The 55,926-nt window shown below is 62.1% G+C and carries 58 protein-coding genes and 1 tRNA gene (2 of these 59 cut by a window edge); 31 read left to right on the top strand and 28 right to left on the bottom strand.

What is annotated here, in order from left to right; all coding sequences use genetic code 11:
• Positions 1-432, top strand: partial view of an RluA family pseudouridine synthase gene (locus HOC_RS05315; protein WP_035536419.1) — the final stretch only. It extends 594 nt beyond the left edge of the window; only the last 432 of its 1,026 coding nucleotides appear in the window; its start codon lies beyond the left edge, outside the window; its stop codon occupies positions 430-432.
• A 33-nt stretch (positions 433-465) separates the two neighbouring features.
• Here HOC_RS05315 and HOC_RS05310 read toward each other — a convergent pair whose 3' ends face one another.
• Positions 466-1,359 carry a DUF3108 domain-containing protein gene (locus HOC_RS05310; protein ID WP_035536416.1) on the bottom strand — a complete coding sequence of 298 codons (894 nt, stop codon included), beginning with the start codon at positions 1,357-1,359 and terminating at the stop codon, positions 466-468.
• A 250-nt stretch (positions 1,360-1,609) separates the two neighbouring features.
• Between HOC_RS05310 and rpmB the strand changes: the two genes are divergently transcribed.
• From rpmB to HOC_RS05290, 4 genes are all read left to right on the top strand, one after another.
• Positions 1,610-1,903: a 50S ribosomal protein L28 gene (gene rpmB / locus HOC_RS05305; protein WP_035536415.1), complete on the top strand. Its 294-nt coding sequence runs from the start codon at positions 1,610-1,612 to the stop codon at positions 1,901-1,903.
• Positions 1,904-2,087: 184 nt separating this feature from the next.
• Positions 2,088-2,561, top strand: a complete 474-nt coding sequence (locus HOC_RS05300; protein ID WP_035536413.1) for a hypothetical protein — start codon at positions 2,088-2,090, stop codon at positions 2,559-2,561.
• Between the two features lie 3 nt (positions 2,562-2,564).
• Positions 2,565-2,777, top strand: a complete 213-nt coding sequence (locus tag HOC_RS05295; protein ID WP_035536411.1) for a helix-turn-helix transcriptional regulator — start codon at positions 2,565-2,567, stop codon at positions 2,775-2,777.
• Positions 2,778-2,839: 62 nt separating this feature from the next.
• Positions 2,840-4,510, top strand: coding sequence for an amidohydrolase (locus HOC_RS05290; RefSeq protein WP_035536410.1), 1,671 nt, complete (start codon positions 2,840-2,842; stop codon positions 4,508-4,510).
• Here the strand turns inward: HOC_RS05290 and HOC_RS05285 are convergent.
• Positions 4,507-5,793 (bottom strand): tetratricopeptide repeat protein, encoded by a 1,287-nt coding sequence (locus HOC_RS05285; protein ID WP_035536407.1) that lies wholly within the window; start codon positions 5,791-5,793, stop codon positions 4,507-4,509. The genes HOC_RS05290 and HOC_RS05285 overlap by 4 nt on opposite strands.
• A 172-nt stretch (positions 5,794-5,965) precedes the next feature.
• Between HOC_RS05285 and cobS the strand changes: the two genes are divergently transcribed.
• The 4 genes from cobS to HOC_RS05265 all read left to right on the top strand — a co-directional run bounded on the left by cobS (position 5,966) and on the right by HOC_RS05265 (position 11,472).
• Positions 5,966-6,949, top strand: coding sequence for a cobaltochelatase subunit CobS (cobS, locus tag HOC_RS05280; protein WP_199285873.1), 984 nt, complete (start codon positions 5,966-5,968; stop codon positions 6,947-6,949).
• Between the two features lie 14 nt (positions 6,950-6,963).
• On the top strand, positions 6,964-7,632 hold the full coding sequence (locus HOC_RS05275) for a dienelactone hydrolase family protein (protein ID WP_035536404.1): 669 nt from the start codon (positions 6,964-6,966) through the stop codon (positions 7,630-7,632).
• Positions 7,632-9,626, top strand: coding sequence for a cobaltochelatase subunit CobT (gene cobT, locus HOC_RS05270; RefSeq protein ID WP_035536402.1), 1,995 nt, complete (start codon positions 7,632-7,634; stop codon positions 9,624-9,626). The genes HOC_RS05275 and cobT overlap by 1 nt, the downstream gene beginning before the upstream one ends.
• A gap of 67 nt (positions 9,627-9,693) precedes the next feature.
• Positions 9,694-11,472, top strand: a complete 1,779-nt coding sequence (locus HOC_RS05265) for an alpha/beta hydrolase (RefSeq protein ID WP_035536399.1) — start codon at positions 9,694-9,696, stop codon at positions 11,470-11,472.
• Between the two features lie 63 nt (positions 11,473-11,535).
• On the opposite strand, the gene HOC_RS21070 is transcribed toward HOC_RS05265, so the two are convergent.
• From HOC_RS21070 to HOC_RS05245, 4 genes are all read right to left on the bottom strand, one after another.
• Positions 11,536-11,943, bottom strand: coding sequence for a hypothetical protein (locus HOC_RS21070; RefSeq protein WP_051624552.1), 408 nt, complete (start codon positions 11,941-11,943; stop codon positions 11,536-11,538).
• 69 nt (positions 11,944-12,012) lie between these two features.
• A complete protein-coding gene (locus HOC_RS05255; protein WP_035536397.1) occupies positions 12,013-12,315 on the bottom strand; it encodes a GIY-YIG nuclease family protein in 303 nt (100 codons plus the stop codon).
• Positions 12,316-12,505: 190 nt separating this feature from the next.
• Entirely contained in the window at positions 12,506-12,958 is a 453-nt protein-coding gene (locus HOC_RS05250) for a hypothetical protein (RefSeq protein WP_156950387.1), read from the bottom strand.
• Between the two features lie 54 nt (positions 12,959-13,012).
• On the bottom strand, positions 13,013-14,254 hold the full coding sequence (locus tag HOC_RS05245) for an argininosuccinate synthase (RefSeq protein ID WP_035536394.1): 1,242 nt from the start codon (positions 14,252-14,254) through the stop codon (positions 13,013-13,015).
• Between the two features lie 171 nt (positions 14,255-14,425).
• Here HOC_RS05245 and HOC_RS21065 point away from each other — a divergent pair, with 171 nt between their 5' ends.
• A complete protein-coding gene (locus HOC_RS21065) occupies positions 14,426-16,192 on the top strand; it encodes a cell envelope integrity TolA family protein (RefSeq protein WP_051624551.1) in 1,767 nt (588 codons plus the stop codon).
• On the opposite strand, the gene HOC_RS05235 is transcribed toward HOC_RS21065, so the two are convergent.
• Together HOC_RS05235 and HOC_RS05230 are read right to left on the bottom strand one after the other, a co-directional pair.
• Positions 16,189-16,611: a DUF4112 domain-containing protein gene (locus HOC_RS05235; protein ID WP_051624550.1), complete on the bottom strand. Its 423-nt coding sequence runs from the start codon at positions 16,609-16,611 to the stop codon at positions 16,189-16,191. The genes HOC_RS21065 and HOC_RS05235 overlap by 4 nt on opposite strands.
• A 19-nt stretch (positions 16,612-16,630) precedes the next feature.
• The gene (locus HOC_RS05230) at positions 16,631-16,963 is read right to left on the bottom strand and encodes an RcnB family protein (protein ID WP_051624549.1); all 333 of its coding nucleotides are present in this window, start codon (positions 16,961-16,963) and stop codon (positions 16,631-16,633) included.
• A 107-nt stretch (positions 16,964-17,070) separates the two neighbouring features.
• Here HOC_RS05230 and HOC_RS05225 point away from each other — a divergent pair, with 107 nt between their 5' ends.
• Both HOC_RS05225 and HOC_RS05220 read left to right on the top strand, forming a co-directional pair.
• A complete protein-coding gene (locus tag HOC_RS05225) occupies positions 17,071-17,412 on the top strand; it encodes a DUF952 domain-containing protein (protein ID WP_035536393.1) in 342 nt (113 codons plus the stop codon).
• Positions 17,413-18,465 carry a quinone-dependent dihydroorotate dehydrogenase gene (locus HOC_RS05220; protein ID WP_035536392.1) on the top strand — a complete coding sequence of 351 codons (1,053 nt, stop codon included), beginning with the start codon at positions 17,413-17,415 and terminating at the stop codon, positions 18,463-18,465.
• Here HOC_RS05220 and HOC_RS05215 read toward each other — a convergent pair.
• The 3 genes from HOC_RS05215 to HOC_RS05205 are packed head-to-tail and all read right to left on the bottom strand — an operon-like array spanning position 18,428 to position 21,781.
• Positions 18,428-19,732, bottom strand: coding sequence for an MATE family efflux transporter (locus HOC_RS05215; RefSeq protein ID WP_035536391.1), 1,305 nt, complete (start codon positions 19,730-19,732; stop codon positions 18,428-18,430). The two genes, HOC_RS05220 and HOC_RS05215, sit on opposite strands and share 38 nt — an antisense overlap.
• An 11-nt stretch (positions 19,733-19,743) precedes the next feature.
• Entirely contained in the window at positions 19,744-20,502 is a 759-nt protein-coding gene (locus HOC_RS21060; protein ID WP_084146142.1) for a phosphatase PAP2 family protein, read from the bottom strand.
• Entirely contained in the window at positions 20,468-21,781 is a 1,314-nt protein-coding gene (locus HOC_RS05205) for a dicarboxylate/amino acid:cation symporter (protein ID WP_035536390.1), read from the bottom strand. Before HOC_RS05205 ends, HOC_RS21060 begins: the two co-directional genes overlap by 35 nt.
• 152 nt (positions 21,782-21,933) lie before the next feature.
• Between HOC_RS05205 and hrpB the strand changes: the two genes are divergently transcribed.
• Both hrpB and HOC_RS05195 read left to right on the top strand, forming a co-directional pair.
• Positions 21,934-24,372 carry an ATP-dependent helicase HrpB gene (hrpB, locus tag HOC_RS05200; RefSeq protein WP_035536389.1) on the top strand — a complete coding sequence of 813 codons (2,439 nt, stop codon included), beginning with the start codon at positions 21,934-21,936 and terminating at the stop codon, positions 24,370-24,372.
• A 51-nt stretch (positions 24,373-24,423) separates the two neighbouring features.
• Complete coding sequence (locus HOC_RS05195; RefSeq protein ID WP_035536385.1) at positions 24,424-24,873, top strand: OmpA family protein; 450 nt, start codon at positions 24,424-24,426, stop codon at positions 24,871-24,873.
• Between the two features lie 7 nt (positions 24,874-24,880).
• Here the strand turns inward: HOC_RS05195 and HOC_RS05190 are convergent, their stop codons facing one another.
• The 7 genes from HOC_RS05190 to HOC_RS05160 form a co-directional block, all read right to left on the bottom strand.
• Positions 24,881-25,309, bottom strand: coding sequence for a hypothetical protein (locus HOC_RS05190; protein WP_035536384.1), 429 nt, complete (start codon positions 25,307-25,309; stop codon positions 24,881-24,883).
• Positions 25,310-25,373: 64 nt separating this feature from the next.
• A complete protein-coding gene (locus HOC_RS05185; RefSeq protein WP_035536383.1) occupies positions 25,374-26,021 on the bottom strand; it encodes a pseudouridine synthase in 648 nt (215 codons plus the stop codon).
• Positions 26,018-27,448 (bottom strand): sensor histidine kinase, encoded by a 1,431-nt coding sequence (locus HOC_RS05180; protein WP_241766902.1) that lies wholly within the window; start codon positions 27,446-27,448, stop codon positions 26,018-26,020. The genes HOC_RS05185 and HOC_RS05180 overlap by 4 nt, the downstream gene beginning before the upstream one ends.
• Before the next feature lie 15 nt (positions 27,449-27,463).
• The gene (locus HOC_RS05175; RefSeq protein WP_035536382.1) at positions 27,464-28,909 is read right to left on the bottom strand and encodes a dihydrolipoyl dehydrogenase family protein; all 1,446 of its coding nucleotides are present in this window, start codon (positions 28,907-28,909) and stop codon (positions 27,464-27,466) included.
• Positions 28,910-29,659 (bottom strand): TVP38/TMEM64 family protein, encoded by a 750-nt coding sequence (locus HOC_RS05170; RefSeq protein WP_035536381.1) that lies wholly within the window; start codon positions 29,657-29,659, stop codon positions 28,910-28,912. It lies immediately after the preceding gene.
• The gene (locus tag HOC_RS05165) at positions 29,646-30,449 is read right to left on the bottom strand and encodes a DUF547 domain-containing protein (protein ID WP_035536380.1); all 804 of its coding nucleotides are present in this window, start codon (positions 30,447-30,449) and stop codon (positions 29,646-29,648) included. The genes HOC_RS05170 and HOC_RS05165 overlap by 14 nt, the downstream gene beginning before the upstream one ends.
• A 108-nt stretch (positions 30,450-30,557) precedes the next feature.
• Positions 30,558-31,742 (bottom strand): serine hydrolase domain-containing protein, encoded by a 1,185-nt coding sequence (locus tag HOC_RS05160; protein WP_051624546.1) that lies wholly within the window; start codon positions 31,740-31,742, stop codon positions 30,558-30,560.
• Positions 31,743-31,915: 173 nt separating this feature from the next.
• Between HOC_RS05160 and HOC_RS05155 the strand changes: the two genes are divergently transcribed.
• From HOC_RS05155 to yihA, 5 genes are all read left to right on the top strand, one after another.
• Entirely contained in the window at positions 31,916-33,289 is a 1,374-nt protein-coding gene (locus HOC_RS05155) for a TrkH family potassium uptake protein (RefSeq protein WP_035536497.1), read from the top strand.
• Positions 33,290-33,422: 133 nt separating this feature from the next.
• A complete protein-coding gene (rpmH, locus tag HOC_RS05150) occupies positions 33,423-33,557 on the top strand; it encodes a 50S ribosomal protein L34 (protein WP_034738102.1) in 135 nt (44 codons plus the stop codon).
• Positions 33,558-33,601: 44 nt separating this feature from the next.
• Entirely contained in the window at positions 33,602-33,970 is a 369-nt protein-coding gene (gene rnpA, locus HOC_RS05145; RefSeq protein ID WP_035536379.1) for a ribonuclease P protein component, read from the top strand.
• Positions 33,971-34,024: 54 nt separating this feature from the next.
• Entirely contained in the window at positions 34,025-35,854 is a 1,830-nt protein-coding gene (gene yidC, locus HOC_RS05140) for a membrane protein insertase YidC (RefSeq protein ID WP_035536378.1), read from the top strand.
• Positions 35,855-35,857: 3 nt separating this feature from the next.
• Complete coding sequence (gene yihA, locus HOC_RS05135; RefSeq protein WP_035536377.1) at positions 35,858-36,496, top strand: ribosome biogenesis GTP-binding protein YihA/YsxC; 639 nt, start codon at positions 35,858-35,860, stop codon at positions 36,494-36,496.
• A gap of 64 nt (positions 36,497-36,560) precedes the next feature.
• Here the strand turns inward: yihA and HOC_RS05130 are convergent, their stop codons facing one another.
• Entirely contained in the window at positions 36,561-36,965 is a 405-nt protein-coding gene (locus tag HOC_RS05130) for a hypothetical protein (RefSeq protein ID WP_035536376.1), read from the bottom strand.
• A gap of 112 nt (positions 36,966-37,077) precedes the next feature.
• Complete coding sequence (locus tag HOC_RS05125; protein ID WP_241766901.1) at positions 37,078-39,237, bottom strand: penicillin acylase family protein; 2,160 nt, start codon at positions 39,235-39,237, stop codon at positions 37,078-37,080.
• A 147-nt stretch (positions 39,238-39,384) separates the two neighbouring features.
• Between HOC_RS05125 and argB the strand changes: the two genes are divergently transcribed.
• The 4 genes from argB to dapD are packed head-to-tail and all read left to right on the top strand — an operon-like array spanning position 39,385 to position 42,879.
• Positions 39,385-40,281, top strand: a complete 897-nt coding sequence (argB, locus tag HOC_RS05120; RefSeq protein ID WP_035536496.1) for an acetylglutamate kinase — start codon at positions 39,385-39,387, stop codon at positions 40,279-40,281.
• On the top strand, positions 40,256-41,293 hold the full coding sequence (locus HOC_RS05115; RefSeq protein ID WP_035536373.1) for a DUF1036 domain-containing protein: 1,038 nt from the start codon (positions 40,256-40,258) through the stop codon (positions 41,291-41,293). The genes argB and HOC_RS05115 overlap by 26 nt, the downstream gene beginning before the upstream one ends.
• Positions 41,283-42,026, top strand: a complete 744-nt coding sequence (locus tag HOC_RS05110; protein ID WP_051624545.1) for a pyrimidine 5'-nucleotidase — start codon at positions 41,283-41,285, stop codon at positions 42,024-42,026. Before HOC_RS05115 ends, HOC_RS05110 begins: the two co-directional genes overlap by 11 nt.
• A gap of 25 nt (positions 42,027-42,051) precedes the next feature.
• Positions 42,052-42,879, top strand: coding sequence for a 2,3,4,5-tetrahydropyridine-2,6-dicarboxylate N-succinyltransferase (gene dapD, locus HOC_RS05105; RefSeq protein ID WP_035536371.1), 828 nt, complete (start codon positions 42,052-42,054; stop codon positions 42,877-42,879).
• Here dapD and HOC_RS05100 read toward each other — a convergent pair.
• From HOC_RS05100 to gluQRS, 5 genes are all read right to left on the bottom strand, one after another.
• Complete coding sequence (locus HOC_RS05100) at positions 42,876-43,280, bottom strand: response regulator (protein ID WP_051624544.1); 405 nt, start codon at positions 43,278-43,280, stop codon at positions 42,876-42,878. The two genes, dapD and HOC_RS05100, sit on opposite strands and share 4 nt — an antisense overlap.
• 105 nt (positions 43,281-43,385) lie before the next feature.
• Positions 43,386-44,486 carry a Zn-dependent alcohol dehydrogenase gene (locus HOC_RS05095; protein ID WP_035536369.1) on the bottom strand — a complete coding sequence of 367 codons (1,101 nt, stop codon included), beginning with the start codon at positions 44,484-44,486 and terminating at the stop codon, positions 43,386-43,388.
• A 109-nt stretch (positions 44,487-44,595) separates the two neighbouring features.
• A complete protein-coding gene (locus tag HOC_RS05090) occupies positions 44,596-46,188 on the bottom strand; it encodes an alkaline phosphatase (RefSeq protein WP_035536367.1) in 1,593 nt (530 codons plus the stop codon).
• A 78-nt stretch (positions 46,189-46,266) separates the two neighbouring features.
• Positions 46,267-47,169: a DMT family transporter gene (locus HOC_RS05085; RefSeq protein ID WP_035536366.1), complete on the bottom strand. Its 903-nt coding sequence runs from the start codon at positions 47,167-47,169 to the stop codon at positions 46,267-46,269.
• Positions 47,166-48,011, bottom strand: a complete 846-nt coding sequence (gluQRS, locus tag HOC_RS05080) for a tRNA glutamyl-Q(34) synthetase GluQRS (RefSeq protein ID WP_206741537.1) — start codon at positions 48,009-48,011, stop codon at positions 47,166-47,168. Before gluQRS ends, HOC_RS05085 begins: the two co-directional genes overlap by 4 nt.
• 121 nt (positions 48,012-48,132) lie before the next feature.
• Here gluQRS and HOC_RS05075 point away from each other — a divergent pair, with 121 nt between their 5' ends.
• Positions 48,133-49,200 carry a hypothetical protein gene (locus HOC_RS05075; RefSeq protein WP_035536363.1) on the top strand — a complete coding sequence of 356 codons (1,068 nt, stop codon included), beginning with the start codon at positions 48,133-48,135 and terminating at the stop codon, positions 49,198-49,200.
• A 133-nt stretch (positions 49,201-49,333) separates the two neighbouring features.
• Here the strand turns inward: HOC_RS05075 and msrA are convergent, their stop codons facing one another.
• On the bottom strand, positions 49,334-49,984 hold the full coding sequence (msrA, locus tag HOC_RS05070; protein WP_035536493.1) for a peptide-methionine (S)-S-oxide reductase MsrA: 651 nt from the start codon (positions 49,982-49,984) through the stop codon (positions 49,334-49,336).
• Between the two features lie 111 nt (positions 49,985-50,095).
• On the opposite strand from msrA, the gene HOC_RS05065 reads away from it, so the two are divergent.
• A tRNA-Ser gene (locus HOC_RS05065) sits at positions 50,096-50,185 on the top strand.
• Positions 50,186-50,215: 30 nt separating this feature from the next.
• Here HOC_RS05065 and HOC_RS05060 read toward each other — a convergent pair.
• Positions 50,216-50,479 (bottom strand): DksA/TraR family C4-type zinc finger protein, encoded by a 264-nt coding sequence (locus tag HOC_RS05060; protein WP_035536362.1) that lies wholly within the window; start codon positions 50,477-50,479, stop codon positions 50,216-50,218.
• 157 nt (positions 50,480-50,636) lie between these two features.
• On the bottom strand, positions 50,637-51,260 hold the full coding sequence (locus tag HOC_RS05055; RefSeq protein ID WP_035536361.1) for a porin family protein: 624 nt from the start codon (positions 51,258-51,260) through the stop codon (positions 50,637-50,639).
• 368 nt (positions 51,261-51,628) lie between these two features.
• Here HOC_RS05055 and HOC_RS05050 point away from each other — a divergent pair, with 368 nt between their 5' ends.
• The 6 genes in view from HOC_RS05050 to trpA are tightly spaced (at most 48 nt apart) and all read left to right on the top strand, a layout consistent with a single transcriptional unit that may run on beyond the window.
• Positions 51,629-53,254 carry a putative bifunctional diguanylate cyclase/phosphodiesterase gene (locus HOC_RS05050; RefSeq protein WP_162174806.1) on the top strand — a complete coding sequence of 542 codons (1,626 nt, stop codon included), beginning with the start codon at positions 51,629-51,631 and terminating at the stop codon, positions 53,252-53,254.
• Positions 53,255-53,302: 48 nt separating this feature from the next.
• Positions 53,303-53,932, top strand: a complete 630-nt coding sequence (locus HOC_RS05045; RefSeq protein WP_035536359.1) for a phosphoribosylanthranilate isomerase — start codon at positions 53,303-53,305, stop codon at positions 53,930-53,932.
• Positions 53,933-53,969: 37 nt separating this feature from the next.
• Positions 53,970-55,187, top strand: coding sequence for a tryptophan synthase subunit beta (gene trpB / locus HOC_RS05040; RefSeq protein WP_035536358.1), 1,218 nt, complete (start codon positions 53,970-53,972; stop codon positions 55,185-55,187).
• Positions 55,184-55,435 (top strand): YodC family protein, encoded by a 252-nt coding sequence (locus tag HOC_RS05035; protein ID WP_035536357.1) that lies wholly within the window; start codon positions 55,184-55,186, stop codon positions 55,433-55,435. Before trpB ends, HOC_RS05035 begins: the two co-directional genes overlap by 4 nt.
• Positions 55,432-55,749 (top strand): divalent-cation tolerance protein CutA, encoded by a 318-nt coding sequence (cutA, locus tag HOC_RS05030; RefSeq protein ID WP_035536356.1) that lies wholly within the window; start codon positions 55,432-55,434, stop codon positions 55,747-55,749. The genes HOC_RS05035 and cutA overlap by 4 nt, the downstream gene beginning before the upstream one ends.
• On the top strand, positions 55,749-55,926 hold the 5' portion of the coding sequence (gene trpA, locus HOC_RS05025) for a tryptophan synthase subunit alpha (RefSeq protein WP_035536355.1). It continues 650 nt past the right edge of the window; 178 of the gene's 828 nt are visible here — the first part of the coding sequence; it begins with the start codon at positions 55,749-55,751; the stop codon falls past the right edge of the window. The genes cutA and trpA overlap by 1 nt, the downstream gene beginning before the upstream one ends.

The raw sequence follows: 55,926 nt of genomic DNA, 5'->3' as shown, positions 1-55,926 counted from the left end.
AAGAAAATGGCCGTCGTGCGCAATCCCGACGGCACCCACGGACGCGAGGCGATCACGCATTACAAGGCGCTCGAAACATTCGGCCTGCGCGACAAGGGAACGGGTCTGCCGGCTGCAGCGCTCGTCAAATGCACGCTTGAGACAGGCCGCACACACCAGATCCGCGTCCACATGAGCCATGTCGGCGCCAGCCTGATCGGCGATCCCGTCTATGGCAGGTCAAAAGGCGTGACTGCCTGGGGCTCGGGCGAAGATTTCGATACCGCCCGTGATGCCGCCCGCCGGTTCGAGCGCCAGGCACTACATGCGGCCGTCCTCGGCTTCGTCCACCCGATTACGGGAGAGGACCTTCATTTCGAGGCACCTTTGCCAGAGGACATGACGGGCCTTATCGCAGCGCTACGCCTCTTGCCCAAGGACGATCACGACTAGATCCGGCAAGGGCAGGGCATCTTGCGCCTGCCCTTACTGACCATCCGAGGTCACAGTCGCTTCTTCCGTCACGATCGGTTCAAACCGCAGCTTCTTGGCCTGAAGCGTGATCTTGCCGATCTTGTCCGTATCGGCCTGGATCTTCACGGGCACGGTCGTGCCGTTTTCCAGCGGGGCCAGCCACATGCGCAGCGGGCCATCAATGCCTGATAAATTATCCTTGTTGGACTCGCCCTTCTTGTAGCCGGCGACTTTTTCCATCGTCACATGGCATTCAATGGCATTGCCCGACCAGGCATCGGTCTTGACCTGTTTCATGCCAGCATTTTTCAGGTGGAGGTACGTCAGCTGGCGTCCGTCAAAGATACGGATCGGCCCGCCGCAAGGGTCGGCGCCCGGTGCGCGCGGTTCCAGCGCGAACGTGATCAGCGCCGTGATCGGGTCATTTGTCTTCAGCACCTGCTCGGTCGTTGCGGCCGGATCGCCCAGGTTTCCGAACTCAGGATCGGCCTTCATCTTGAAGCTGTCCGGGCCGATGGTCAGGTTCACGCGGCGGTTCTTCTTCCCGTCGCGGTTCTGAGAGACATAGGAATAGGTCTTCAGGGCATTGTCGCGCGTATAGCCGGACGCCTGCAGGACCATGTCATAGTTGACGAACCAGTCCGCAATGCCGGTCACCTTGACCCGGGAATTGATCACGTAATTGTCCGGCTTCATGTCGACGGTAAAGCTTGCACGGCCCGTCGCCGGGATGAACAGCACATAGGCCTTGGCTTCCAGCTCGTATATCATGCGTGTCGGCGTTCCGGCCTTTACACCCGCCAGCACAGTCGGCGCAGCTGCGCTGCTGCCGCCCGACGTATCGGCCACGGCGATGCCAGCCATTGCGAGCGCAAGGCCGGAAGCAAGCATGTATGCGCGTTTCATCAGGTCGTATCCTTTGGATTGGGGCCCATCGCACTCTTATATAAGGGTGCAACACCAACGGCGCCTGAACAAGATTGCCCCTATAATGCCCCAATCAAGCGACGGGTTGCACTCAAGATTCATCACAGGCCATGACAGGGGGCTGTAAAACTCGTACTTCGCATGTGGCTTCGCAGTTGACACGGCCCCCTCCTACTGTGTAACGACGCGCCTTCGAGACAACCCTGAACATGCAATCGGAGCGAGGCCCATGTCCCGCGAATGTGAACTTACCGGCACCAAGCCGATCGTTGGCCACCTGGTGAGCCACTCCCAGGTGAAAACCAAGCGCCGGTTCCTGCCGAACCTGATCGACGTGACGCTTCATTCCGAAGCCCTCGACCAGAAATTCAAGATGCGCATCGCGGCGAAAGCCCTGCGCACCGTCGACAAGCTCGGCGGCCTTGACGGCTTCCTGGCCAAGGCAAAGGACGACAAGCTGTCGTCCAAGGCCCTCAAGATCAAGCGCGACATCGCCAAAAAGGCCGTTGCTGCTGCCGCCTGATCGCTCCTTGCGACCGGCAAACTGAAAAACGCGCTCCTTCGGGGGCGCGTTTTTGTTTGTCCGGGAGTCTGGGGACTGGAACGGGCCCGTTGAGCATGCGAATAAAATTGTAAAACATGTTGGACATTGTCCCAATCCATCGCTATGTAAAACATATCTTACATCACTGGGAAAGGACAAGCGCATGTCATGGACTGAAATCCGCACTCTCGGCTCGCTCATGATCGCCATTTGGGCGGTCTGGCTCCTGCAGACGCGGTTCCTCGATGGCTGGCAGGTTGTGGACCTGCCGCCTGATCAGATGCTCAGTACCTATGTCACCGTCATCATCGGCATGATTGTCGGCGAGATTCTCGTGACGACCGGCGTCTCGATTGCCGGGTCGGTCCTGAATGACGCGACAGCTGACAGCGCGGACTTCGAGGACGAGCGTGACCAGCAGATCGAGCGCCGCGCCGGGATCATTTCGCACTGGTTCATCATTACAGTCGTGAATGTCCTGGCACTGCGCCTGATCATGCAGGAAACCTATTCAAGCTCAGTACTCTCGCCACTCGCGATCGTATCGACCAGCGGCATTGTCTTTACCCTGCTGGCGCTGCTCTTTGCTGCACACATCGTGAAGATGGTTGCCACGCTCGTGCTCTACAGGGTCTAGGCGATGGCAAAGGGCAAGGTCCGAAACCACATCAAGGCGCTGCGCGCCGAGACGGGCGGCATGACCCAGTCGCAACTCGCCGAAGCCGTCGGCGCAACCCGCCAGACCATTATCGCCATCGAGCAGGAGAAGTATGCACCGTCGCTCGAGCTTGCCTTTCGCATATCGCTTGCGTTTGGCGTCCCATTTGAGGCGGTCTTTTCGTTCGAACCTTGACTTCCCGTAATGCGCGCCGTCTGCTCGGTCATCTCCAGACCTGACCGGAAGGATGCCATCTCATGCGCACCGCCTGCCTCGCCTTTGCCGCGCTCCTGCTCACCGCATGCGGCGGAAATGCACCGCCCCCGCCTGAAACGGCCCCGGCTGCAAAAGTCACCGTCATCACAGGCGGCACGATCTATACGGGCAACCCGGACCAGCCGACGGTCGAGGCGGTCATTGTCGGCGCGGATGGGCGCATTACCGCGACTGTTCCACCAGCCTCTGCCGACTGGAGCGAGGACGAGGTTACACTCATCGATCTCAAGGGCGGGGTCATGTTTCCCGGCTTCACTGATGCGCATGTCCACCTTCTGGGCGTCGGCCAGCGCGAACTGACCCTGAACCTTGAGGGCACCGCTTCGGTGGCTGAACTTGTCAGCCGCGTTGAGGCGGAAGTGGCGGATAAGGAACCGAGCTCGGTTGTGTTCGGTCGCGGCTGGATCGAAACCGGCTGGCCTGAGGCGCGCATGCCCATGGCGTCTGACCTCGATCCTGTCAGCGCGGATTACAAAGTCATCCTGCAACGCTCAGACGGCCACGCTATGGTCGTGAACTCCGCGACGCTCGCTGCCGTTGGGATTACGAAGGGCACGCCCGATCCTGAAGGCGGCCGTATCGAGCGCAATGAAGACGGCACGCCAAATGGCCTCCTCATCGACAATGCGATGAATCTCGTCGCACCCCTGGTGGCTGCGCCGGATGCGGAAGGCCTGAAGACGGCGCTTGAAACTGGCGCAAAGCTTTATGCGTCGCGCGGGTGGACGGGCGGTCACAATATGAGCGTCGCACCCGAACAGATTCCCCTGATGGAAGAATTGGACAAGGCGGGCCGCCTGCCGATCCGGCTCTATAATGCGCTGGATGCTGAAGGCTTCGATATCGCGGCGGGTCGCCAAATGGAAACGGACACGATCACCAATCGCGCCGTGAAGATCTATATGGACGGCGCCCTCGGCAGCCGCGGCGCCCTGCTGATCGAACCCTATAGCGACCGTCCCGATACATCGGGCCTCGCCCTGATGAGCCCGGAAGACCTCGCCGCCATCATGGCGCGGGCGGATGCCGCCAATGTCCAGCTCGCCATCCATGCTATTGGCGATCTGGCCGACAGGCGCATCCTCGAAGCGGTTGAGGCGGGTGGCTACGATGCTTCCCATCGCTGGCGTATCGAACACGCCCAGAACTTCGCGCTTGCCGATATCCCGCGCGTCGGCGCAAACGGCCTGGTTGCCTCGATGCAGCCTTCTCACGCCATTGGTGACCTGTTTTTCGCTCCCTCTCGCCTTGGTCTGCAGCGTCTCGCGGGCGCCTATGCCTGGCGTAGCCTCTGGGATAGCGGCGCGGTTGTGGCGGGCGGGTCTGACGCGCCGGTCGAGGTTGGCTCTCCGCTGATCGAGTTCTACGCCGCCGTCTCCCGCAAGAGCCTCAAGGGCGAATCCGCCGAAGGCTGGCACCCTGAACAGGCCCTGACGCGGGAAGAGGCGCTCGCTCTCTTCACATCGAACGCAGCCTACGCTGCTTTCGAAGAAGATGATCTCGGCACCATCGAACCCGGCAAACTCGCCGACTTCACCGTCTTCGACCGCGACCTGATGACCGTGCCGGAAGCCGAAATCCTTGAGGCCAAACCGCTGATGACCATGGTTGGGGGCGAAGTCGTCTGGAGCGCTGACGCGTCCGCGCCCTAGCAGTACTTGTTGCCGGGGCGGCAGGACGAGGAATAGGCCGTGCCGATATTGGCCGTGGACCTGAGTGCGTCGTTCCAATCGCGATTGTCCTGCCAAGTGGAGACGTTGTTCGACGAGGAAGACGAACCGGACGAAGAATAACTGCCCGACGAGCCGACACTGCCAGTGCTCGCATACGCGCTCGCGCCGCTGGCCAACGCCGCGAAAATCCCGCCAATCGCGTTGTCGACGCTCCGGCCCCAGTTCCCGCCTGATTTTGTCGGCATGGATCCGGGTGGTGGGCCCATCATGTTGGCCATCTTCATTGCCAGGCTGCAGCCCATGCTATCGCCGCCCTGAAAGCAGGCCTTGGTGGAATAGGTGCGGATCGTCTGCCAATTGTTCAGCCCATAATCGGTATAATAGTTCAGCCAGGCGACATTGAAGCAGGCGCTATAGTCCGGCGTGTCGGAGTCGCACTGGGATTTGAAATAGCGCTCGGCCCGATAGCCATTGGAATAGCCCGCACTCGGCCCAACAAATCCGGTCAGTCGGGCGTGGTTCTCGCAGGCTTTCGGTATGCTATTGTCACAAGCGAAAGCGAGCGGCGCGAGCGCGGCCCGCTCATCCTTGCCATAGGGGGAGTTTACTGCGCCCTGATAGAGGCCCAGCATGTAGCAGGCGGCCGGGCCCTTGAAGTCGCACAGGGTCTTGAAGGCGTTATAGGCCTCCCAGTGATTTCCGGCATCCCGTTCATCCACGGCCGCGTAATAGGCCTCGGACGAGACGCGTTTGATATTCTCGAATTCAGCATCCGTCTTGAAGATGCTCATCTCGTAGGCCTTGGTATACCAGACGAGCGCCTCGCCCAGATTTCGCTCAACGCCGATCGGTGCCATTTCATACATCCGCGCGAGGGACTTCATACAGGTGATGCAGCCCGCTTCAGCCCCGGCCATGTAGAGGTAGCTGGCGCCAATATTGTCTTCCGCCTCGTCGCCTGAGGTGACCTTGCCCGTCGCCCTCAGCACGGCGGCATCGGCATAGGCTTCCGCCGTGCCCGCATCTGCGGCCTGCAGGTAAAGCTCGGATGCCCGCTCGAAATCGGGCGCGCCATACGTCCCCGCCGCATATTCCCGGCCAAGCCTGAGCAAGGCGTCGCCCGTCGCTTCCTGTGGGCGGGCTGTGTCCTCGACACTGAGCGATTGAGCAGAGGCGAGGGGCGCAACCGCCACAACAGGCGCCGCCATCAGGGCCAGGCCAGCCAGCATCCGGGCTGTGCGCGCAAGAAATCTTGAAACCATGGCTATTTTCCTCCACCCTCATCGTGAAATCTAGAACCGGGATAAGGGCTTGTCATCACCCCCGGGGGTGTCTGAGGGGGCTTACTTACGCTACGTCGCACTAGGCGCGCGCCCATCTCGTGCTAGAACCTATACTGAAACCACATATCCTCCCCGACGAGACTGAAATTCCATGACTGTAATGAGCGAAACCGATGCCCTTGAGGGCCTGAAGCCAACAGAAAAAGTCAACGTGAAGAAGGTCTTCGGCCTCGACACGGCCATGACCGTTCACGGCTTCAAAACCCGCACCGAATACGTGCCCGAGATCGATCCGTCCTACCGGTTCGACCCGCAAACGACGATGGCCGTTCTGGCCGGCTTCGAGCACAATCGCCGCGTCATGGTCCAGGGCTATCACGGCACAGGCAAGTCGACTCATATCGAGCAGATCGCTGCGCGCCTCAACTGGCCGATGATCCGGGTCAACCTCGACAGCCATGTCAGCCGGATCGACATGGTCGGCAAGGATGCGATTGTCCTCAAAGAGGGCAAGCAGATCACCGAATTCCGTGAAGGCATCCTGCCCTGGGCACTCCAGCGCCCGGTCGCTATCTGTTTCGACGAATATGATGCCGGCCGTCCGGATGTGATGTTCGTGATCCAGCGCGTTCTGGAAGCAAGCGGCAAGCTCACCCTGCTCGATCAGAACCGCGTCATCGCGCCAAACCCGTTTTTCCGTCTGTTCGCCACCACGAACACGGTCGGCCTCGGCGACACGACCGGCCTCTATCACGGCACGCAGCAACTGAACCAGGGCCAGATGGATCGCTGGAGCATTGTCACCACGCTGAACTATCTTGAGCACGATGCCGAAGTCGAAATCGTGAAGACCAAGGCGACCGGTGTGGACGACGACACACTGTCCAAGATGGTCACGCTCGCTGATCTCACGCGGAATGCCTTCATGGCCGGAGACCTCTCCACCGTAATGAGCCCGCGGACCGTGATCACATGGGCTGAAAACTACGCGATCTTCCAGAATCTCGGCCATGCCTTCCGCATGACCTTCCTCAACAAATGCGATGAACTCGAGCGCCCCCTCGTGGCCGAGATGTACCAGCGCTGCTTTGCCGAGGAACTGCCAGAGAGCGCGTTGATGGTGAAGGTCGCCTGAGCGGAGACATCTGAATGACCACGACCAGCCTGAGCCTTAAAAGCCATGACGGCTTTGTCTTCGGTGCCGTGCGCATCGAGGCAAAAGGTGTGCGCAAAGGCGGCCTGATTGTCGTGCAGGAAATTTTCGGTATCAATTCCGACATGATCCGCGCAGGTGAGCGCTTTGCGGCCGAAGGCTATGAAGTGCTCCTGCCATCCATGTTTGATCGTCAGAAGCCGGGCTTTGCCCGCGAAGACCATTCTATCGAGGCCATGACGGAAGGGGCTGGTTATGCCCGCGCCAACGGGCTGGATAACGCCATGGCGGATATTGGCGCCTGCGTTGACGCGCTGGAGCGTCCGGTCTTCATCACCGGCTTTTGCTATGGTGGATCGATTGCCTATCTGGCCGCTTGCCGGCTCAGGGGAATTGTCGCGGCTTCGGCTTATTATGGCAGCCTCTTGCCCTCCTTCCAGACGGCCGAACCAAGATGTCCCGTTGCGGCGCATTTCGGCCGGAATGATCCCCATATCCCCATGGACAGCGTTGAAGCCTTCACCGCTGCCCGCAAGGATGTGCAGGTTCACGTCTATGACGCCGCCCACGGCTTTGCCCGTCAGGGCTCCGACGATCATGATGCCGCCAGTGATGCCCTCGCCTTCAAACGCACGCTGGACCTGTTCTCAGACGCGGTGCAGTAATGGCGAAGGATACAAGCCCTCAGGAACTTTTCAAACAGGCCCTTGCCGCCACCACCAAGGCGATGAGCGCCGATCGCGAGGTCGAAGTCGGCTTCGGCAATGATGCCGGGTCAGACGCCGCGCGTATCGTCTTGCGTCCGCCACCGGTTGAAGTTCCCGCGCCTGTTGCCGCGCGCATTCGCGGCGAGGCAGATGCCGTGGCGCTCCGCCGGGCCCACCATAATGAAGCGGCCCACCTCCAGCACCGTCCGCAGGGCGACCTGCCGCGCCGTGTATACGACGCCGCAGAACATGCGCGCATCGAAAGCCTCGGCGCCAATGCCATGCGTGGCACGGCCAATAATCTCGACGCCGTCCTGGAATATCGCAGCAAGTCCGGCGAATTTGCCATGGGCGCCGAAGAGCCCGAAGCGATCCTCGCACCCGCCCTGGAATTCCTGCTGCGCGAAAAACTGACCGGCCGTCCGCTGCCGGAAGGCGCCAAACGCGTGGCTGATGTCTGGCGCGACCGCGTTGAGGCCGATACCGGCGGCGCGCTCGACAAGCTGATTGGCCAGTTGCACGACCAGTCCGGTTTTGCGCGCACCATCCGTGAGATGATCCGTGATCTGACGGCTGGAGACCAGTCGGGCGATGAGGCTGAGTCCCAGGACGAGCAGCAGCAGGAAGAGAGCGAAGACGACCAGCAATCCCAGCAGGGCGAACAGGACATGGAGTCCGAAGAGCCCATGGGCGCCTCCGCCGAGGAAATGGAAGCTGGCGACACCGAGGACATGGACGGCGAAGAAACCAATGTCAGCGTCGATCAGGACGCCGACATGGAAGCCGACGACGAGCCGGACGACAGCGATGACGGCTCCAAGCCGCTACGCCCGAACTTCCGGGATGGCGACGAACGCGACCGTTTCAACTACCAGGTCTTCACGCGCGCGCATGATGAAGTGGCGCAGGCCCCTGATCTTTGCGACCCGGAAGAACTGACCCGCCTGCGTGCCTATCTCGACCACCAGCTTCAAGGCCTGCAGGGCGCCGTGTCCAAACTGGCCAACAAGCTGCAGCGCCGCCTCATGGCGCAGCAGAACCGGTCATGGAGCTTTGACCTTGAAGAAGGTGTGCTCGACACAGCTCGCCTCACGCGCGTCATCACCGATCCGACAGCGCCGCTCAGCTTCAAGCAGGAAGATGACAGCAATTTCCGCGATACGGTCGTCACGCTCCTGCTCGACAATTCAGGCTCCATGCGCGGGCGTCCCATCATGGTTGCGGCCCTGTGCGCCGACATTCTGGCCCGCACGCTGGAACGCTGCGGCGTGAAGACGGAAATTCTCGGCTTCACCACCAAGGCATGGAAAGGCGGCCTGTCGCGTGAGGATTGGGTGCGCGGCGGCAAGCCGAACGGGCCCGGCCGCCTCAACGACATTCGCCATATCGTCTACAAGCAGGCCGATGCGCCATGGCGCCGCGCCCGCAAGAATCTTGGCCTGATGATGCGCGAAGGTCTGCTGAAAGAAAATATCGACGGTGAGGCCCTGCTCTGGGCGCATGACCGCCTGCTCGCCCGTACCGAGCAGCGCAAAATCCTGATGGTCATTTCCGATGGTGCGCCGGTCGACGATTCCACGCTCAATGTGAATATCGGCAACTATCTGGAACGCCACCTGCGCCAGGTCATCGACGAGATCGAGAATCGCAGCCCGATTGAGCTGATCGCCATCGGCATCGGCCATGACGTGACCCGCTATTACAAGCGCGCCGTCACCATTGTGGACGCCGAACAGCTCGGCGGCGCGATGACGGAACAGCTCGCCAGCCTGTTCGATGAGAACGGTCCAAACCCACAGGCCATGGCCATCCCGCCGTTGACAGAACGTACTGTTCGCGGCGCGGTCTCCGGTGCGGCCAGCGGCGCACCGAGCTATGGTGGCCGCAAGGTCGATCTTGGCCGCGATGTCAAAACCACGACGCTCCAGGCCGTGAAAGGCCCGAAACGCTAGGCAAAAGCCTGTCCCATATTTTTGCCTTCATGCTAGGGTTTGATGGGGCAAGTCAGGGGACGAAACGATGCATCACAAAACCATTTCGAGGCTGATCTGCATTGGCCTTCTCGGCCTCATGGCCGCCTGCGCCTCCAAGCCCGAACCGGACCGCCTCGTCCTCCTTGGTGATGCACAAGCGGCCGGGGACATGGCTGAACAGGTCGCTCAGGCCCGCGCCCTGCTGGCCGATCCTGCGATAAGGGGCGACGTGCGCGCAGACCTTGGCGACATCCTCGCAGACGCCGGCCAGACCGAAGCCGCCCTCGTCGCCTATCGCCAGGTGCTGACCGAAGCGAGCGCGGCCACACCACCAGACTATGCCTACCAGATCGACCTGCGCGCCCGCATGGCCGAAATCGCCCTCGCCGCTGGCGACAAACCGCGCGCGACCGAAGAACTGTCTGCCGCCATCAGGCAGGTCCGCATCCATCTCGGCGCAGACCATCCGCGCCTTGCGCCTCTGCTCGCCTTCGCCATCGAAAACGATCTCGATAATGCCCGCATCGCCGAGATCACCGGCCTCAATGTCGATGACGCGCTGACCGAAAGCGTTGAACGCGGTCGCGAACGCGCCTTCGCCGCCGCCTCAAGCCGCAGCCGCGCCCTCGGCCCGGAGCCGGATTTTGACCTCGTCCGCGTCTTCTTCGGAACGAACCGCGCCCCCACGATCAAGCGCGTCGCCATGGTCGGCGGCAAGCCGGTCTTTAATCCCTACAAATACTATGGCGGTAAGCAGGCCCCGCTCGCCACGGGCAGCGTCATGGTCTCCGTGCCCCGCAACCGTGCCGTCGGCGATATTCCCAAGCCCAGCATTTTCAGCTTCGACCGCCGACCCGATCCCGCTAAACACGTCATCCTCGGTGACATGCAGGTCGACGCGACCATGGCCGAATTCCTCGCCAATGTGCGCATCTCGCTCGCCCGCTCCCAGCGCCGCGAGATCTTCATTTTCATCCACGGCTACAATAATGATTTCCCGACAGCGGTTGAGCGCACCGCCCAGCTCGCCGTAGACCTCGAGATTGATGGCGCTCCCGTCCTCTACTCATGGCCGTCGGCCGGCAGCGTGTTCGGCTACAAGGCCGACCGCGCCCAGATCACGCAGGCCACGATCGACGACCTCGAGCACTTCCTCCACGTTCTCACCGAGCAGACCGGCGCCGAACGGGTCAATATCGTCGCCCATTCCATGGGCAATGAATTCCTCGTTCGTGCCCTGCAGGAAATGGCGGATGACGAGCGCGCCGTGCCTGCGCCCTTCGATCAGGTCGTCTTCGCCTCGCCCGATGTCGACGCTGATGACTTCATCGAGATGATGGACCGCGTCCATGGCCTCGCGAAAGACATGACGCTCTATGCCAGCGCCAAGGACCGCGCCCTGCAGGCGTCCAGTCGTTTCAACAAGTCCGGCCGCCGCGCGGGCGATGCGAGCGAGCCGGTCCTGCTCGCGGGCCTCAACACGGTCGATACCACGCCCGGCGCAACGGGCGGTCTTGACCTCGGCCATTCGGATATTTTCGGCGCCGCCTTCCCGGATTTCCAGGCCATCACCTGGCTCAGCCTTGAGCCCGAACAGCGCTGCATCCTCGGCAAGCGTGAAGGCAAGACCGGCACGGCCTGGATCTTCGGCACACCGAGGGCGGACTATTGCGACGCCGAAGACTTCGCCACCGCCATGACCACTGTCCGCCGCCTCGGCCCGGACAAGGCACTCACCGAACTCCAGTCCCGCGCCCTCTCTGGCGTGGGCGATGCCGCCCGCTGGCAAGCCGCCCTCCGAATCGTCGAGAGCCTGAAAGACTAAGTCCCACGCATCCCCGGCGAAAGCCGGGGTCTCGTGCCGTCGGCGCCCGTCCTTCGGCGTCCCTCAGAAGGGGCGTTCCGCCACTGCCGCAAACGCCCCGCGTATCTCGCTCAGGTATTTGATCGCCTTCTCGCGATGCTTGGTCGATTTCGCCTTCTTCGGCATGCGGCTCAGCCAGTGCTTGTTCGGGCCGATGGGTTTTTCCCGCGACAGTTCCCGCGTCGAGGGTAGCGGCTGGCGCGACATCACTTCGACATAGGCGTCCAGTTCGGCCAGCGAGGTGAACACCAGTTCCACCCCGTCAATTTCCACCATCAGCACCGGCCAGCCTTCGCCCGGCACGGGGCCCGGCCGCGGCGGGTCAAACATTGTCGCCGTATTCAGGCTCTCGCCGTCCAGCGGCCTGTGCACCCAATAGGTCATCACCGAGATCGGCGGCATTTTCCAATAGGTAATCTGGTAGAACTTCACGTCCCGGCTCTCCTCCGGTATTTCGCCTCATGGCCTGAATTTAGGCAGGGCGCCGGGGATGGCAAGCGCTTACCCCGTGATCTCGAACCAAAGGTCTTTCCAGTCGGGATTCATCTTTTCGATCAGGTTTATCTTGTTCTGCCGACGATAGGATTTCAGGGATTTCTCCCGCGCAATCGTCGCCTCGATCCATTCGTGCACCTCGTACCAGACGAGCCTCTTGCAGCCATGGGTCTTGGTGAATCCCGCCGCAGTTCCCTCCCGGTGCTGCCACGTTCGCTGCACAAGATGGGATGTGACGCCGATGTAAAGCGTCCCGTTCTTCCGGTTCGCCATCATGTAAACCGCAATGATGCGATCCTCATTTGCCATGGCGTCCTCCCCCTGCCTCGCGACAGGAATGAAACGGCGTACCGATAAAAGATCAAGCCTCCCAACACGCGTCATCCCCGATGGCCGCAGGCCATCTGGGAACCCATCACCCGAATGCTCCACTAGAGATTAGCGCTCTTAAACAGTTGGGTGATTCCTGCGGCGAGAACCAATGGTGGGTATCGCGCGCTCAACCCGCCCTACTCTTGCGGATGGCTTTGCCGATCAGAAACGTAATGCCAGCGAACACGCCAGACATCATACAAACAAGCAAAGGAATTACGAGGGCACCCACCTCTGCGCCCTTGCGGTCACAATCATGCCAGATGGAGGCATCCAATCTGCCAGATACCCAGATGCCTAGCGAGCATGCGGCGACAAGGCCCAACAGCCAGACGAATCTGCTACGAAGTGTAGGTGCTTTTGATGCTCCGAGAACGAATGGCGCAAAACCGAGGCCAACAAGAACAGCAAAGTACGCAGTGAGCGGGTTTATTGCCCTGAAGAACTCCGAAATCTGCTGTCCCAACGTCAGGTCCGACAGGCCGCGCGGCGCGCCTAAGGGCCCTGAGATGGCATCAAAACAAATCTGCCAATCGCGATGGGCCATCTGCAACGGGTATGTCACTGCGATAACGGACATCACCGCTATCAGAAAACCGATTGGTCCCGAGAGTCGATATATCGCAGCCTTCAATCAGTTCTTCCCGAACTTCCGATCACGCCCCGCCAGCAATCTCAACCGCAACGCATTCAGCTTGATAAAGCCTTCCGCATCTTTCTGGTCATAGGCGCCGTGGTCGTCTTCGAAGGTCACGATCTTCTCCGAGTACAGAGAATAGGGCGATGAGCGGCCGATGAGATAGGCCTGGCCCTTGTAGAGCTTGATCGTCACGTCGCCGGTCACCCAGCGCTGCGAGTAATCGATGGCCGCCTGCAGCATCTCGCGCTCCGGGCTCCACCAGAAGCCGTTATAGATCAGCTCGGCATATTTCGGCATCAGCTCGTCTTTCAGGTGGCTTGCGCCCCGGTCGAGCGTGGCCTGTTCGATGCCGCGATGCGCCACCAGCAGGATCGTGCCGCCCGGCGTCTCATAGATGCCGCGCGACTTCATGCCGACAAAGCGGTTTTCCAACAGGTCGAGCCGGCCAATGCCGTGCTTCTTGCCATAGGCGTTCAGCTCCGTGAGGATCGTGGCCGGGCTCATCGCCTCGCCATTGATGGCGCAGGCATCGCCACGTTCAAAGCTGATCGTGATCACTTCCGGCTTGTCCGGTGCCGCTTCCGGGCTCACCGTACGCATGTGCACGAATTCCGGGGCTTCCTCGGCCGGGTTTTCCAGAACCTTGCCCTCGGAGGACGAGTGCAACAGGTTTGCATCCACCGAGAAGGGCGCCTCGCCCTTCTTGTCCTTGGCGATTTCGATGCCGTGGGATTCGGCAAATTTCATCAGGTCGGTCCGGGATTTGAACTCCCAGTCGCGCCAGGGCGCAATCACCTTGATGTCCGGGTTCAGGCCGTAATAGCCAAGCTCGAAACGCACCTGGTCATTGCCCTTGCCGGTCGCGCCATGGCACACGGCATCGGCGCCCACCATGTCGGCAATCTCGATCTGGCGCTTGGCGATCAGCGGCCGGGCGATGCTCGTGCCCAGCAGGTAGACGCCTTCATACACGGCATTGGCGCGGAACATCGGGAACACGAAGTCGCGCACGAATTCCTCGCGCACATCCTCGATGAAGATGTTTTCCGGCTTCACGCCAGCGGCCAGCGCCTTCTTGCGGGCCGGTTCCAGTTCTTCGCCCTGCCCCAGGTCCGCCGTGAAGGTCACCACCTCGGCGCCGAACTCGGTCTGCAGCCATTTCAGGATGATGGATGTGTCGAGGCCGCCGGAATAGGCGAGGACGACTTTCTTCGGGGCGGCTTTGGCCTTGGACATGCGCGTGCACCTTTATTGTGCGTGTTTTCAATGGGTGTTGCCTTAAGGACAGAAGCCCGTGATGACAAGCCGGGGGCCGGGCCATTTCCTATGGTTAAAGAATGCCTAAGCGGCTATAATCGGCCAACACCGTTTCATACAGAGGCGCCTTTAGGGGCGTAAGACTGCCCGATGTTCACGAAGGATTTCACCAAGCCGGAACCGGTTCGCCCGATGATTCCGGAAAGCGTGCGCCAGACGGTGCGCGCCGCGCAGGATGCCGGTCGCCGCGCCGAGGAGCGCGCCAACATGAACATGCCCTTCCGGGCCCGCCTGCGCGCACGCGATGCCGTGCGCCCGCAATCCACCCTCGCCATCATTTCCGGTATCCAGGCCAAGGCCTCCGACACGACCAAGCCCGTAAAGCCGTCGCACAATCGCGGCCCCATCCGGCCGCTGCGCGCCGTGTCTGCCAATCCGGGCCTCCTGCCGCTGGGCCGCAATGGCAAGGGCGGCGGGCATGACGACGATGATGATTCCGGCAGCCGCCTGGCAGACATTTCCCAGCTGGCCTTTGCCGGCATCGCTGTTCTGGGCCTCGCAGGCCTCTCCGTCATGGCCGCCGACAGCGCGCTGAATAATGGTGAGGCTGAGTCCGGTTCGGAAACTGACGTTTCGAGTGTAGCCACCTTCGATCCGGTTATCGCACCCAGCGCCGCGTCATCTGTCGCTATGGCGGAGGCCTCCACACCTGTCGGAACCGCGCCGACCCAATGGTTCAATTATCAGGGCGTGGCTGACCAGCTGGCCGCCCGCAAGGCCGCCTTTGACACCGCGCAACGTGAAGCCGCCACCGCCGAGGCCGAACAGGCCCGCGTCGAAGCGGCTAATGCGATTGCCGATGCAGAGGCCCAGCGCCTCGCCGAAGCGGCTGAGCAGGATGCCGCCGCCGAACGCGCCCGCAATGCTGCCGCCGAGCAGGAAAAGACCCGTCTGGCCGAAGCTGAAGCCGCCCGGGTCGCCGAGGCAGATGCCCAGCGCCAGGCCGCGCTGGAGGCCGAACAGGCCGCCGCCGCTGAGGTAGAGGCCAAACGCCTCGCCGAGATCGAAGCCCGCCGCGTCGCCCAGGCTGAAACCGAAGCGCAACGTGTCGCCGATCTCAAGGCCAGGCAGGCCGCAGATGCCGAAGCCAAACGCGTGGCCGATGCCGCCGCCGAGCAGAAACGCCTCGCGGCCATCGCCTCGGAAAACCAGAAGAAGCGTCTCGCCGCTGCCGAGGCTGAAGAGCGCCGCCTCGCCGCGCTGAACGCCTCCGTCGCGGTGCCTGCCTCGGTCGCGGTCAAGCCGACGGCCACGCCAAAAGCTCCGCTCCAGATGGCCGCCTATACAGGCCCGGTCCCGGCGGCGGCCACGCTCAAACCCGCCATGGGCCCCAAATTGGTCGCTGGTAACCCGCGAACGGTCACGGAACGGTCCGCGAATACCCCGGCCTATACCCAGTCTGCCCCCACAGTGCGCCCCTTCGCGGCCGCTGAAGCCCTGCCAAGTCCGCGCAATGTCGATGAATTCATGGCCGAGCGCGTTGAGCTGACCGCCGCTGAAGCGCTCGATCCCACGCTGTTGAAAACATTGCAGAATGACTTCCTCCGCCTCGTCGAAATCGAGGCCGATGGCGCCACGCAGATCCTTGCTACGCCGGATGGTCGCAAACTCGAGATCCGTATTGAACGCTCCACAACGCGCGAGGCCAGCAAGCCCACGGTCCGCCCCATCAGCTATACCGGTCAGGCAACCGATTCCGTCGTCCGCTACGTCGCCGATGTCATGCCGATGAAAGTGTCCGTTACGTGCCGCGACATTGCCTATGCCTTCCCGGGACAGGAACGCGGCCGTTTTGCCGCCTGCGAGGCTCCGACAGGCGGCTGGATCCTCGGTCGCGCATCAGATTCAGGCGTCTAGGCCAAGGGCTGGTTCTTCAGCTGTTTCTGCACTTTGCGCCGAAGATGCTTCTCGATAACGCGTACATTCTTGGTGTTCGACTTGAAGAAAAAGTCGAACGCATCACCAAATACAGGGATTGCTCCCAGCGTCGTATCGAACAGCAGGTTCCAGCCGATATGCGCCAGGGCGATGGGATGAAGCTTCAGCCGCGCAGCGGTGTAAAGCGCATAGGTGCCAGCCAGACCCGTCGCGACGTCTCCCGCCACAGGCACAAGGCCGAGCACTGAATCCAGCCCGAACTTCATGCCCATCAGCGAAAAGCGCGAATCCAGCACACGTGCAAACATCTGCAGGTGGCGCAACTCATCCTCGAGCGTTCGCCCGTTTCCGAGCTGTACATTCAGGAGTTCGCTATCCGCTGTGCGATCCTTTCCCATTTATCCCCCCTTTGCGCTCTTATTGCTGCGCAAGTGCTCCCAGAATTGAAACAAGGCTGATGATTGTGCGCGTGTCTTCATCAACCAGCAGCACGTCATCATCGACACGCGAATAGTAATATCCCGGCGGCGGTGCTTTCAGGTCGTAGCGATCGTAATCGCGAAACCGGTCATATTCACGCGGCAGATGGCCACCAATGTCATATTTCTTGGCCTGTCCGGGCGGGATACAGCCTTTTTTGGCAAGCCCGGGCGGACACGCTTTAGGGCCGCCATGCGCACCAGGATCGGCCAGCGCGACGGGGCTAAAAGCTGTGGACAACGCAAGTATGGCGAGGGTTCTGGTCAGCATGGAATAATTCCTTCTTTGCAGCCAAACGCGGGCGGACCAACCGGGTTCCGCTGCATAGGGCGTCACGCGCCGTTGCGCGGTCGCCCAAAGCCTGCTGAAACCGCCCAATGAGCGACACGCATGTCTACAAATTACTTAGCCAAGCCGATTGGTCCGCCGCAGAAGCTGCTGGCGTCACGTCTGTCCCACTGGACGCGGCAGATGGTTATGTTCACCTGTCAGGCATTGGGACCGTCGCGGAGACGGCCCGGCTCTATTATTCAGGCCAGCCCGTCGTGCATCTTCTTGAATTCGCCGTGGCAGACCTGCCGCCCCTGAAATGGGAACCGAGCCGTGGCGGCACGCTGTTTCCGCATCTTTATGGCGATCTTTCCATTGCGCTTGCCAGCCGTCATTGGCAGCTTCGCCCGGATACAAGCGGCACGCCAACCATGCCGGAGGATCTCTAGATGGGGCTGACTGATATCGGCGTTGCCGCCGTAAAACTCCTGCCGCCGGAAGCGGCCCATACCGCGACTATCAAAGCGCTGGAAAAGGGGCTTGGCGTGCCTCTCAAGGCGCCAGCCATTGATCCGATCCTGGCAACAACTTTGCCCAAATCCGGCCTGACATTCGCAGGCCCTGTCGGTCTTGCGGCGGGCTTTGACAAGAATTGCGAAGTGCCTTCGTCCGTCGCGCGGTTCGGTTTTGGTTTCATCGAATGCGGCACGGTCACGCCGCTGCCCCAGCCGGGCAATCCGAAGCCGCGCCTCTTTCGCCTCAGTGAAGACAAGGCCGTCATCAACCGGATGGGGTTCAACAATTTCGGCCTCGACTACTTCGTGCGGCGCCTGTCGAAATACCGCGCTGCGCCACCTATCGGGGCCAATGTCGGAGCCAACAAGGAAAGCGCTGACAGGATTGCCGATTATGTGCGCGGCATCGAGGCGGTCGCGCCCCATGCGAACTATGTCACCGTCAATATTTCCTCGCCCAACACACCCGGCCTGCGCGGCCTTCAGGACAAGGCCGCGCTTGAATCCCTCCTCACGGCCTGCGGCGTAGCCGACAGGGCGGGGAAGCCGGTCTTCCTGAAGGTGGCCCCTGATCTCGACGCCGAGGCGATTGCCGATATTGTCGGGGTCGTGCGCAACCAGGGCGCATGGCTGTCGGGACTTATCGTCTCGAACACCACGCTTGCCCGGCCAAACAGCCTGACCAGCCGTGACAAGGCCGAGACGGGTGGCCTGTCCGGCGCCCCGCTCATGGCGCCTTCGACTGAAGTGTTGAAAGCCTTTGCCCGGTCGCTCAAGGGTGAGTTTGATCTTATTGGGGCTGGCGGCATTGCCAGTGGCGCCGATGCCTATGCCAAGATTCGGGCCGGTGCCCATGCGGTACAGCTCTATTCGGCAATGGTCTATGAAGGCCCCGGGCTTGTCAGCCGGGTCCATTCGGAACTGGCTGGCCTGTTGAAGGCCGACGGGTTTACGCGGCTGGAACAGGCGGTCGGGAAAGACCTCTGAAGAGCCCCGGCACGAACCAGCCCAGTGCCGCCGCGCGATAGACATACATCAGCAGGAAAGCGGTCCAGACACCGGCATTTCCCCATACCGGGCGCAGCACCATGTCGGTCGCCAGATAGAGGGCTGCAGATATAAGCCCGGCCGTGCGCAACGCCCTGCCCTGCGTTGTGCCCAGGAACAGCCCATCCAATTGCCAGGCCGCAACGCCGATGATTGGCACAGCAGCGCAGAAGGGCAGGAAATCCAGTGCCGCGCGGCGCGCCTCCGGGTCGGCGATAAAGGCCCTGATCAGCCAGCCGCCGCCGAGGAAATAAGTCAGGGCGAACAGGGCGCCGAAGCCGAGCGCGAACTCAGACGTCAGGCGCATGGCCCGGCCGAGCCGCTTGCTGTTGCCTGCGCCAAAGGCTTCGCCTGCTTCCTTCTCGGCGACAAAGGCAAAGCCATCGAGCACGAAGGCTGACACGGTGATGAATTGCAGCAGGACTTCGTTGCCAGCTGTTGCCGCAGTGCCGATGAGAGTGCCGGAGCGGACAAACCAGCCAAAGCTGAACACGAGGGCTAGCGTGCGGATCATGATGTCGCGATTGGCCGAGAACAGGGCGACAAGGCGTGCCTTGTCCAGCAGTCGGGCAGGTGCCTTGAAGCCGTCGCGCACGAGAACCAGTCCGAAGGCCAGCGCCGTCCATTCTGCAATGGCTGTTCCGGCGCCAATGCCTGTCGGGCCAAGGTGCAGCCCGGCCACGAACCATATATCCAGCCCGACATTCACGCTGTTCATCACGATCTGTACGGCCAGCATCTGACCGGTCTTTCCCGTGCCAATCAGCCAGCCTGTAATGCCCAATCCCATCAGGTAGGCGGGGGCGCCGAAGATGCGGGCGTTGAAATAGCCTGCGGCGAGGGTTTCCACATGGTCGGTTCCGGCAAAGGCGGCGAAGGTGAGCCCGCGCAGCAGCGGGGAAAGGAGGAAAAGGACTGCGCCGATGGCGGCGCCAAGCATCAGGGCGCGTAGCAATGTGGCCCGCACTTCCGGCGCGTCGTCACGGCCATTGGCCTGTGCTGCAAGGCCTGTTGTGGACATGCGCAGGAAGCCAAAACCCCAATAGATAAAGCTGTATGCGACGGCGGCGATGGCGACGGCTGCGAGGTCTGCCTTGTCGCCGAAGCGGCCCATGGCGAACGTGTCGGCAATGCCGGTCGTGGCGGTCGCAGCCTGTGCCAGCACAATGGGAATGGCGAGGGAGAAGACCTTCCGGCGCGTCAGCATCGGCGGCCAGCCTAACCGAGTGCGTGATAGAGCATGCGCGCGGCCGGCAGCGTCAGCAGGGCATAGAGGGGCCCCGTCAGGGCCAGTGCGGTGACAGTGAAGAGTGTTGAGCGGTTATTCGCGGGGTATTCCGTGACCGTTCCGAGTCCGCACAGCATCAGGCCGCCGAGCGCAAGGCCCGCCAGCGTGTCGCTCGGCCAGTGGGCGCCGACATAGATGCGGGATGCCGCGATGAGCAGGATGAGTACGGAGAGGCAGCCGACCGCCCACAAGCGCGCGGCACCCTTGAACGTCATCAAGGCGAGCAGGGCGAGCCCGCCATAGATGAGGGTGGAATTGGTGGCATGGCCACTCGGGAAGCTGAAGGCTTCGACGCCGCCATAGAGATCAACGGTTGGACGGGGCCGGGCGACCCAGGCCTTGACGAGGCGGACGATAATGGGCGTCAGGACGAAGACCGCCGAATAGGCGGCGAGAGCGCGCCAGTTGCGATAGAGGCCGAGGGTGACGAGGACCAGAGGCCCCATGAACCAGAGATAGACCGCGTCGCCAAAGGCGGAGACGAAGAGCATGACATTGGTCAGCGCGGGCGTGCGAAGGCCGGGCACCTGGTCGGTGATGCTCCGGTCGAAGACATCAATATCCCATAGACCCGCGATGCCGGAGACGAGTAGCGCCAGGACAAGCGCGCAGAGGGCTGCGGGCACCGCCAGGGCGGTGCGCCGCATTCTGTGCCTAGACGGCGTCTCGGGCTCGGAAGACCTCTTCATCGAACTCTCCTTCCCACTTGGCGACCGCCGTTGCAACCGCGAGGTCGCCAGTGATGTTGGTCACCGTGCGCGCCATGTCGAGGATGCGGTCGAAGGGGAAGAGAAGAGCGATGATCAGTACGGTCTGGTCTGCTGACACGCCAACAACGCTGAGCGTGGTGGCGGCCAGGAACAGGCTGACTGAAGGAATGCCTGCCGTGCCGATCGACACGAGCGTCGCCATCAGGGCGATGGTAAAATACATGCTGAACGTCATCGGCAGGCCGAGCGCCTGAGCAGCAAACAGGGCGATCAGGCCCTGATAGAGCGCCGTCCCGTCCATGTTGATGGTCGCGCCGAGTGGCAGGACCGAGGAGGCAATCGATTTGCTGATGCCGAGGTTCTGCGTGGCGCAGGACATGGTCATTGGCAGGGTGGCGTTGGACGACGAGGTCGAGAAGGCCACGGCCTGCGCATCCACGGCGCCCCTGAAGAAGTCGAACAGCGGCAGGCGCAGAATGACCTTGATGACGAAGCCGAAGGTGAAAAGCATGTGCAGGGCGCAGGCGATATAGAGCGCCGCCGTCATCTTGCCGAGCACGGCGAGAATGGTGAGCCCCCGGTCGCCGAGGACCCAGGCCATCAGGGCAAAGACGCCGATGGGCGCCGTTTCCATGACGATCAGTGTCAGCTTCATCATGGCTTCGGCGGCGCTGTTCATCACATTGGCCAGCGGCTTGCCGGCATCGCCGGAGACGAGGATGCCGATGCCGAACATGATGGCAAAGAAAATGATGGGCAGGACGTCGCCATTGGCCATGGCGGCCACGGGATTGGTCGGGATGATCGACAGGATCGTGTTCATCAGCTGCTCGGCGACGCTGCCGGGCTGCGGATTGGCGGCGAGCTGGGCGCGCGTGTTTTCCATGTCAGCCGGATTAACGGTGGTCGTATCGAAGCCGGCGCCGGGCTGGATGATCGAGCCCATCAGCAGGCCGAAGGAGACTGCGATCAGCGTCGTGCACATATACATGCCGAGGGCGCGGCCGCCGAGACTGCCGAGTTTCTTGGGGTCGCCCATGGCCAGCACGCCCGAAACAAGCGTGGTGAAGATGAGCGGAACAACCAGCATCTTGATCAGGTTGATGAAGGCATCGCCGATGGGCTTGGCCCATGCGGTGACATTGGCGCCAGCGGCCTCCGCCCCCATGACCTGCCGCAGGATGAGCCCGGTGATCGCGCCCAGCGCCAGGCCGACCATCACCCGCTTCCACAAATCTATCTTGAACCACCAGCCCATACGCCACTCCCATGAGTCATTTGAAGCCGGGACGGTAGGGGGGCTTTGCGGGGAAGGCAAATGCCGAGATGGCGATTTTGCCAGTGGTCGGGCTGGCTGCCCACGTAATGCCCATTGCCCTGCAATGCCCCCCGGCCCTATGTCTGCGCCCCATGAGCGTCGCGATGTCTCCCCTGCCGATTGATGATGTGCTGAACGAGGTCTGCGGCGCGCTTCGCGACGGCCATCGCCTCGTGCTCGCTGCGCCGCCGGGGGCTGGCAAGACAACGCGCGTTCCGCTGGCGCTGGCCGGACTGACGGGCGGGCCTGTGGTGATTCCGGGACGCATTCTGCTGCTGGAACCGCGCCGTGTGGCCGCGCGCATGGCGGCGGTGCGGATGGCGCAAAGCCTCGGCGAGCCTTTGGGGCAGACCGTGGGCCTGACGACGCGCGTTGACCGGAAGGTCTCTGCCGCAACGCGCATTGAAGTGATTACGGACGGCCTCTTCACACGGCGCATCCTGTCAGACCCTGAATTGAAGGGCGTCGGAGCGGTCATTTTTGACGAATTCCACGAGCGGCGCCTGAATGCTGATCTTGGTTTGGCCCTCGCGCTGGAGGCGCAGGGCGTTCTGGCGGAGGATCTGCGCATTCTTGTCATGTCGGCGACGCTGGATACGGGCCGGGTGGCCACTGTCATTGACGCGCCGGTTATCGAGAGTGCGGGGCGGCAGTTCGAAGTGGAGACACGCTATCTTGGTCGATCGACTGACCGGATCGAGGACCGGATGGCGGCGGCGGTTCGCCGGGCGCTGCGGGAGGAAAAAGGCTCCATCCTCGTCTTTCTGCCGGGTGCGCGGGAGATTTCGCATGTCGCAGAGCGGCTGGAGGATCTGCCGGAAGACTGCCGTGTGGCTCCGCTCTTCGGCGCGCTGTCGCCGGCTGAACAGGATGCTGCGGTTTCCCCTGCCCCACCCGGTATCCGCAAGATTGTGCTGGCGACCGATATTGCGGAGAGTGCGCTGACGATTGAAGGCGTGACCGTCGTGATCGACTCTGGCCTCGCCCGCGTGGCCGAGGATGATACGGGGGGTCTCGGCCAACGGCTGACAACGGTGAAGGCATCGCGGGCTTCGGTTGACCAGCGCCGGGGGCGGGCGGGGCGCACAGCGCCGGGCGTCTGCTACCGTCTCTGGGACGAAGCGGCGACACGCGGGCTGGTCGCCGCGCCGCAGCCGGAAATTCTTGGCAGCGATCTTTCGGGTCTCGTGCTGGCGCTCGCCGAATGGGGCGAGCGCGATGCGGGCAACCTGACATGGCTTGATGCGCCGCCCGCAGGAAAACTGAAAGCGGCGACCGACATGCTGACGCGCCTCGGTGCGCTGGATGATGCGGGCAGTCTGACCCCGCTAGGGGCGGAGATGGCGCGTCTGCCGCTTGCGCCGCGTCTTGCGGCGCTTGTGGCCGGGGCCGGATCGCCCGGCGAACGCGCCTTGGCGGCAGAGATTGCGGCGCTCGCGGGTGAGCGCGGGATGGGCGGCAATGCGGCCGACATTCGCGAACGCCTGTCGCGCTTCCGGGCGGAGCGGTCGCCGCGCGCGCGGACGCTGCAACAGCAGGCTAAGACCTGGGGCAAGGGCGCGGCATCTTCAGGCGATGTGGCGACGCTGCTCGCCAGGGCGTGGCCGGACCAGATCGCGCGGGCCCGGCCTGGCAGTGAGGGGGTCTACCTGATGGCGTCGGGCCGCGCGGCCACGCTGCCGGTCACGGACGCGCTGGCGAAGTCCGACTGGCTGGTGATTGCGGATCTTGGCGGGGCGAGCGGTCAGGCGCGGATTACGCTGGCCGCGCCGATCAGCGAGGCGGATGCGCTGGCTAGTGGCGTGACGACCGAAGAGCGGGCAGACTTTGATCCGAAGACGGGCAAGTTTGCCGCAAGGCGCGTGCGCGCGCTGGGCGCCATCGTGCTGTCCGAAACGCCGCTGCCGAAACCTGCGCCCGCCGTTGCGGCCAAAGCCATGCTGGATGCCGTTGTGACGGAAGGCTTTGGGGCGATTGGAGCGGAAGATGTGGTGGAGGAGACGCTGGGACGCCTGCGCGTGCTTGTGCAGGCCGGACTGATTGAGGGCGCCGATTGGTCGATTGAGAGTCTTCTGGCGGATGCGCCTGATTGGCTGATGCCATTGCTGAAGCGGCAGGGCGCGCAGGTTCCCGCGGCCGGAAAAGTGCGCGAGGCGCTGGTAGCATCGTTCGACTGGCAGGTGCAGGAGGCGCTGCGGCTGCATGCGCCGCTGGCGCTCACCCTGCCCTCCGGCCAGACCGCTTCGGTTGATTATGTGGACCCGCGCGCGCCACTGGTGTCGGCTCGGGCGCAGGCGTTTTATGGCCTTGCGACGCATCCTGCGATTGCGTCCGGCCGTGTGCCTGTGACGGTGGAGCTGCTGTCGCCGGGCATGAAACCGGCGGCGACCACGCAGGACCTGCCGCGCTTCTGGGCTAATGGCTATCGCGACATGGCGAAGGACATGCGCGGGCGCTATCCCAAGCATGACTGGCCGGATGATCCGGCCAATGCGCGGGCTCATGAGGGGCGGACCAAGAAAAGGCTGTGAGCGGGAACCAATCCATGCATAAGGGATTGATTGGCGCTGCTGGAGAGTCTGATGAAAATTTCTGTCTATTTGTTCGCGCCACTTTTGCTGGTGGCCTGTGTGTCGCGTCCGGTTCCGCCGGTTGAGCCTGTGGCGGCCGAAGTCGCCCTGCCTGCGCCGGATTGCAGCGCTGAATCCTTCGCCATCTATTTCGAGGAAGGCGCGACCGAGCTTTCTGAAGAATCCGATGCCGTGATGGACGCTGTCGCGGCATCCTATTCGCGCTGCGATCTCTACAAGATGGAGATCGAAGGCCACGCCGATGCCAGCGGTGATTCGGCAACCAATGAAGTGATTTCCGCCAAGCGGGCCGATGCTGTTCTGGCGGCACTTGAAACGCGCGGTGTCGATGCCCAGCGCGTGCATCTTGTGGCCTATGGTGATCAGGGCGCGATCAAGACCGGCGGCGTCGAAGCGCCGCTCAATCGCAAGACCGAAGTGCGCCTGATCCCGGAAAGCTGATGCGTGTCTAATTGGGGCGCGAAATATCCGTGCCCCAGTTCATGCCCATCGACTTCTTCATCCAGTCGGAGAAGGTGGCGGGCTTTTCGAGCGATTTCGGATCAAGCGTACCGTACGACACGAGCGGACCGTCACGGCCTTCGAGACGGACGCCTTTGACGCGCTGTTCGCCCGACGACCAGCTTGTATAGCCAACACCCGGATCAATCAGGAACATGACCTGTTCGCCCCCCGAACCGTCGAGGTCCCGGCCAAACACAAGGCCATAGACATTTTCGCGGCCCCAGAGGCCATGGCTCGCCGCCTGGCGTTTCCCGTCGAGCAGCACTTCATCCCATAGCAGGTTACGCCGCCATTGCAGGACATGCATGCGCTCCTCATTGACGATCTTGATATCGACATGGTGAAGCGAAAGGCGAACAATCTCGGCGTGCATGTTGGAACTCCATCTTATCGTAAAACGATAATGCCCGGTGGCGAAGGAGTCAACGGACCCTTCGTCAGAAAGGGCAAACGGCCTCGAATGACAGCCAGTCCTGGCTCGCAGGGTGGCGGAACCGCATCCATGTTGCATGCAAGCGAAGCCGGTCGGCCGCGCCTAGCGCATCGGTATGGGCATAGATGTCATCCCCGAGGATGGGATGGCCGATGGCGGCGAGGTGCAGGCGCAGCTGGTGCGTGCGGCCGGTCAGCGGCGTGAGGCTGAGGCGCGCGCCATGGGCATGGCTGGCAATCGTCTCATAGCGCGTCTGGCTCGGCTTGCCCTTGTCAGGGTCGACTTTCTGGCGAGGCCGGTTTGGCCAGTCCTGGCCAAGCGGCAGGTCGATGAGGCTGGCGGTATTTTCCGGCACGCCCCAGACATCGGCAATATAGGTCTTCTCCACCCCGCCTTTCTCGAACTGGATGGCGAGATGGCGCTGGGCGGCTTTTGACCGGGCAAAGACAAGCAGGCCGCTGGTCGACATGTCGAGCCGGTGAACGGTCAGCGCATCAGGATAGTCCGCCTGCACACGGGCGATGGCACAGTCAGCTTTGTAGGGTCCGCGCCCGGGTACGGACAGAAGTTCGGCAGGCTTGTCGATAACGATCAGGTCCGGGTCCGTGTGGAGATAGCAGACCTTGCCTTGCGGCGGAGCGTAGACGCTCACGCGCCGAGGCCCGGCAGCCGGAGGCGGAAAACGGTACCGTCCGGGCCCGTCTCGGCGAGGACAAGACTTCCGCCCATGCCCTGAGCCAGCTCCCGCGCGATGACAAGGCCAAGGCCTGTGCCGCCACGCCGCGCGCTGCCCGCAAAGGGCCGGAACAGGTTGTCGCGCGCGGAATCCGGTATGCCGGGGCCATTGTCGGTGAAATCCAGACCGTCCGGCCCGAGAGAGGCGACAATGCGCGAAGGCCCCTCGACCCGCGGGGTCATGGCTTCGGCGGCATTACGCACCAGATTGCTCGTGATACGGTGCATGTGGTCGGCGTCAGCCTGTATCTGCAGGCCTGCAGGCACATTGTTTTCCCATACGATATCGGGATGCGCGCCGAGCGCTTCAGCGGCGGCCTCGTCCAGCACGGCGCGCAGTATCACTGCTTCCATGCGGGGCGGTGTCGGCGTCGCCTTGCCATAGTCGAGCGTTTCAGTGGCCAGCGTGATGGCGCGTTCTAGCGCGCGTTCAAGGCGCGGCGCGGCCTTCTGCACGCGGGGGTCTTCGGAGCTGGCCAGCACATCGGAGACGAGTTGCGCCGAGGCGAGCGAATTGCGCAGGTCGTGATTGATCTTGGCGACCGCCGTACCGAGTTCGGCCAGGTGGGTCTTGTTGCGGAAACTTGTGGCGACCGTTTCTTCCATGTCGGCGAGGGCGTTCTGGGCCCGGCCGATCTCGTCGCGGCGCCGTGTTGGAGGCAGGCGCCGTGACCAAGCGCCCGGATCATCGCGGAATTGCTCCGCGCTGAGCGTAACACGCCGCATCGGGCGCACCACAAGCAGGTGAAGCATCACGTAGATAATGCCTGCCGCCACGAGGGCGATCAGCAGGGACAGGCTCGCAACGCGCCGCGCATAGGCGCTGATCGCGGCCTTGAGCGGCGCCTGCGGTACGACGATCTCCAGCACACGGCCGGGCGCGGACCCATCCGCCTGGATGACGAGAATCCTGTCGCTAGGGGCGAAGAATGCGCCCAATGCGGCAAAGGACCGGCCCATCATGGTCGAGCCGCGCATGTCGATATTGTGGGTTTCGCCCTCGACCGGTTGCTGCGCTGGCAGCAGCTGGAAGCGCATGTCGTCCTCGATTTCGGTCACGGCGAGAACTTCGGCGCTCATCAGGAGCTGGTCGGATAATTCATCAGACACATTGCGCGAAGGCGACGCATCAAGCGCGAGGGCCGCCGTGCGGGCAGCCTGTACGCGCTCATTCAGCCAGCTGTTGCGGAAGCCTGAGGCGCTGGGCACGAAAATCAGCGATTCGACCAGCAGGACCGAGCCCAGCGTGAGGGCAAACAGGCGAAAGGAAAGGCTTTCGAACCAGCGCGAGAGCGCGGGTGCGGGCAGGTCGCGTGCAAGGGCGGGCCGGGTCTCGTCGCTCACCCTAGGTGAACTAGCTCACGGGATACGCTGGAGCAAGCCGACAAGGCGCTTCGCTGTCTTGCCGAAGAGCGCCTCTGTGAAATGGGCAGAGGCGGCGCGCTTCACGACTTCCGAACGGGTCGGATAGGGCGAGATGAAATTGGTGAGGTCCTGCACCTTCAAACCGTTCGACATGGCGACGGCGAGGATCTGGATAATATCCCCTGCCCCCTCGCCCACAATCGAGGCGCCGACCAGTTTGCCCTTTCGGATGACAAGCTTGGCTTCGCCGAGCGTCTTGCCCTCGGCGATTGCGCGATCATTGTCGTGGAAGGGGAAGGAGGAGGTCGCGATAGAGTCGCCGTGTTGCTCGCGCGCTTCGGCTTCCATGAGGCCGATCTGGGCCACTTCCGGAGATGTATAAGTCACCGCCGGTATGGGGAGGCTGTCGGCCTTGGTGCGCTGCTTGAAGAAGGCGCGCCGCGAGAAGACGGAAGCATGCCAGCCCGCGACATGGGTGAACTGTTCGCGCCCGGCAGCGTCGCCCAGTGCCCAGACACGCGAATTGCTGCCTGAGCGGAGATTGTCGCCGACGACGACGCCTTTGCGATCAAAATCGACCTTGCCGGCTTCGAGATCGAGCCCGTCGAGCATGGTGCGCCGGCCGACGGCGACGAGGAGGTGGCTGCCTTCGATCACTTTTTCGACGCCTTCGTGTTCGGCGTGGACCTTGATGCGCCCACCTTCGCCGGACACGCGCACGGCCTTGTGGCCTTCCAGCACGGTCACGCCTTCCGCGCGCAAGGCGCCAAGGGTAACGGCGGCATGGTCAGGATCGGCCTTGCCGAGCGCCTTGCCCATTTCGATGATTGTGGTCTTCGCGCCCAGTCGGGTGAAGGCCTGCGCGAGTTCCATGCCGATGGGGCCGCCACCGAGGATGACGAGATGCTCGGGAAAGTCCGGCATCGAGAAAATGGTCTCGTTCGTCAGGTAAGGTACGCCGCTCAGGCCTTCGATGGGCGGGATGAAAGCGGTGGAGCCGGTGGCGACGACAATGCGCCGTGCGCGGGTGCGGCTCGTGGCCGAGACAATCGTGTCCGGATCGGCGAAGCGCGCAGCCTCACGGATAACGGTGACGCCAAGGCCTTCGAACCGCTCCTGGCTGTCGACCGGTGCGATGGTCTCGATCACTTGGGAGACATACGCCTTGACCGCTTCCCAATCACTTGTCGGCGCCCCGACTGTTACGCCATATTTGCCGGCGTCGCGGGCAGACTGGGCCGCCTTGGCAACGCTGATCAGAGCCTTGGACGGAACACAGCCATAGTTCAGGCAGTCGCCACCCATCTCGCCTTTTTCATAGAGTACGACCTTGAGACCGAACATGGCCGCGCCAGCCGCAGCCGAGAGGCCGCCTGAGCCGGCGCCAATGACTACGAGATCAGCCTTGTGATCCGTCACCTGAAGTTTTGTATCATGCATTTAAAGGGCGCTTTCCAGCTTGGCGGCTTTTTTCGAGAAGAGTTTCTTGTAGATGACCGGGATCAGCGAGACCACGCCGAGGGCAACGACTGCAGGTATGAGGTTCTTGGCGACACTGGCAAAGTTTGGTTCCTCGCCCGCTGCAAAGGTGGCGCTCAGTCCGGCGCCGATCCACGTATAGGCGATGACGCCGGGAATGATGCCGAGCGCTGTCGTGATCGCATAGTCGCGGTATTTTGCGCCGAGAATGGCCGGGGCGATATTGGCAACCGGGAAAGGCACGACCGGCAGGAAGCGCAGCGCGAACATGTAGGAGAGCGCGTCTTCCTGGAAGCCGCGCTCCATCTTCTTGACGAAGGGCCCGGCGCGCTCGCGCAAGGCGGCGCCGACGGATGTTCGCGCGGCAAAGAAGAGAAGGCTGGCGCCCAGTGTCGCCCCGACAATGGTCACCGGCGTGCCACCATAGAGGCCGAACAGGAAACCGCCCGCAATCGTTATCCAGAGCGCGCCGGGCAGCATGAACAGCGTCGCAGCGGCATAGATGAGAATATAAGCGGCTACGGCCAGGAAGAGATGCTCACTCACAAAGCTGCGTAGCGCATCCTGTTGTGTGCGGAGTGTCTCGAGCGAGAGATAGTCGAACAGGCCAAACGCCCAGGCGGCGATGATACCTGCCGCGATAACGTAAAGCGGCCAAAGTCGGATAGCGAGCGGTGTGGGCTTGTCGGTTTGAGGCTCATTCTGTGTCATTGAGGGACCAGTCATAGGTGTAGGAGCGGATCTTCGGATTGGCGTTGATCTGCTGGGCGAGGCCTTTATCGGCATATTTGAGCAAATGGTCGATGACGCCCTGTCGGGAATCGCCGAAATCGGCTTTGAACCAATCATAGATCGTCGAGAGGATGAGGCCTCCGTCAGTCACCGTGACGCCGCGGGGATCGTTGACATAGGCACGGGCAGCCGCATCGAGATCACCGTCCAGCGTGGCGGGCTCCCAGGCCCGCGCCATCAGGTTGGGGCAGCTGATGGCGGCGCAATTGATGGCATAATGCACGCGCGGGTCGTGGAAGGTCGGGCGCAGGATCTTGTGCTCGATATCGTCGAGCGAGACTTCCCGGCCGCCGACCATGACTTTCACCTTCTTCCAGGGGCCGCCGAACAGGAACCCATCCCTGATTGAGCGGACGGGATACTTGCTGATGATATGGCGCACAGTGACGGCATTATAGAGATTGGCCCAGGCGGCGAATGCGGCCTTGTTGTCGCCGGACAGGTCCATGGTCTCGAAACCGGCAATATAGGCATTGAGCGCGGCGCGATCCGCCGGGCTGGCTTTCAGGGCGGCATAGTCGAACCGGTTCACGCCATCGGGGGAGGTGTGCACATATTTCGACAGGAGCGCCGTCCACGGGGCGTGCTGGGCCTCTGTCATGACAGTGTCTCTTGTTGTGATCCCGGCCTCCGCTTCCCTTGCCATGACGGGCAGTGCGAGCGGCATCGCAATCAACAGGGTGGCAAGCAGGGCGCGGGCGGGTTGCACGGGACAGGTTCCTCGGGATTCAGCCGGAACCTATATCCTATCACCGGATGACATGCCCGTAACGCTTGATTGGCCTGCGATCAAAGCCCCGTGATCGCGATAGGAGAGCTATTTGCTGCCGCCAGCTGATTCCGTGTCGATTTCCATCCAGTCCTGCGCGGGCAGGTTATAGGCCATGTCCATGACTTCGAACTCGATCCCGACAGGCTTGCGGGAGCTGGAGTTCCAGAGCGCCACGATGCCTGTGTCACGTTCCGGATCAAACAGGATCATTGAGCGGTAGCCCTCCACGGCGCCGCGATGGCCGACGACGCGGTTGCCGGTCTCGCCATATTTGTAGACGCGCCAGCCAAGGGCATAGCGGGCATCCTTCATGTGGCCCTTGTAGCGCCTTGTGAGGCCCGATTGTTCGCGGCTGGTATAGATGCGCGGTGTTTGAAGCATGGTGAGGGCCGTATCGCTGAGGACGTCTGGCACGAGGCCCATCTGCGCGCGGGCATAGAGAGCAAGGTCTCGGACAGAGCCATTCACGCCGCCAGCGGCGGGCACGCGGTAATAATCGTCATTCACGATCTTCTCGAACGGGGGACCTGCCTCCTTTGAGCGTTTCGCATAAGGTCTTGCCCAGGAGTCCGAACCTTGCAGGCCAGCCCGGCCGATACTGGCCGTCACCATGCCGAGGGGCCGGAAGATCGAGGCCTCCACCGTGTCGGCATAGGAGGAATGGGTCACCTGCTCGACGATTTCCGAAACGGTATCGAAGGCAACATTCTGGTAGCTATGACATTCGCCGATGGCGCAGATATTCTTCAGGCCGCGCAGGCTTTCACGGATCTCGACCGGGTCACGGCCGTCTTCCAGCGTCGTGTCATAGGCATTTGAGACAATGCCGAGCCGATGGGAGAGGACATCTTCCAGCGTTGCGCGCGTTTCGCCGCCGCCCGGCAGGCGCAGCGATGTCTTGAACTTGGACACTGTGTCAGTGAGGTTCAGTCTGGCTTGTTCGGCAAGGATCGCGACCTGGCTGGCGGCCACGCCCTTGGAGAGCGAGGCCCAGCGGAACACGGTCGTGTCAGTCACAGGCGCGCCGCCGATCTCGGTAAAGCCATAGCCTTTGGCGAAACGGATCTCGCCATTCTCGATCACGGCAACTGAAAGCCCGACGATCTCATCATCGGCGGCAAGGCGCGTCAGGCGCTGGTCCAGACGGTCATAGTCGATGGCCTGGGCCAAGGCGGCCGGTACGGCGAGCGCGGCACTGAGGCACAGGATGGCAGAGCGCAGGAAACGCATGAATATCCCTTGATTCTTGCTGCCCGCCCGTGGCGAGTGTGAGCCAAGTCGGCTGGCCGTGTAAAGAGCCGGGTACACGTTGCGCGCATGGCTGGCATGCTGATATGACGCTGTGCAGACGGAACTTTGCGGCGTCTCTTCACGTTGTGGTGCGCAACTTCAAAGGTGCTCTCATGCCAGAGGCTCGTGTCCTGGACGTCTTCCGCCGCTCCCTTCTTGAGACACACAAAGGTGCCCGCGCGATGCTGCTTCGCATCAACCCGGCCAAGCTGCTCGTCTTCGGATACGTCTTCTACATGCTTATCGGCTGGGCACTTTTGTCCCTGCCCTTCATGCAGAATGTGCCGGTGAGGCAGATAGATAACCTGTTCACCGCAGTATCTGCTGTCTCGACAACAGGTCTGGTCACGGTTGATCCGGGCAGCACCTACAATATTTGGGGCCAGATTGTTCTTCTCCTGCTGATTCAGGCAGGCGGCGTTGGCTACATGACGATTGGATCGTTTGCGATGCTCGCGACCCATGAGCGCCTGATCCCGATACGTGAACGCGTGACGATGGCAGCCTTTTCACTGCCGAATGGATCGAGTCCGGCCCAGTTTATCCGCACGGTCATCCTTTTCACGCTGATTTGCGAACTGGTGGGGGCGATCGCGCTTTATGCGATCTTTGCATCGGAGGGGATCAGCAACCCCGTCTGGAGCGCGATCTTTCATTCTGTGTCTGCCTTTTGCACAGCCGGCTTCAGCCTCAACAGCAACAGTTTCGAGGGCCTTGCGGGCCATCCCGGGCTGAACTTCGTGATTTCGGCGCTCAGCCTGTTCGGCGCGATGGGGTTCCTGATCATCTGGGACATCTGGCGCAACCTGACGGGGCGATCTGTGTATCTCGGTTTCACCAGCAAGCTGATCATTCGCATGACGGCCGCCTTTCTGCTCATCGGGACGATCATTCTATTTGTCGCCGAACCGAGTATTGCGGCATTGGACCCCCTCGACCGACTGCTTGCGGCTTTCTTCCAGACCATGTCTGCATCTACCACCGTTGGCTTCAACACGGTGCCGATCGGCGCGCTCAGCCATGCGACCCTGCTCGTGATGTTCTTCCTGATGGCGATTGGGGCATCGCCTTCGGGAACAGGCGGCGGCATAAAGACCACGTCCTTTGCCGCCATGGTCGGGCTGGTTCGCTCGACGCTCAAGCAGCGTGCCCATGTCAGGCTTTTCAAGCGACGTATCGCTGCCTCACGGTTGCAGGCGGCGGGGGCGACATTCTTCTATTTCATGATCCTGCTGACACTCGCCATGTTCCTTCTGTCGCTGACCGAGCCGGGCGCGTCCTTCGAAGTCATGGTTTTCGAGTGCATTTCGGCGCTGGGCACTGTCGGTATAAGTATGGGATTGACGGGTGATCTGTCCGTTCTCGGGAAGCTCATCATAATCATCCTGATGACCGCCGGCCGGGTCGGTATCCTGTCTTTTGGTATCGCGTTTGCCATGCATGACGAGACACCGGCGGAAGAGGCGGATAATGAGTTGCTGCTCTAGGGCGCGGAAGGGTTAGATGCGCCACGTCCGATGCGCAGAAATTACCCCGGATACTGCCCGGCTGCCTTGACCTTCGTGTCTGTGGCCTGTATTGGCCCCTCTTTCCGAGACACATCAGCCTTAGAGCAGACCCATGAAACGTACATTCCAGCCGAGCAACCTGCGCCGCAAGCGTACCCATGGTTTCCGCCTTCGCATGGCCACCAAAAACGGCCGCAAGGTTCTGGCACGCCGTCGGGCAAAAGGCCGCAAGGAACTGTCCGCCTAGGCGAGACACGACCTTCCCGCTGCCTGAAAGGCCGGGAGCTGCCCATGCCGCAGGACAATCAAGACATTCCGATTGAGGTCGTTCGCCTGGCGAAGCGGCCTCAATTCTTGTTTGTGCGCAGCGGCAAGGCCGAACGGCGCAAATCCGTTGTGGTACAGGCGAGACAGCGGACCGGCGAGACCCCCGGCACGCATATGGGTGAAGGGTTCACGGCGACAAAGAAGGTCGGCAATTCGGTTGTCCGCAACCGCGCAAAGCGCCGTTTGCGTGAGGCCGCGCGTCTTCTTCTGCCCCGGTTTGGCAAGCCCGGAACCGACTATGTCTTCATTGCGCGGGATGCGACCGCTGACATTGGCTGGACGCGTTTGCTTGACGATATGGAAAGCGCGCTGATAAGCCTCGCCGCTGATTGACCGTGCCGCCTCGATCTGCGAGTTGGCGCCCATAAACCTCCGGGGCAAAATTCCATGGAAAAGCAAGATCAGCGCAATTTCCTGATCGCGATGGCACTGATGGTGGCCTTCGTTTTCGGGTACCAGAAGGTCTTCATGGAGCCGGCCCAGAAGCGCTTTGAGGCCCAGCAGGCCGCGATCAAGGCCGAGGAAACGCCGGGCGTGACCGCCAGCGAGCTGAGCAATGTGCCGGCTATCGCCGCGACCAAGACGGTCGATGAAGCCATTTCCGGCCCTGGCCGCGTGAAGTTCGAGGCCGATTCGGTCGACGGATCGATCCGCCTCGCCGGTTCGCGCATCGACGATCTCAGCCTGCGCAAGCACTATTTGACGGTCGAGAAGACCCAGGAAGTGCGCCTGTTCCGTCCGGAATCGGCTGAGTATGGCTATTTCGCCACCTATTACTGGGCGGATGGCAAGGCGCTGGTCGCCGGTCGTAACTCGCCCTGGGTACAGGTTGGCGGTCGTGAGCTGACCCCGGCGACGCCAATCACGCTGCGGCTTGAAACGGACGGCCTGACGATCGAGCGGACGATTTCGGTCGACAAGGACTATATGTTCTCTTTCGAGGACACCCTGACAAACACAGGCTCCGGCGAACGCATTGTCCGCGCCATCGGCTCGGTCGAGCGCCACGGCGCCTATAAGGACTTCCTTGAAGTCACAGATCCCGGTTCGGCCACGGCCAGCGGTCTTGCCCACCAGGGCCTGATGGGCGTGGTGGATGGCGAATTGCGGATGAAGAAATACAAGCCGCTGCTGGAACTGAAGAAGATCGACGGCGAGACCGCCGAAGGCACCTTCCCGTCCAGCGAAGGCGGCTGGTGGGGCCTGACCGACAAATACTGGATGGGCGCGCTTGTGCCCCAGCAGGACCGCGCGTTCGATGCGAGCCTCAACAAAAAGGCGATCGCCACCGGCGGCCCGCTGGAAGTGCGCACCGAAAGCGACGCGATCACGCTGGCGCCGGGCGCCAGCCAGACCGTCCAGAACCGCATCTTTGCCGGCGCCAAGCGCTTCCAGGTTCTGCAGGACTATCAGAACAAGGAAGGCATCCCGCGCATGGTCGATGCCATCGACTGGGGCTGGGCGTTCTTCCTGACCAAGCCTTTCTTCTATGTGCTGGAATATCTGGCGGGCGTGCTCGGCTCGTTCGGCTGGGCGATCCTGGCCTTCACGGTGCTCGTGAAGCTGCCGCTCGTGCCGCTGTTCAACCAGAGCTACAAGTCCATGGCCAAGATGAAGAAGCTGCAGGACCCGATGAAGGAGATCAGCGAGCGCTTTGCCGCCGATCCGCAGCGCAAGCAGCAGGAGATCATGAAGCTCTACAAGCAGGAAGGCGCCAACCCGATCGGCGGCTGCCTGCCGCTCGTTGTGACGATCCCGATCTTTTACGCGCTCTACAAGACGCTCTATGTGACACTGGAAATGCGCCACACGCCGTTCCTGTTCCTGAAGGACCTTTCGGCGCCCGACCCGACGGCCATTGGCAACCTGTTCGGCCTGCTGCCCTGGGCGGCATCCGACATCAAGGCGATCCCGGTGATCGGCATGATTATCGGCATCGGTATCCTGCCGCTGCTTTACGGGGCGACGATGGCAATGCTGCAGAGCCTCAATCCTGCGCCGACGGACAAGACACAGAAAATGGTTATCCAGGCGATGCCGATCGTGTTCATGTTCGTGTTCGGCAGCTTTGCGGCCGGCCTCGTCCTCTACTGGGTGTGGAGCAATACGCTGTCCTTTGCGCAGCAGTATTTCATCATGCGCCGCAACGGGGTCGATACCGAGCTCGGCAAGACAATCTCGCGCTGGCTTGGCCGCGAGAAGAAACCGGCGGGTTGAGCCATGGATTCCCGCCCCGTCCCGAGTGAAGACCAGATCGAAACCGGGCGGCTCCTGTTCGCTGGCCCTGTCGAATTCGTCATGGGCGTGGTCGACCTTAAAGGTCTGCCACCGGCTGACCGCACGGAAGTCTGCTTTGCGGGTCGCTCCAATGTCGGCAAGTCGAGCCTGATCAACGCGCTGACCGGCCGTAACAAGCTGGCCCGCTCTTCGGCCGAGCCCGGCCGGACGCGCGAACTCAACTATTTCACCGTCGGCGAAGACCAGCTCTATCTCGTCGACCTTCCGGGCTTTGGCTATGCCAAGGTCAGCCGCACGCAGGCTGAAGCCTGGATGAAGCTGACGCGATCTTACCTGCGCGGGCGGCCAAGCCTGCGCCGGGTGTTCCTGCTGGTTGATGCCCGCCGCGGCCTGATGGACACGGACGAAGAAGTCATGGCGATGCTGGACGGGTCAGCGGTGACCTACCAGATCCTGCTGACCAAGGTGGACAAGCTCAACAAGGGCGAAGTCGACAAACTGGTGACGGATATCGAGACCAAGCTGAAGAAGCATGGCGCGGCCCACCCGTTCGTGATGATGACCTCGTCCGAAAAGGGCTGGGGCATCCCCGAGCTGCGCGCCGAGATTGCGATGCTGTAACGCCAGCGACGCCTGTGAAGGCGCTTGGGGGTGTGTTTCCTGTTTTTGAGATTGGGATTCCGGGTCAGGTGTCCGGGATTGGGCCCAGTTTCTCCACAAAGAGCCATATCCCCAGCGAAAGCTGGGGCCCAGAGCCGCAAGGAGCTGTGCCTGCTGGACTGGATCCCAGCGTGCGCTGGGAAAGCGGGATGGGAGGAGAAAGCAGGTCTTCCCCTGCGAGCGCGCGGGTGAGCCGATCGGATACCGGTGCACGGAAAATGCACGAAGGATGCACGGATAGGTCGTCCGAGAGGAAAACCACATCCACGCGGCCATGATTGGTGACGGCCCAGAGCATTTGCGAACCGGGGCCGCCATTGGCCTTGAGCCATGCGCGCAGGCGCTGGATGCGCAGGAAGATCAGCGGCCAGATCGGTACGAGGTACCATGGCAGGCCCTGCATGGGGCGGAAGAGGCTGAAGTCCGACATCGGGCGTATTATACGCCGGGGTCGATTGGGGTTGGATAAGTGGCCCTCACCTCTCACGCCCGTTGGGCGCGGGTCCCCCCTCTCCCAGAGGGAGAGGGGTTGTGGTTAAGGGCTAATCCTTGCCCGGATGGTATGTCCGCGTGGCGTTTGCCACCACGTCTTCGTGCGTGAGGTGGGCCTTGCGCCATTCTTCGGCGGCGAAGAGGGCAGCCTGGTCGGTATAGTGGGGCGATGAAGTGTCCTTGATGGCGCTGCCATAGGGGCTGATGACGCGGGCGGTCTGGCGGCCCTGGCGGTCCCATTCAACAAGGGCGATCCATGTGTCACCGGCGGTCATGTGCAGCGTGCCATCATCGCGCATGGCATCGGGATAGACGGCGCGCAGGGTGTCCGGACCGCCGCTGATCGGCAGGCTGACATCGCCATGGGCGAGCCGGTTCACTTCGCCCCATTCAGGATCGACGCGTCCATGGTGGACCATCAACCATTCAACGGCCTCACGGAAGGCCGTTTCAGGCTTGGGTGCGGGCTGGTGGGTGTATTTGGCAGTAATCTCGCGCAGCACGGTGAGGCCGCCGAGGGCGGCATAGCGGCTCTCGGCATTCATGTTCATGTCCCACGCGGCAAGGCGCTTGGCAGCCGCGTCCATTTCCGGCTCCTGGCTCCAGTCGATGGCAATGACTTTCGCGATCAGGTCGGCGGCTTCGGACTTGGCGGAATAGACCGTGTCGAACTTGATGGCGAGGAGGTCCGGTTCATTGATCGGGCTCTTGCCGTCGGTCAGTTCCATCATGCGCTGGGCGCGGTTGGTCTGGTTCAACTGCAGGCCCATGGACTGGGGAAAATCCTCTTGCCTCAGATTATCCGGGCCATCGGTCGCGCTATAGGGCGTGTTGTTGGAATTGAAGACGAGGCCAGAGACGGGATTGACCAGTTTCGGCACGTCATCCCACGGGCGATAGCCCTGCCAGATGAGGTCTGACCTGTCGCCCGGCATGTCGCCTGACCAGTCCCAGGCATCATTGCGGGCGGGGTATTGCGCATTGTGGATGAAGGCGACGTTCGCGTCTTTATCCGCATAGATGTAGTTGATGCTGGGCAGGGCGTTGAGCGACATGGCGGACATGAAGCCGTCCATGTCCCCGGCCTTGTTGAGGCGGTAATATTGCTCGAGCTGGCGGATCTCGCCCATGCCGGCATAGCGCACGGCATAAGTGCCGTGCTTGGCCTCGATGACGGGGCCTTGCGCGGAGCGCTTCACGGGGCGCTTCACCTTGAGGGCAAATGGGCCGAACAGTTTGACGTGCAGCGTGACGGTCGCTTCGGTAAAGTCCACCCATTCGCCGTCGAGCTTGTACTGGTGCGGATTGTCCGGGTTGACGGTGAGGACATAGGTGTCGACCAGATCCTGTGCGCTGACCGTATTGGCCCAGCCGAGATCGGGCGTGAAGCCGTGCAGGATAACCGGTGTGCCGGGGAAGAGGCCGCCGGTGATGTCGAGGCCTTCATCGGAGGTGAGCTGGGCTTCGTACCAGGCGACAGGGCCGGTCAGTGGCTGGTGGGAATTGATCATCAGCCGTGTGACGTCATCGCCCGCACGGCGGCCTGAGACGGCGATGCCATTGGAGCCGCGCTCCGCCATGGTCTTCGGCCCGATCAGGAAAGCCTTGCGGCCTTCGGCGGGGTCGAGCGCAATGGTCTGGGTATAGTCATTTCCGAAGAGCCCCATGAACGTGTCATCAAGCCCGTAGAAGAAGGGCGTCTTGAAAATGAAGCCTGCGACGACATCCTCTGCGGTGAATGGGGCAAGGCCACGCCAGGTCGCCTTGGGGTTTTCCGCGGCATAGAGGTTGAGGCCGGCCGCATAGGCCTCGGCCATGGCTTTCACATCTTCCGGCACGTCCGTCTCGTAGCGCAGGGCCACCGTATCCCAGACACCAAGCAGGGCAACGAGATAGTCGACCGGGGCGGCATCCTGGCCGCGATAATGGGCAAGCATGCCGCGCCCGGCGGCAACGGTTTCCTGGATCGTCTCGTAATCATCCTCGGCATGGGCATAGGCGAGGCCAAAGGCGGCATCCGCGTCGCGCGCGCCATGCACATGCGGTACGCCGAATTCGTCGCGGATCACCTCGGCGTCATAATCTGCGGCAGCAGCGGACAGCTCGGCGGCGGACGGGTTGGCGGGCAGCGGGTCCCACAGGAAGATTCCGGCACCGATCAGGAGGATAACAAGGAGCGCTGCAACGCCCGCCAGAATGCGTTTCATCATGAATTTCCCCGCCTGATTTGTCTTTTGCCGGAGCCTAGCGGCTTGGCGCACGGATGTCGCGTGCGGAATGCGAGGGTTTCGCCGGGCCGAAAAGCGCCTTATGAGGCTGGCGCAAGTGTTACACGATGAAGGATGGCGCGCCGCGCAATGACAGATACCGCTTCCCAGGCCCAGTTCACGGCAAAGACCCTGTCCGAGGCCCTGCCCTATATCCAGCGCTATGCCGGACAGACCATCGTGGTGAAATATGGTGGCCATGCCATGGTTGATCCGGCGCTTTCTGCCGGGTTTGCGCGCGATGTCGTGCTGCTGAAGGCGCTCGGCATCCATCCGGTGGTTGTGCATGGCGGCGGGCCACAGATCGGCAACCTGCTGGAAAAGCTGGGTATCACGTCCGAATTCAAAGGCGGACTGCGGGTGACCGATGAAGCGACGATGGAAGTTGTCGAGATGGTCCTCTCAGGGCCAATCAACAAATCCATCGTTCGGGCGATCAACCAGGCGGGCGGCAAGGCCGTTGGCCTGTCGGGCTCTGACGGCAATCTGATCCGCGCCGAAAAGGCAACGAAGACGTCGAAAGATCCTGACAGCCATATCGAGCAGGTGCTGGACCTTGGCTTTGTCGGCGAGCCGAGCGCGGTGGACACGACCGTGCTGCTGGCCATGCTGCGGGCCGATGCGAACCTCATTCCGGTCGTGGCGCCGGTGGGCGTTGGCGCCGATGGCGCGCGCTACAATATCAATGCTGACACCGCTGCTGGCGCGCTGGCGGCGGCGCTGGGCGCGAGCCGTCTCCTGCTGCTGACGGATGTGGCCGGTGTGCTCGACAAGGACAAGAAACTGATGCGGGAAATCCCCGTGGCGGATATTCCGGGGCTGATCGCGGACGGCACAGCTGCAGGCGGTATGATTCCCAAGCTTGAAACTGCCGCGCATTCCGTAAATCATGGTGTCGGGGCGGCTGTGATACTTGATGGGCGTGCGCCGCATGCCCTCCTCCTGGAGTTATTCACAGAACATGGCGCAGGTACGCTCGTTTCTTAAAATCCTCGGTCTGCTGGCCGCTTTTGTAGGCTTCGGCCAGGTGGCTGCTGCGCAGGACAGCAATGACGGCTGGTCGCTGTGCAATCGCACCAGCTATATTATCGAGGCGGCGATCGGTCGGCCGGAAGCCAAGGGCATCACGGTCGAAGGCTGGATCAAGCTTCAGCCCGGCAGCTGCAAGCTGGCTTTGCCCGGCCCGCTGGAGCCGAAATTCCATTTCGTCTATGCGCGCACTTCATCTGCCCATCGTGGCGGCGTGCGCGAATGGGGCGGCAATACCGAGCTTTGCGTTGACCCGACGGGTAGCTTCTCGCTGGAAAGCCCGCCGGAATGTGCGGCCATGGGGCTCGAAGCGCGCGGCTTTCGGGCGGTCGAGGTCACCCGGCGCACGCGCTGGATGACGCCGTTCACCGAGATCGACAATTATGATGCCGAGAAAGCCCGCGCGGCGGGCATCCAGCGGCTGCTGGAAGAGGCGGGTGTCGTGTCTGGTGTGATCGACGGCAATATCGGCCACAAGACGCGTGCCGCAATTGCGGAATTCCTGAAGAAGAACGGCCTCCCGGCGACGACGTCCGAGGCGGACCTGATCGATTTCCTCGAGCAGGTCGCCAAGGAGCGCGGCCGCGGCGTGGGCTTTACCGTCTGTAACCGCACCAAGAACCGAATCTGGAGCGCGATTGCGCGGCGCGGTTCGGAGGGCTGGGAGAGCCGGGGCTGGTGGATGCTGGAAGCGGGCGGATGTTCACGCGTGCTCGACAGGCCGCTCAGCGGGCAGGAGCACTACGTCTATGGCGAGATGGAGGATGGCGACACGATCCGCACGCTGGCCAAGGCGTCTGATGCGTTCTGTGTTGGCCGGTCCAAGTTTGCGATCATCGGGCGCGACGAGTGCGAGGCCTCGGCCTATCGCACGGCGCTGTTTCAGGCGGCACCACCACCGGTGGACCGCAAGCTGGTATTTGAATTCTTCGAGCGCGACTTTGCAAAGGCGAGCCAGAATGACCGATAATCGCGCGGGCGTGCATATCACGCCGTTTGGCAGTTTCGGGCATGTCCGCGACTGGGTGTTCGATCTGGATAATACGCTTTACCCTGCCGAGTGCGATCTCTTTGCCGAGATCGATACGCGGATGACAGATTTTGTCTCGCGCCTGCTGATGCTGCCGCCGGCAGAAGCACGCAAGGTCCAGAAACAATACTATGCGGAGTATGGCACCACGCTGGCTGGCCTCATGACAGTTCACAAGATAGACCCATCTGACTTTCTGGGTCACGTCCACAAAATAGACCTGAGCCCCCTGCCAGACCTGCCGAACCTGCGAAGCGCGCTGGAGCGTCTGCCGGGGCGCAAGTTTGTCTATACGAACGGCTCGCGCGGCCATGCCGAGCAGGTGACCGACAAGATGGGGCTCTCACATCTGTTCAATGGCAGTTTTGGAATCGAGGATTCCGATTATGTGCCCAAGCCAAAGCCTGCCTCCTATGCCGCCTTCCTGAAACTGCATGATGTCGACCCCCACGGCGCGATCTTCTTCGAGGATCTCGCGCGCAACCTGGCGCCCGCCAAGGATGTCGGTTTCACCACGGTTCTTGTCCATTCGGAGAAGGACTGGAGCCATGAACCGATCGAGGCGCGTCCTGCGAACCTCTCTGATGTTCTTGGGGATGACGGGCCGGATCACATCGACTATGTGACGGGCGACCTTGCCGCTTTTCTCGAAGCGGCGATTGAAACACTCTAAGCCTGCCCACCGGAGACTCGCCGAAATGACCCACGCCCTTGCTGACGTAATCGACCGCGCCTGGGAGCGCCGTGATGAGCTTTCCACCGGAACAACCGGTGAAGTGCGCGAAGTTGTCGAGGCTGCTATCGACCTGCTGGACAAGGGCGAAGCACGCGTTGCAAGCAAGGAAGCTGATGGCAGCTGGACCGTGCACCAGTGGCTGAAGAAGGCCGTGCTCCTGTCGTTCCGCCTGAACGCGAATGGCATTGTTCCAGGCGGCCCCGGCCCAGGCACATGGTGGGACAAGGTGCCGTCGAAATTTGAAGGCTGGGGTGAGGCGGACTTTATCGAAGCCGGTTTCCGCGCCGTGCCGCCGTGCGCCGTGCGCCGGGGCGCCTTCATCGCGAAGAATGCCGTGCTGATGCCGTCCTATGTGAACATTGGCGCCCATGTGGGCGAAGGCACCATGATCGACACATGGGCCTCAGTCGGCTCGTGCGCGCAGGTCGGTGCGAACTGCCACATCTCCGCCGGAACGGGTATCGGCGGCGTCTTGGAGCCGCTGCAGGCCAATCCGACCATCATTGAAGACAATTGCTTCATCGGCGCGCGGTCTGAAGTGGTTGAAGGCGTGGTTGTGGGTGAAGGATCGGTGATTGCGATGGGCGTCTTCATCACGCAGTCGACCAAGATCGTGAACCGCCAGACGGGCGAGATCAGCTATGGCAAGGTGCCGCCCTATTCGGTCGTCGTCCCGGGAACGCTGCCCGACAAGAATGGCGGACCATCGCTGGCTTGCGCCGTGATCGTGAAAACGGTGGATGCCCAGACGCGGTCCAAGACCGGCGTCAACGAGCTGCTGCGCGACTAGGCTGGCAGGGGCCCGCTGCCGACCGAATCATTTTTTGATGAGAGAAGCTGCTTCAGGGCAGACTTGAGCTGGCGCGGAAGCGTGGGCTTGCGGCAGATCGGAGCTGATTGATAGCGCGCTCGGAGAATGTCCTCAGCCGAATGGCCTGTATTGAACAGGAAGGGGATGCCCCGTGCGGCAAGGATATCGGCGACCGGGAACACAAGCTGTCCAGCCACATCCACGTCGAGAATGGCCGCATCGGCTTCGATTGATTCGGCAAGTTTCATGGCTGCTTGAATCGTATGGGCGGAGGCAACAGCGGCCCCGCCCATTTCGGCGACCATGTCTTCAAGATCCATCGCGATGAGGATCTCGTCTTCGACAATAAGGATTTGAGGCGGCTTGGTCATATTGGTCAAATGAACAGGCCCTCCTTTCGTTCCCATTTTCATGCAGCTAGTTTCTAACAAGCTACCTCAGATGGTTAACATTCCCGTTAACGGCGCACGTTTTCCCGTAGATTCTTAGTCAAACATGACAACCTGTCGAGCGACGGAACCCTTGTTATCTTTAAGATTCTGGAGCGCACCGGTCAACCCGTCAAGACCGATCCGATCGGACACAAGGTCGTCGAGGTGGAGTTTTCCCTGTTGGTAAAGTGTCACAAGTCTTGGGAAATCAATGCGGAAGCGGTTCGAGCCCATGACCGCACCCTGTAGCCGCTTTTCTGTAACAAGCAGTTCGATTCCCGGGATTTCAATGTTCACGCCGGGCGGGATCATGCCGATCACCGTCATCACGCCGCGCGGGCGCATCATCATGTAGCCCTGCTCGGCCGTCAGCTTCAGACCGACGCATTCGAAGGCATAGTGAACGCCGCCTTGCGTCAGTTCCTTCACCTGTTCGACCGGGTCGCCATTCTTTGGATTAACAAAGTCGGTGGCGCCAAATTTCTTCGCCATGGCCAGTTTTTCGTCTGAAAGGTCGACAGCGATGATCCGCGAGGCACCGGCAATCGCCGCGCCATTGATCGTGGAGAGGCCGACACCCCCGCAGCCGAGCACGGCCACGGTCGAGCCAGGCTCGACTTTCGCGGCGTGGAACACGGACCCGACACCCGTTATGACGCCGCAGCCGATCAGGCAGGCGCGGTCCATCGGCATGTCATTGTCGATGACGCAGAGCGTATTCTCGTGGACGAGGATCTGTTCGGCAAAGGAAGAGAGGTTAAGAAACTGGGAGACCTTTTCCTTGCCGATCGACAGGCGGGGCGCCTCTGTCGGGCCGCGCTTGAACTGTTCGCCGTTCACCGTGTGGCAGACCGACATATGGCCTGTGAGGCAATATTCGCAGGTGCCGCAGAAAGGCGAGAGGATCGAGACGACATGATCGCCGGGCTTTACCGCGCTGACCATGGAGCCGACCTGCTCGACAATGCCTGCGCTCTCATGGCCGAGGATGACCGGCATTTCGGTCGGAAAGGCGCCGTCCCAGAAGTGCACGTCCGAATGGCAAACACCGACAGCCTTCAGCCGCACGAGCACTTCGCGCGGGCCGGGCTTGGAGATCGTGACCTCTTCGATCGAGAGCGGCGCATTGGGCGCCCGCATGACGGCAGCTTTCATCGTGTTTCCTCCGGTTTGGCCCGGCGCTCGCTTGATGGCGCACGGGTCTCAGCCGCCAGCATTGCGCAGCGGCCGGGATTTGAACAGCCCGGCCGCTACGTAAGGCAGTTTATTCTTCGCTGGCTGCCTTCACGAGACCGCTGGCGCGGCCCATGACGTGGAAGATCTCGTTCTGCTCCATGACGCCGGAAACGAGTTCCGAGCCGGGGCCGGTGGCGAAGATCGCCACGTCGTCGCCACCATGGGTTTCAGAGCCCATGAACACCAGCGAGGGCTGCTGGAAGTCGGGATCGGTCGTGTCGACATCGGAGAGGTCTTCGCGCGTGCAGTCCGGCTCGCCTTCAACCATGCGGCAGGCGGTCATGCCGCTGGCATAGGAGAGCGTCGTGTAGGGCTTGCCGTCCTGCGCCATCATGTGGTCGTCGTCGAGGCCCGTCGCGACCTTGCCGAGGATCGGGTTTCCGCGCTGGGGGTAGCCGGAAATCGTCATCGTGTGGGAATGGTCGGCGGTGACGATGATCAGCGTGTCGTCATTGTCGGTCATGTCGAGGGCTGCAGCGATGGCCTGGTCGAACGCGTCGGTCTCGTCGAGCGCGCGGGCGGCATTGACGCCGTGGTGGGCATGGTCGATGCGGCCGCCTTCGACCATCAGGACAAAGCCGTCCGGATCCTGCGACAGGCGGGTGATGGCTGCCTTGGTGAGATCAACCAGCGAAGGCTCGCCGGCCGTATCCTTGGCGCGGTCTATTTCGAACTGCATATGCGAGCGTTCGAACAGGCCGAGGACTTTCACATTCGAGGTAAAGTCGGTGGCATCGAAGCCTGCCTGGTCGGTGATGTAGACATGCTCGGGCCCCTTGGCGACCCATTCGGCGGTCAGGTCGCGGCCATCCTTGCGGCTGCCGGTCTTGCCGTCGTTTTCCGGGTCGGCTTCAGCTTCGGTCAGGAAGGCGGAGCGTCCGCCACCCATGGCGACTTCGAACCCGTCGCCTTCCGGCCATTCGATCAGCTGGCGGGCGATATCCTTGCAGTCTCCCGCATCGCCGCCCTTGAGATCCGCGTCGGATTCCCAGTCGCGGTTCGGGGTTTCCGAATAGGTCGACCCCGGCGTTGCATGCGTGATGCGGGCCGTGGAGACGATGCCGGTCGCAAGGCCTTCGCGCTCGGCAAGGTCGAAGATGGAATCGGTGCCGTTGCCTTGTGCCAGCGCGCAATTGTTGCGGGTGGCTTCCTTGAGGACGCCAAGCGTGCCGGAATTGACTTTCACACCAGCGGTCATGGCCGTCGCGGTCGAGGCGCTGTCGGCCACCTGATAGTCATGGCTGTAGGTTTTCGAGAGGGCCATGTGCGGCAGGGTTTCCATCGTCAGCGAGTAGGACTCGCCGTCAAGGCCGCGCTTCTGGCCGGCATAGATGCGGGCGGCGGTGACGGTGGGAATGCTCATGCCGTCGCCGATGAAGAGGATCACGTTTTTCGCGGGCTTCACGCCTTGCGTGTCAATGCGCTTCTGCACGGCGGCCGCGGCTGAGACATAATAGGAATCGCCTGCCTGTTCCGGCACGAGGCCCGGGCGGAGCGGGGCAGGGGGCGCAGCGGTTTCGGTGGTGGCCAGTGCGTCAGGCGCTTCGGCAGGCGGCGGCGTTGTACAGGAGGTGGCGGCGAGCGCGAGGCCCGTCATGAGGGCGGCGATGGAAGTGCGCATGTCTTTGGTTCCCCGATCAGATACGATGGGGGGAGTGATAGACGAGTTTTGTGGCAGTTTCGATTCAATCGCCGCGATTTAGTCGATCGGGACCGGTTTTCCGCGTTGCGAGAGCCACACAGCCACGAGAATGGCCACGGCGCCGCCAGCTTGCAGGGCAGTGAGCGGTTCGTCGAACATGACCCATGAAATGGCCGCCGCGACAACGGGCTGGACGACCACGAGGACGCCGGCAATGGCGGCGGGTGTTCGCCCCAACCCTGCAATGATGAGGCCCTGACCCATGATCTGCACGAAAATGGCCAGGAAGAGGGGCACGCCGAAGCCATTGAGTGTGGCCGGCAGGCGCGGTTCGCCCGACACCAGCAGAATAAGCCCGCCGACGCAGACTTCCACAATGGTCAGCCAGAATATGGTCTCGATACCGCCAAGGCGCCGCCGGGCAAGTTTCGAGCAGAGCATGTAGCCCGAGACGAGCAGCGCTGCCCCGAGGGCCAGCAGGTCGCCGCGTATGTCGCCTTTGCCGCCGACTTCTCCGCCCAGCGACAGGGCCGCGGCGCCTGCGACTGCCAGCAGGATGGCAACAAACCAGATATTGGTCGGGCGCTCCTTCAGGAATAGCCAGGCGACGAAACCGACGGACACGTTGCCGAGGTTCACGATGAATGTCGCATTCGACACGGTGGTCAGCGTCAGGCCCCAGTGCCAGAGGGCAATGTCGAGCGTGAAGAAGGTGCCGGCGAGCAGCACGAACCGGTTTGGGGGGCGCGGCGCCCGGCGCTCGATCAAGAAGACGAGGCCCAGCAAGAGCGGGGCGGCAAAGACATAGCGCCAGAAGGCGATGCCCTGCGGCCCCAGTTCGCCCAGTCCCAGCCGGAGGCCGATGGGTGCAAAGCCAATGCATATGCCGCCGGTCAGGACCATGAGCGGTCCGATCCAGTGACGTGTCAGGGGTGTTGAGTGTGTTTCCAGGGAGGTCATGCGGCGCTGGTCATGGCCCGGATATCGTCTGGTGTCATCCCTTCTTCGCGGTAGGCCGACAATCCCTTGTCGCCGGCGCGTTTGGAGAGCTTTTTACCGTCGGGGCCAAGGACCAGCGGGTGGAAGCGGTAGAGCGGCGTCGGCCAGTCCATCAGCGCCTGCAAAAGGACATGCACACTGGTCATGGCGCGTATGTCTTCGCCGCGAATGACATGGGTGACGCCCTGCAGCGCATCATCGTGGCAGCAGGCGACATGGTAGCTGGCGGGCGTGTCCTTGCGGGCTAGGACGACATCGCCGAACGCTTGCGGGTCAGCCCGGACCGTTCTTGGACAGTTCGCAGTCTCTTCCATGTACGACAGTGTGCCGTAGCGTGGCCCGAGTGCGTCCCTTGCCCGGGCAAGGGACAGCCGCCAGGCAAAGGCATGGCCCCGGCTCAGGTACTCGGCTTCCTCTGACGGCGAAAACGGCTTGCCGACATAGCCGGCTTCGTCCGGGTCGACGCCGGCGGGCAGGGCGGCGGCGATCTCGCGCCGGGTCTTGAAGCAGCGATAGATCAGGCCGCGTTCATTGAGGCTGTCGATGACCTTCGCATAGTTGTCGAAATGGTCCGACTGGCGCCGGACGGGGCCGGACCAGTCGAGGCCCAGCCATTTCAGGTCGGCGAGAATGGAGGCCTCGTATGCCGGGCGGCAGCGGGTCTGGTCGATATCCTCAAGGCGCAGCAGCACGCGTCCGCCAGCTGCGCGGGCCGCATCCCAGACATGGAAGGCCGAGGCCGCGTGGCCGAGATGCAGGTGCCCCGTGGGGGACGGCGCGAAACGGGTGACAAATTCTGACACGTGCCCTCCCATTGATGCCGCATGGCGATGCTAGCGCGGGATCGCCCGGTCTAACAGTGATTACCTGTTGCCACAGAAGGGCAAGGCTCGTATCGCCTTGGCGTTAACGAGGTCAATTGCCATGCTGGAAACAGGCTGGTTCACGGCAGCTGAAGACTGGGTCGAGACGCATGCGCTCAGTGCCCATGAGTTCGCGACGTTCGGGTTCGCGATGGCCGTGCTCCTGTGCCTTGTGCTGATTTTCCTCCTGTTCTCGGGCCTTCGCGCGCTTGTGACGCGCATGCGCAACGCAGCCGGTGCACGGGCTTTCCGCCGCAGCAAGGAGCCGGGCTATCGCATCCTTCTGGCGCGGCCAACGGGGCCGGGAGCCGGGCGGACGCGCAAATGGCTGACAGCGGCCATCCAGGACCATCTCGCCGAGTTCAATTTCGGCGCGCCTTTCCGCGTTGTCAGCACAGGCCAGATCACGGGCGGCTCGGAGCAGAAAATTCTGGCTGAGGCCCGCAAGCGCCTCGCGACGGCGGATGCCGACATGCTGGTCTGGGCGAGCCGCATCGGCAAGGGAGCGGATGGGCTGGTCGTTCAGGGCCTGTCGCGCGGCGGCGGCCTGCGGGCAGACGAAGCCCGGGCCTTCAGCATTCCGCTGCCCGGTCGCTTTGACGCGCTGGACGGCGAGATGCCGCGGGTCGCGGCCTACCTGCTGGCCAAGAAGCTGCAGCCGGCGCTGGCCAATCCGCAGGCCTTCAGGCCTGAAAAGATGAAACTGCTCGCCGAAGCGCTGGACGGGATGATGGCGGGGGCAGGGGGCGTAGCGCCTGTTGTGCGGAGCGAGCTTGAGGCCGACTTCTGTGCATCCGGCGTGCATGTGGCGGAGGCCATGGGCGACCTGGCCGCGCTCGACCGGGTGATCACCATGCGCCGCGCGCACCTCGAAGCGGTCGACACGACATCCGACTCAGCGCTTGTCCTGCAGGCCCGGATGGATCTTGGGCGGGCCCTGCTCGCCCGCGCAGAGAAACAGTTCGACCAGAAGACGGTTCAGGAGGCGATCGCCCAGCTGTCGCTGGTGGTTGAGGCCCTGAGAGGCGATCCGGCCATCCAGAAGGCACAGACCGCCTCGGACGCCATGTTCAAGGCGCAGACCATGATCGAGACGCGCAAGCGCTTCTCGATGAATTTCGGCTCCTAGACCCTCCCGACATGAAAAGGGCTCATCCTGAGCGAAGTCGAAGGACGAGCCCTGTACGATCATCTCTGGAAGCCCGCGCCCATCCTTCGACTTCGCTCAGGATGAGCGCTCAGGGAGCAAGACCCGGAATGTCCTAGACGCTGAGCCCGATCGGGCAGGACACGCCCGTGCCGCCAATGCCGCAATAGCCTGCCGGATTCTTGGCGAGGTATTGCTGGTGATAGTCCTCGGCATAGTAGAACTTATCGATCGGCTTGATCTCGGTCGTAATGCCCGCGCTGTGACCGGAACGGGCCAGCGCGCCCTGATAGGCCTCGACCATCTGATGGGCCGTGTCTTCCTGCGCATCGCTGGTCGTGTAAATGGCCGACCGGTATTGCGTGCCGACATCCCCGCCCTGGCGCATACCCTGGGTCGGGTCGTGACTTTCGAGGAAAAGTTTCACCAGCTCGCCATAGGTGACCTTTGACGAGTCAAACACGACGCGCACGACTTCCGTATGGCCCGTGCGGCCGCTGCAGACTTCCTCATAGGTCGGGTTCGGGGTCGGTCCGCCGGCATAGCCGGCGGCGGTCATCCAGACGCCATCCTGTTGCCAGAACTTGCGCTCGGCGCCCCAGAAACAGCCGAGGCCGAAAATGGCGACTTCAAATCCGGCGGGCGTTTCGCCCTGAAGCGGACGATGAAAGACGAAATGTTCGGCAGCCGTCGGGATGGCGGCGCTGCGGCCGGGAAGGGCGCTCGCGGCATCCGGAATGGTTGCGGGTTTGGTTGAGAACAACATGGTGCGGTCTCCTTTGCTGACAGGAATATGGGGCTGCGTGCTGCGAACGGCAATCACGGTCTTGCGAGCGGCCATGCGTTCCGCTATGGCCCTGTGCTTCGCGAAGGCGATGGTGAGGTGGCCGAGTGGTCGAAGGCGCACGCCTGGAAAGTGTGTAGGCTAGCAATAGTCTCCAGGGTTCGAATCCCTGTCTCACCGCCAGCCCGGCTTCCATCCGGACAATCGACAGGCCTAACGCAGCTGGCTGTCCTTGCTGCCGCGGCGGTTGATGCCGGAATGGACGCGGGCCTTGTCGCGCTCCGACTGGCATTTCACGCACGTACGCACACCCGGAACCGCCTTGCGGCGCGCTTCGGGAATGGGTTCCTCGCATTCGTCGCAATGGGTTGCGCTTGCACCCGCAGGAATGCTGGCGCGCGCATTGCGCACGGCATCCTTGATGCTGTCGTCGATCTGATCCTGTACGGCGCCATCCCGCGCCCAGCCATTGGCCATGTCGATTCCCGTTTCCTGTATGTTCCAGTATTGAGAGATAAGTCTCCGGTGTCCCCATTCCAATGAGTGCGACTGCAGGCGGGTTCCATACGGGCATGATGAAAAACGCCGGCCTCCTTTCGGAGACCGGCGCATTCATTCAGGCAATCAGGCAGGCTTAGAACTTGTAGCCAACCGCAATCGTTGCGGCGCCCGTGTCGGTGTCTTCGAAGTCATAATAGGTGTAATCACCACGCAGCTGCCAGCTGTCGGTCAGGTCATAGGTCAGACCTGCGCCGAGGGCAGGGCCATCAGCCGAATCCTCGATCACGGCGAGCGTTGTGCCGCCGGGTGTGATGACCGAAGCGTCAACGTCGATATAGGCATAACCGGCGCGGGCCGAGACATTCAGGCGCTCGGTCAGTGGCACGCTGGCGCGACCGTAAAGGCCAACCAGGTAGTTCAGGCCGAGGTCACCCGAAGCGGCGATCACGTCATTGAGGTCCGTGTCCTCATTGTCGTCGAGATCGAAGTCGTCTTCGTCGACATTGTAGTCGAACTCACCATCATCGATGCCGGACGTCACGTCGGCTTCGAGGGAGAACATCGGCGTGAACTGGTAGCCGACGCGGCCTGTGATGGCGTTGGTGTCGATACCGGAATCAGCACCGTCAGGCTCGATGTTCACATAGGAATAGCCGCCCTGCACATAGAGGCCGGTATCTTCCTGAGCGACGGCGGGGGCGGAAAGGCCAAGGGCAATCGCGGCAGCGGACGAGGAAATGATCAAAAGCTTTTTCATGGGAGGAAATCCTTTGGTTTAGGCATCCCGAACTGTTCGGGACATGGTGCGCTAACGGCTCCCATGAGCGCCGCGTTCCAGCCCCGCATGTGCGCTGAATCCTGCTGTGGCAATTGCAGCACACTTTGTTAAAGGGCGTTAACGTTCCGACCTGTATTCGAGCCAACAGTTCGCGGTAAAAATGCGCCTGAATTAGCCCGAAACGTCGCTGTTTTCCGGTCAATTTGGCTGAATGGCACAAGCACTATTTAGACATGTCGGCCTAGAAACTTGGCTTCTCCCGAAACCAAGGATTGGTTCGCCTGAACTGCATGCGTCGTTTTATTGGTAATCTGATCCGCGCAAGCGACAGGATGCTGCCCTCATGGTTGCATAATGACATCGCATTCCTCATCGCGGGAAGTGCCCTGACCATCATGATCGGCGGTCAGTACGATCTGTTTGAGCGGTTCGCTGCGTTTTCTGCCAAGCATGAACACTGGAACATTGATGAGTTCGCGCTGGTCTTCATCTCGCTATCGATTCAGGCCCTTATCATTGCGGCGCTGCGTTATCGGCAAATGCAACGGGAACACGCCCGGCGTGTGGTTGCCGAGCAGACCATGTCGGATCTTGCGCTAGCGGATTCGTTGACGGAACTTCCCAATCGCAGGGCCTTCCACCGGGTCCTGCAGAACCTCACCGAGGCCGGCAATGGATCATGCGTCCTGTTCATGATCGATCTGGACCGGTTCAAGCCGGTCAATGACCTGCATGGACATGGCGTCGGTGATACCGTGTTGCGGGAACTATCGGCCCGCCTCAGAAACGTGTCCCAGGGTGCGGCCATATTTGCGCGTCTCGGCGGCGACGAGTTCGCTGTCCTTTATAGCGGCGCACAAACACTGGAAATGCGCACCGCAATTGCCACACGCATTCTGGCCGAGATGGAAAAGCCGGTCAGGATTGGCGCCATAGTCTGTACGGTGGGAGCAAGCATCGGTATCGCCACCTGTGCGCCGGATGCTGCGCTGTCAGGTGATGAACTCATGCGCCGCGCCGATCTCGCCCTCTACAGGGCCAAGGGGTCGGGCAGGGGGACGTTCTGTCACTTCCGGCACGAAATGAGCGATCAGCTGGCGGCGCGCAAACGCCTCGAGCACGACCTGCAGCGCGCGCTGACCAATGGCGAGATCCGCGCATATTACCAGCCGCTTGTGCGCCTGTCGGACGGGCGTGTCGAAGGTTTCGAGGTTCTGGCGCGGTGGCTGCACCCTGATCTCGGCATGATCATGCCGGATGCCTTCATTCCAATTGCCGAGGATACGGGCCTGATCCAGCAAATGACGATGGCGCTGATCCGCGAAGCCTGCTCGGACCCGATGCACCAGGCCGGGCAGCACTATCTTGCCATCAATATTTCCGCGTCCCTGCTCAATCGCGATCTCTGCGCGCATGTGGTCAAGATTATCCAGGCCGTTGGTTTTCCCGCAGAGCGGCTGGAGCTGGAAATCACCGAAAGCGCCCTGATCAATGATATCGAGGCGGCCGGTCTTGTCCTGGCGCAGCTGCGGCGTGCGGGCTTCTCGCTGGCGCTTGACGATTTCGGCACGGGCTATTCCAGCCTTACGCACCTGCGCAAACTGCCGATCAACAAGATCAAGATCGACCAGTCCTTCATTGCGACCATGACGCACAACCCGACCAGCCGGAAGATCGTCGAGGCGCTGGTGTCGCTCGCAGCCAGCATGGATGTGGAAGTGACAGCCGAGGGTGTTGAGACCAGCGACATGGCGTTCCAGTTGCGCGACATCGGGTGCCTGACGGCGCAGGGCTATTATTTCGGGCGCCCGTCCATGCCGTCGTCCGTGAATGCGTTCAGTCCTCTGGCGCATGACCAGCTTGAGCGTCTCAAGGCCATGATCGCGCGCCCCGATGGCGAGCAGCCATTGGCTCAGGCCGTAAATGTCTCCGGCCCGGCCACCATGGGACTGGCCCGCGCGCCCCGCGCCTGAGGGCCCGAAGTGTGGACGTAGGCCCGGTGCTGGCGTAACGGGCATGTCATGACCCACGTGAAGATATGCGGCCTTATCGATCCGGACCTCGTGCGCTTTGCGGCGCGTGAGGGGGCCGACTGGATTGGCTTCAATTTCGTCCCGGGCAGCCCGCGCCGCGTGACGCCGGAAGCGGCGGCGAGCCTCTTGCTACAGGTCGGCAAGGCGCGGCCCGTGGCGCTGATGGTCGATCCGACCGATGCCGAGGTGGACGTGATTGTTGCGCTCGGCTTCCCGGTGCTGCAGCTGCATGGCGCCGAGACGCCAGAGCGGCTGGCCGAGATCAAGGCGCGTACCGGGCGCGAAGTCTGGAAAGCGCTGGGCGTTGCCACGCGCGCCGACCTGGACACCGCCAATACGTTCGTGAGCGCGGACAAGCTGCTGATCGATGCCAAGCCGCCAAAGGATGCGGCCTATTCCGGCGGTCATGGGCAGGTGTTCGACTGGGCAATCCTCGACGGATGGCAGCCTGCGGCGCCCTGGATGCTCGCGGGCGGCTTGACGCCGGACAATGTCGCCTCAGCTATTGCCGCGACAGGAGCGCCCGCAGTTGATGTCTCCTCTGGCGTCGAGCGGGTACGAGGGTTAAAGGACAGAGAGCTGGTGCGGGCCTTTATCCGCGCCGCGAAGCAGCCCTGAGCGCGCCTGGCGCGTCTTCGGGACAGGAAACAAAGGCATGACGATGGACCTGCGCAATACCTGGGACAAATGGCCGGACGCAAACGGCCGGTTTGGTGAGTTCGGCGGACGCTATGTCGCCGAAACGCTGATGCCGCTGATCCTGGACCTTGAGAAGGAATACCGGGCGGCCAAGCTGGACCCCGCCTTCAAGGCGCAGATGGACGACATGTGGGCCCATTATGTCGGCCGCCCGTCCCCGCTCTATTTTGCCGAGCGCATGACCGAGCACTTCGGCAAGGCCAAGATCTATTTCAAACGCGATGAGCTGAACCATACCGGCGCGCACAAGATCAATAACTGCCTTGGTCAGGTCCTGCTGGCCATGCGCATGGGCAAGACACGCATCATCGCCGAGACGGGCGCCGGCCAGCATGGCGTTGCGACGGCGACGATCTGCGCGCGTTTTGGCCTGAAATGCGTGGTCTTCATGGGCGAGACCGACGTCGAGCGCCAGAAGCCGAACGTTTTCCGCATGCGCCTTCTGGGCGCCGAGATCGTGCCGGTGTCTTCCGGCACGGGTACGCTGAAGGATGCGATGAACGAAGCCCTGCGCGACTGGGTGACCAACGTGGACGACACGTTCTACTGCATCGGCACGGCCGCTGGCCCGCACCCGTATCCTGAGATGGTGCGCGACTTCCAGAGCATTATCGGCATCGAAGCCCGCCAGCAGATCCTTGAGCGCGAGGGCCGTCTGCCGGATGCCGTGATGGCCTGTATCGGTGGCGGCTCCAACGCCATCGGCCTGTTCCACCCGTTCATCAATGATGAGGGCGTGCGCCTGATCGGCGTCGAGGCGGCGGGACATGGCATCGAGACGGGTGAGCATGCGGCGGCGCTGAATGGCGGCAAGCCCGGCATCCTGCATGGCAACCGCACCTATTTGCTGCAAACCGATGACGGCCAGATCGTCGATGCGCACTCGATCAGCGCTGGCCTAGACTATCCGGGCATCGGGCCGGAACATGCCTTCCTGCGCGATACGGGCCGGGCTGAGTATCTTTCATGCACTGACGATGAGGCGCTGGCTGCATTCCGGCTTTGTACCCAGCTTGAGGGCATCATTCCGGCGCTGGAGCCCGCGCACGCGATTGCGCGCCTTGGCGACGTCCTCGATACAATGGACAAGGACGGCCTCCTGATCATGAATCTCTGCGGCCGCGGCGACAAGGATGTGTTCAGCGTCGCGAAGGCTCTGGGGTTTGAGATTTGAGCAGCGGCGAAACATTCTCCGTTGGGCTGCTTGTGCGGTTGAGGTCGGGTGGACCTCAGATGACCGTCTTCAGTGTTGAGGACGACGTTGTGACTTGTCACTGGTTCGTAAAAGACGAATTGAAGCAAAAACCTTTCAAGGCCGATCAATTGCAGGAAGCCGAAATTGAGCAAATGAGTGATCACGAACTTGCCCGAAGGATCGCCTTCATCTTGGAAAAAGATAAGCGTTCAGGAGATAGTGAATGACCATTCTCCTCATCCGCGTTACCTGCCCGTCGCGCCGTGTCGCCGAGGAAATTGCTGACGCCGCTGTCGAGCGCCGCCTGTCGGCCTGCGCCAATCTCGAAGGGCCGGTCACCTCCACCTATCGCTGGAAAGGCGTGGTCGAGCATGCTTTCGAGTTCGTTCTGTGGATGAAGGCGCCCGAGGCACACTGGACCGAGATCGAAGCGCTGGTGAACGAGATCCACCCCTATGAGGTGCCCGCCATTGTCGCGCTGCCTTGCGCCCATGTCTCCGCGCCTTACGAGGCCTGGGTCAACGAAAATACGGATTCCTGATGCCCACTTCCCGAATTACGGCACGCTTTGACAAGGTTAAAGCGGAGAAACGCGCAGCATTGGTTGCTTACCTCATGGCGGGCGACCCGGACCTTGAAGGCAGCTTTGCCTCCATGCAGGCCCTGCGGGACAATGGCGCCGACATTATCGAGATCGGCGCGCCCTTCACTGATCCCA

The sequence above is a fragment of the Hyphomonas oceanitis SCH89 genome, assembly GCF_000685295.1.
GTDB classification, from domain to species: Bacteria; Pseudomonadota; Alphaproteobacteria; order Caulobacterales; family Hyphomonadaceae; genus Hyphomonas; species Hyphomonas oceanitis.
The sequence above is the reverse complement of the archived record's forward strand: the minus strand, read 5'-3'. Positions and strand labels throughout refer to the sequence as shown.

Bases quoted from the DNA above. Each gene is read 5' to 3' on its own strand.
- hrpB (WP_035536389.1), top strand. From the start codon at position 21,934: ATGAGCGTCGCGATGTCTCCCCTGCCGATTGATGATGTGCTGAACGAG.
- HOC_RS05285 (WP_035536407.1), bottom strand. From the start codon at position 5,793: ATGGTTTCAAGATTTCTTGCGCGCACAGCCCGGATGCTGGCTGGCCTG.
- HOC_RS05225 (WP_035536393.1), top strand. From the start codon at position 17,071: ATGAGCGACACGCATGTCTACAAATTACTTAGCCAAGCCGATTGGTCC.
- HOC_RS05115 (WP_035536373.1), top strand. From the start codon at position 40,256: ATGGCGCAGGTACGCTCGTTTCTTAAAATCCTCGGTCTGCTGGCCGCT.
- HOC_RS05075 (WP_035536363.1), top strand. From the start codon at position 48,133: ATGCTGGAAACAGGCTGGTTCACGGCAGCTGAAGACTGGGTCGAGACG.
- HOC_RS05125 (WP_241766901.1), bottom strand. From the start codon at position 39,237: ATGATGAAACGCATTCTGGCGGGCGTTGCAGCGCTCCTTGTTATCCTC.
- HOC_RS05055 (WP_035536361.1), bottom strand. From the start codon at position 51,260: ATGAAAAAGCTTTTGATCATTTCCTCGTCCGCTGCCGCGATTGCCCTT.
- cobT (WP_035536402.1), top strand. From the start codon at position 7,632: ATGGCGAAGGATACAAGCCCTCAGGAACTTTTCAAACAGGCCCTTGCC.
- HOC_RS05195 (WP_035536385.1), top strand. From the start codon at position 24,424: ATGAAAATTTCTGTCTATTTGTTCGCGCCACTTTTGCTGGTGGCCTGT.
- HOC_RS05300 (WP_035536413.1), top strand. From the start codon at position 2,088: ATGTCATGGACTGAAATCCGCACTCTCGGCTCGCTCATGATCGCCATT.
- msrA (WP_035536493.1), bottom strand. From the start codon at position 49,984: ATGTTGTTCTCAACCAAACCCGCAACCATTCCGGATGCCGCGAGCGCC.
- HOC_RS05130 (WP_035536376.1), bottom strand. From the start codon at position 36,965: ATGTCGGACTTCAGCCTCTTCCGCCCCATGCAGGGCCTGCCATGGTAC.
- yidC (WP_035536378.1), top strand. From the start codon at position 34,025: ATGGAAAAGCAAGATCAGCGCAATTTCCTGATCGCGATGGCACTGATG.
- HOC_RS05090 (WP_035536367.1), bottom strand. From the start codon at position 46,188: ATGCGCACTTCCATCGCCGCCCTCATGACGGGCCTCGCGCTCGCCGCC.
- HOC_RS05310 (WP_035536416.1), bottom strand. From the start codon at position 1,359: ATGAAACGCGCATACATGCTTGCTTCCGGCCTTGCGCTCGCAATGGCT.
- dapD (WP_035536371.1), top strand. From the start codon at position 42,052: ATGACCCACGCCCTTGCTGACGTAATCGACCGCGCCTGGGAGCGCCGT.
- HOC_RS05205 (WP_035536390.1), bottom strand. From the start codon at position 21,781: ATGGGCTGGTGGTTCAAGATAGATTTGTGGAAGCGGGTGATGGTCGGC.
- HOC_RS05265 (WP_035536399.1), top strand. From the start codon at position 9,694: ATGCATCACAAAACCATTTCGAGGCTGATCTGCATTGGCCTTCTCGGC.
- HOC_RS05220 (WP_035536392.1), top strand. From the start codon at position 17,413: ATGGGGCTGACTGATATCGGCGTTGCCGCCGTAAAACTCCTGCCGCCG.
- HOC_RS05255 (WP_035536397.1), bottom strand. From the start codon at position 12,315: ATGGCAAATGAGGATCGCATCATTGCGGTTTACATGATGGCGAACCGG.
- HOC_RS05245 (WP_035536394.1), bottom strand. From the start codon at position 14,254: ATGTCCAAGGCCAAAGCCGCCCCGAAGAAAGTCGTCCTCGCCTATTCC.
- cutA (WP_035536356.1), top strand. From the start codon at position 55,432: ATGACCATTCTCCTCATCCGCGTTACCTGCCCGTCGCGCCGTGTCGCC.
- HOC_RS05095 (WP_035536369.1), bottom strand. From the start codon at position 44,486: ATGAAAGCTGCCGTCATGCGGGCGCCCAATGCGCCGCTCTCGATCGAA.
- trpB (WP_035536358.1), top strand. From the start codon at position 53,970: ATGACGATGGACCTGCGCAATACCTGGGACAAATGGCCGGACGCAAAC.
- HOC_RS05060 (WP_035536362.1), bottom strand. From the start codon at position 50,479: ATGGCCAATGGCTGGGCGCGGGATGGCGCCGTACAGGATCAGATCGAC.
- HOC_RS05155 (WP_035536497.1), top strand. From the start codon at position 31,916: ATGCCAGAGGCTCGTGTCCTGGACGTCTTCCGCCGCTCCCTTCTTGAG.
- rpmB (WP_035536415.1), top strand. From the start codon at position 1,610: ATGTCCCGCGAATGTGAACTTACCGGCACCAAGCCGATCGTTGGCCAC.
- HOC_RS05170 (WP_035536381.1), bottom strand. From the start codon at position 29,659: ATGACACAGAATGAGCCTCAAACCGACAAGCCCACACCGCTCGCTATC.
- HOC_RS05045 (WP_035536359.1), top strand. From the start codon at position 53,303: ATGACCCACGTGAAGATATGCGGCCTTATCGATCCGGACCTCGTGCGC.
- cobS (WP_199285873.1), top strand. From the start codon at position 5,966: ATGACTGTAATGAGCGAAACCGATGCCCTTGAGGGCCTGAAGCCAACA.
- rpmH (WP_034738102.1), top strand. From the start codon at position 33,423: ATGAAACGTACATTCCAGCCGAGCAACCTGCGCCGCAAGCGTACCCAT.
- HOC_RS05230 (WP_051624549.1), bottom strand. From the start codon at position 16,963: ATGCTGACCAGAACCCTCGCCATACTTGCGTTGTCCACAGCTTTTAGC.
- HOC_RS05290 (WP_035536410.1), top strand. From the start codon at position 2,840: ATGCGCACCGCCTGCCTCGCCTTTGCCGCGCTCCTGCTCACCGCATGC.
- HOC_RS05160 (WP_051624546.1), bottom strand. From the start codon at position 31,742: ATGCGTTTCCTGCGCTCTGCCATCCTGTGCCTCAGTGCCGCGCTCGCC.
- HOC_RS05215 (WP_035536391.1), bottom strand. From the start codon at position 19,732: ATGCTGACGCGCCGGAAGGTCTTCTCCCTCGCCATTCCCATTGTGCTG.
- HOC_RS05085 (WP_035536366.1), bottom strand. From the start codon at position 47,169: ATGACCTCCCTGGAAACACACTCAACACCCCTGACACGTCACTGGATC.
- HOC_RS05110 (WP_051624545.1), top strand. From the start codon at position 41,283: ATGACCGATAATCGCGCGGGCGTGCATATCACGCCGTTTGGCAGTTTC.
- argB (WP_035536496.1), top strand. From the start codon at position 39,385: ATGACAGATACCGCTTCCCAGGCCCAGTTCACGGCAAAGACCCTGTCC.
- HOC_RS05250 (WP_156950387.1), bottom strand. From the start codon at position 12,958: ATGTCCGTTATCGCAGTGACATACCCGTTGCAGATGGCCCATCGCGAT.
- HOC_RS05275 (WP_035536404.1), top strand. From the start codon at position 6,964: ATGACCACGACCAGCCTGAGCCTTAAAAGCCATGACGGCTTTGTCTTC.
- HOC_RS21065 (WP_051624551.1), top strand. From the start codon at position 14,426: ATGTTCACGAAGGATTTCACCAAGCCGGAACCGGTTCGCCCGATGATT.
- HOC_RS05235 (WP_051624550.1), bottom strand. From the start codon at position 16,611: ATGGGAAAGGATCGCACAGCGGATAGCGAACTCCTGAATGTACAGCTC.
- HOC_RS05175 (WP_035536382.1), bottom strand. From the start codon at position 28,909: ATGCATGATACAAAACTTCAGGTGACGGATCACAAGGCTGATCTCGTA.
- yihA (WP_035536377.1), top strand. From the start codon at position 35,858: ATGGATTCCCGCCCCGTCCCGAGTGAAGACCAGATCGAAACCGGGCGG.
- rnpA (WP_035536379.1), top strand. From the start codon at position 33,602: ATGCCGCAGGACAATCAAGACATTCCGATTGAGGTCGTTCGCCTGGCG.
- HOC_RS05190 (WP_035536384.1), bottom strand. From the start codon at position 25,309: ATGCACGCCGAGATTGTTCGCCTTTCGCTTCACCATGTCGATATCAAG.
- HOC_RS05295 (WP_035536411.1), top strand. From the start codon at position 2,565: ATGGCAAAGGGCAAGGTCCGAAACCACATCAAGGCGCTGCGCGCCGAG.
- HOC_RS21060 (WP_084146142.1), bottom strand. From the start codon at position 20,502: ATGAAGAGGTCTTCCGAGCCCGAGACGCCGTCTAGGCACAGAATGCGG.